Below are 56,180 nucleotides of genomic sequence, written 5' to 3' on the forward strand. Positions count from 1 at the left end.
CCACCGCCACGGTGGAACCGAGCACCAGGGCGAAGCTGCCGGCCGTCAGCGTGCCCTTGACCAGTTCCTTGATGGCCAGCGAGATGTTGGTGATCGGGACCAGGGCCAGCGCGCCCTGCAGTTTCATCCCCGGCAGCATGGCGATCAGTATCGGCACGATCAGGAAGACCATCAGCTGGGTGCCGTAGCTGGCCGCCTCCTTGTGGCTGCGGGCGAAGAACGATACCGCCAGCAGCAGCGCCGCCAGGATGCCGTAGGCCGGCAGCATCAGCAGCGCCAGCTGCAGGAAATCCACCACGCCGACGTCCTGCATCAGGCTGCCCAGCAGCTGGCTTTCCGAGCTGTGCAACATGAAGCCGGCGCACACGCCCAGCGAGGTGATGCCGATGGTGCCGCAGATGGCGCCCACCGACAAGATGATGAGGAACTTGGCCAGCACGATGTTGGCGCGCGAGGTTGGCAGCAGCAGCAACGATTCCAGCGTGCCGCGTTCCTTCTCGCCGGCGCCCATGTCGATCGCCACCGCCAGCGAAGCGGACAGGCCCAGCATCAGCAGCAGGTAGGGGATCAGTGACCCCATGGTTTCGCCCATGCGTTCGCGCTCGCTGGCAGTGCTGAACACGGCCAGGGTGTAGGGCGAGTTGATGGCCTCGGCGGCCGAGGCGTCCACCGACAGCAGCTGCAGGCGCGCGGCGCGCATGCGCTTGGTATAGGCCTCGCCCAGCAGCGGCTTGATGCGCTTGCCGACGCCGTCGAACACGGTGGCGGTGTTGTACACCAGGCTGACGATGGGCTGGCGGCCATCCAGGATGTCGCGCTCGCCGGCGCCGTTCAGCACCAGGGCGAAGTCCAGCTGATGCGCGGCGATGGCGTCGCGCGCCGCCTTTTCAGATTCCGCCGGCAGCAGCTGCAGGCCGCGGGTGGCGGCCAGGGTTTGCTTGAGCAGCGGCGCGCCGTCGGCCGCCACCACGGCGTAGCGCAATTCCTTGACGGATTCCTGCCTGGCCATGTTCTTGGCCAGCGACAGGTAGCCGAACAGCAGGGCCGGCATCACCACGGCCGGCATCAGCAGCATGAACATCAGGGTGCGTTTGTCGCGCAGCACTTCGCGCACTTCCTTGAAAAATACGTTCCACATGGTCGGGCCTTCAGGCTTGGTGTTGGAGGATGGTGTGCAGGTAGGCGTCGTGCAGCGTGGCCTTGCCGGTCTGCTGCAGCAGACCGGCGATGCCGCCCTCGTACACGCTGCGGCCGCTGGTGATGATGCAGATGTCGTCGCACAGCTGTTCGACCTCGTGCATGTGGTGGGTGGAGAAGATGATGCCGGCGCCCTGGGCCTTGTAGTCGCGGATGAAGTCACTGACCAGTTTGGCGCCCAGGATGTCCAGGCCGGTGGTCGGTTCGTCCAGGATCAGGATGGCGGGGGTGTGCACCACGGTGCGGGCGATGGCCACGCGCTGCTTGGTGCCGAAGGACAGTTTTTCGACCTGGTTGCCGGCGTTGGCCTGCAGGCCGAATTGCTCGATCAGCTGCTGCACGCGCTGCTCCAGGGCGGCGCCCTGCAGGCCGTAGGCGCGGCCGAAGTAGGCGATGTTCTCGCGCACGGTGAGGCGGCCGTACAAGCCGGTGTGGCCGGACAGGAAGCCGATGCGGCGCCGCAGCTCGGTCTGGTCCAGCGACAGCGCCGTGCCCATCACGCGCACCTCGCCGGCGGTCGGCGCGATGGCGCTCGACAGCATGCGCAGGGTGGTGGTCTTGCCGGCGCCGTTGGGGCCGAGCAGGCCCAGCACGCGGCCCGGACGGCTGGTGAAGGACACCGACTGGACCGCGTGGACCGGCTGCTTGTCCTTGCCCTTGAATGTCTTCTGTAGTGCGACTGCCTCTATCATATCGATCCCTTATGTAAGCTGAGCTTGCAATGCTGGCATCAAATATACGGGCAGACTTACCTGGTTAGCAAGCGGGCACGGGACGAACGGCGGTTTTGCGGGGATGAGCGACGGGTTGTCGAGGACGTCTCAAAACGGGCGTGGCGAGGCGCCGCTCCGACCACAATGCGACTGCACGGCCAGGAGCGGCAACGACGCCACGGTCTTGTTGAAGCGGCCTGCTACTGGCGGCGCAGGGCCAGCAATACCGGCTGCAGGATGGACTTGCCCAGCTCCATGCTGCGCGCACCGCTCCAGCCGGCCTGCGGATCGGGATCGTTGGCGTTGTCCTTGAACGGCATTTCCAGGGTCAGCGACAGGCAGCCGAAGGCGTGCGTGATGTGCGGCGAACCCATGGTCAGGGTCTCCTCGGTGTACGGCGTTTCGCCGTAGCCGTACTCGTCCTGGAAGTCCGGGCTGGCGATCTTGAAGTCGGCGATGAACTGCTGCTGGGCTTGCGCCTGTTCGGCCGTGAAGGTGGGCAGGGATTCGCTGCCGGCCACGAATACGTAGGGCAAGCCTTCGTCGCCGTGGATGTCCAGGCACAGGTCGACGCCGGTTTCATGCATCTTCTGCTTGACCAGGTAGACCTCGGGGCTGCGCTCCATGGTGGGGTTCAGCCATTCGCGGTTCAGGTTGGCGCCGGCCGCGTTGGTGCGCAGGTTGCCGCGCACCGAACCGTCCGGGTTCATGTTGGGCACCACGTAGAACACGGCTTCGTTCAGGCACTGGCGGGCGTGCGGGTTGGCCGGGTCCAGCAGGGCTTCGACCATGCCTTCCACAAACCACTCGGCCATGGTTTCGCCGGGGTGCTGGCGGGCGATGACCCACACTTTCTGCCCGGCGTCCGGATCGCCTATCACCAGCATGTTGAGGTCGCGGCCCTCCACGGTGCTGCCCAGGTCGACCTGCTTGACCAGCGGCGATTGCTGGGCGCTGTCCAGCAGGGCCAGGTGGCGCTCCCACGAATAGGGTTCGAAGTAGGCGTAGTAGACGCTGTCGTACTCGGGCGTGTGCTCGATGGTCATGACGCTGCCGTCGTAGCTGGTGGGCACGCGGAACCAGGTTTCGCGGTCATAGCTGGCCACGGCCTGGTAGTCTTCCCAGCCGGCCGGGTAGGCGGACTGGCCGGCATTCAGGAAACGCATGGTGAGGGCCGTATCGGCCGCGCCCTGGACGCGGAAATAGAACCATTGCGTGATGTCGGCGTGCGAGTCCTTGCGGATGTTGAGGGCGATGGCGGAAGGATCATCCGCGCGCAGCACGTCGATGGCGCCAGCATCGAATTGGTGGCTGATTTTGATAGGCATTGCAGGTCCTGTTGAGTTCAGAGTGAGAGGACGTTTCAACATGACCATGGCGTCGTTGCAGCTCCTCGCCGTGCCGGCGCACTGTCTTCGTCGCAGCGCCTGGCCACGCTCATGTTGAAACGCCCTCCAAGTATCGGTGCGCTTGTGGCGCAGAGGCGCAATGATACCCGCTTTGCCCCGGCCCGCAGCCGTATCCTCGGGCGGCGTACGATTTAGTCCATATCAAGCCGCAAGCCAAGGGGAGTGCTAGTTTGGGTCGAATGACGCGGCAGCGCGCCTTGGCGAGGAGTACACTATGTCACCAACCATTTTTCGGGATGGGCAATACCGCTACTATTTTTTCTCCCGTGAAGAAACCCGTATGCATGTTCACGTGTCCAATCCGGACGGCACGGCGAAGATCTGGATAGAACCATCTGTTGAGGCAGCCTCTTCCAGTGGTTTGTCGCCTGGACAATTGCGGCGGGCTCTACAATTCGTCAGCGAGCATAGAAAGGAGATTGCAGATGCCTGGAATGCGCATTTCTCGCCCTGAGATTTCAGTGTCCGACCTGACCGGCGATGGATTTCTGCTTGAACTGGAAGGCGTTCAATTCCCTCTCAGGTTCGCTGATTTTCCCTGGTTCAGGGGGCACGACCTGGCCGTGCTGCGGCAGGTTGAGCAGCCTCATCCCGGCCATTTATACTGGCCCGCACTGGATGTCGATCTCTCGCTGGCTTCCATTCTGAACCCATCCGCCTTTCCGTTGACCTTCGCTGCCCGTCGTTAGCGCAAGCCGCCGAAGCGCTCGTGGAAGGAGGTCTCGGCGGCGCCGGCCTGAGGGTCTTCGCGGCGCAGGGCCGCCAGGATGTGCTGCTCGGCGGCGTCGGCCACCAGGCGATAGATGTCGCGCGCCAGTTCGTAGGCCTGGGCGCCCGGCCACGGATCGGGCAGCAATTCCACCGGCAGCTGCGGATCGTGCAGCTGAACCCGGCGGTAGGCGTGGATCAGCAGGGTGCGCACCATGAAGGCCTGCTGCGGCGCCAGCTTCTGGCCTCCGTGCAGCAGGGCCAGCAAGGGCTGGAACTGTTCGATGAAGCGCCGGTAGCCGCCCGCCACCCCGCTCAAGTCCCATCCCTGCGCGACCAGCTCGCCCAGCGGACGCGCGCCCACGCCGGGCAGGGCGCTGGCGCGGCATACGTACAGCTTGTCCGCCACGCCCAGGCGCTGCAGCAATTCGCGCAGGGCGTCGGCGTCGCCGGACGGGTGGCCCAGGATGCCGGGCGCGATCATGCTGTAGCCTTCCCACAGCAGCTCCTTGCGCACCGTCGCCCGTTCGGCGGGGTCCAGGTCGCCGGCCAGCACCAGGGTCCAGCTGCCGTCCCAGTGCAGCTCCAGTGGCGCGTAGATGCGGCGGTAGGCGTGGATGAAGCGCGCCATGGCGCCCGGCGTGATCGAATACGAACTGCGGCGGCCGTCGCGCTGGGCGCCCAGCCAGCCTTCCTGCGCCAGCCGGAACACCGAGGTGCGCAGCAGCCTGTCATTGACCCCGAATGGCGCCAGCAGCTCGATCAGGCTCCCCAGCCACACCGTCCCGCCATGCGGCACGATGGCGTCGCCAAAGATGGTCACCACCAGCGACTTGGAACGCGGCGGGTCGCCGGCCAGGAATTGGGCTATCCATTCGTTGCAGTTCATGGTTTTCATCTGATATTCGCTCCTGTTCACAGTTTACTGGTCTCTTGCGCTGCAACCGCACAATTTTTTGAATTATTGGAAACAAGATACTGCCGTTTTAATTGAGTCAAAAAATCGGTAGCAATTCTAAAAACCGTATCGTATTATGTCCCCATCACGATGTGGAGGAGACACCCCATGTACGCACAACTGGTGGATACCGGCCTCAAGCAGGTGCGCGCCCCGGACGACATGAGCGCAGAAGAACGCGCCTTCCAGCAGCGCATAGACGCCGGCGTGAAAATCGAGCCCAAGGACTGGATGCCGGAGGCTTACCGCAAGACCTTGATACGCCAGATTTCACAGCACGCCCATTCCGAGATCGTCGGCCAGCTCCCGGAGGCCAACTGGGTGACGCGCGCGCCTACCCTCAAGCGCAAGTCCGTCCTGCTGGCCAAGATCCAGGACGAGGCCGGCCATGGCCTGTACCTGTACGGCGCCGCCGAGACCCTGGGCGTGTCGCGCGATGAGCTGCTGGAGGCCCTGCACAGCGGCAAGGCCAAATACTCCAGCATCTTCAACTACCCCACCCTGAGCTGGGCCGACATGGGCGCCATCGGCTGGCTGGTGGATGGCTCGGCCATCATCAACCAGGTCCCCCTGTGCCGCTGCTCCTATGGCCCGTACGCGCGCGCCATGGTGCGCGTGTGCAAGGAGGAATCCTTCCACGCCCGCCAGGGTTACGACATCATGCTGGCGCTGGCGCGCGGCACCCCGGAGCAGAAGCAGATGGCGCAGGATGCCCTGAACCGCTGGTGGTGGCCGTCGCTGATGATGTTCGGCCCGTCGGATGCTGCCTCGGTCAACAGCGCGCAGTCGGCGCAGTGGCGCATCAAGCTGTTTTCCAATGACGAGCTGCGCCAGCGCATGGTGGAACAGACCGTGCCCCAGGCCGAGTACCTGGGCCTGACCATCCCCGACCCGGACCTCAAGTTCAACGCCGCCACCGGCCACTACGAGTTCGGCGAGATAGACTGGGATGAATTCCACAACGTCCTGAAGGGCAACGGTCCCTGCAACCGCGAACGCCTGCGCACCCGGGTCCAGGCCTGGGAAGACGGCCAGTGGTTCCGCGACGCCCTGGCGGCGCACGCAGAAAGGAAGGCAGCATGAGCAAGCAATGGCCCCTGTGGGAAGTGTTCATCCGCAGCCAGCACGGCCTGGCCCACAAGCACGTGGGCAGCCTGCATGCGCCGGATGCGGAAATGGCGGTCAATCATGCGCGCGATGTCTACACTCGCCGTAACGAGGGCGTCAGCATCTGGGTGGTGCGCGCGGCCGACATCGTGGCCAGCAGCCCGGCCGACAAGGAGGCGCTGTTCGCGCCGTCCAACAGCAAGGTGTACCGCCATCCCACCTTCTTCCCGATGCCGGAAGAAGTGAAAAACCTGTGAGCTCCGTGAGGTCGGCATGGACCCCCAAGTAAGCTATCTGCTGCGCCTGGGCGACAATACCCTGATCCTCGCCCAGCGCCTGTGCGCCCTGTGCGGCAAGGGGCCGGCGCTGGAGGAGGACATGGCGCTGTCCAACGTGGCGCTGGACCTGCTGGGCCAGACCCGCATGTGGTACGAATACGCGGGCGAACTGGAAGGCCAGGGCCGCGACGAGGACAGTCTGGCCTACCACCGCGACGCCCACGATTTCAAGAACTGCCTGCTGGTCGAGCAGCCCAACGGCGATTACGCGCACACCATGATGCGCCAGTTCCTGTTCGACACCTGGCATTACTTCCTGCTGCGCGGCCTGTGCGACGCCAGCGATGCGCGCGTGGCCGGCATCGCGCAAAAGGCGCTCAAGGAAGTCACTTACCACGTGCGCCGCAGCGGCGACCTGATCGTGCGCATGGGCGACGGCACCGCCATCAGCCACGCCAAAACGCAGTCCGCCGCCGATGAATTGTGGATGTACAGCGGCGAACTGTTCGTCTGCGACGAGGTGGAGCTGGCCATGGCGCAGCAGGGCGTGGCGCCGGACGCCGCCTTGCTGCGCGCCGCCTGGCTGGAGCACGTGGCGGAGATTTTCGAGGAAGCCACGCTGGCCATGCCGCCAGCCGACGCCTGGATGCAGAACGGCGGCAAGCAGGGCCGCCACACCGAGCACCTGGGCTACATCCTGGCCGAGATGCAGTACCTGCAGCGCGCCTATCCCGGCGCGACGTGGTAGGGGGGCTCACCGTGCCTATCCCCACCACCACCGCCGTCGCTCCGGAGCGCCCTACGGCCGCGCACGGGGAAGCACACGCTGAACCGCACGCAGCCGGGGATCCGCGCGCCGCAATGGTGTGGAACTGGCTGGCCGCCATCCCCGACCCCGAGATCCCGGTCATTTCCATCGTCGACCTGGGCATCGTGCGCGATGTGGCGCTGGACGGCGCCAGCTGCACGGTCACCATCACGCCGACCTATTCCGGCTGCCCGGCCACGCAAGTCATCGCCGACGCCATCAGCGCGGCGCTGCGGCAGCACGGCGTGGAGGCGCGGCTGCAAATCCAGCTGGCCCCGGCCTGGACCAGCGACTGGCTGGGCCCCGAAGCGAAAGCCAGGCTGCAAGCCTACGGCATCGCCCCGCCGGCCGAGCATGTCATCGCGCTTAGTGCCCTGCGCGACGCCCGCCGCGCCATCAGCCGGCGCGCTGCGCCGCGTGTGGCGGTGGCCTGTCCGCACTGTGGCTCCGCACACACCGAACTGACCAGCCAGTTCGGCTCCACGCCCTGCAAGGCCCTGTACAAATGCCTGGACTGCCGAGAGCCCTTCGATTACTTCAAGTGCCACTGAACGCCATGAGACTATTCCACCCGCTGACTGTCGCCCTGGTGCGCAAGGAGACCCGCGACGCCATCGCCGTCACCTTCGACGTGCCGGCCGCCCTGCGCGAACGCTTCCGCTACCAGCCCGGCCAGCACCTGACCCTGCGCGCCACCATCGACGGCCAGGAAGTGCGGCGTTCCTATTCGATCTGCTCCGCCGTGCAGGACAACACCCTGCGCGTGGCCATCAAGCGCACCCCGGGCGGCCTGTTCTCCGGCTGGGCCAACGACACCCTGCAGCCCGGCGCCACCATCGACGTGATGCCGCCCGCGGGCCAGTTCCACCTGCCGCTGGACCCGTCCAACAGCAAGCACTACGTCGCTTTCGCAGTCGGCAGCGGCATCACGCCCATCCTCTCCATCATCAAGACCACGCTGATGACGGAGCCGGGCAGCAGCTTCACCCTGTTCTACGGCAACCGTGCCTCCTCGTCGGTGATCTTCAAGGACGAACTGGCCGACCTCAAGGACCTCTACACCGGCCGCTTCAACCTGGCCTACGTGATGAGCCGGGAACAGCAGGACATCGAGCTGTTCAACGGCCGCCTCACCAGGGAAAAGGCTGCGCTGCTGCTCAAACACTGGGTGCGCGCCGGCATCGACGCCGCCTTCATCTGCGGCCCGCAGGACATGATGCAGGGCGTCTCGCAAGCGCTGCAGGAAGCCGGCCTGCCCAAGTCCGCGATCAGGATGGAGCTGTTCGCGGCCGGCGCCCCTGCGCGCGGGCGGCAGCCAGGCCGGCAGCCCGGGCGGCAGGATGCGGCAGCCGCGCGCCACCAAACGGAAGTCACCGTCATCATGGATGGCCACCACAGCAGCTTCCGCATGGACCGGGACCGGGATTGCCTGCTGGACGCCGGCCTCAAGGCAGGGCTGGACATGCGCTATTCCTGCAAGGCCGGCGTGTGCTCCACCTGCCGCTGCAAGGTGGTGGAGGGGAAGGTGGACATGGACGCCAGCTACGCGCTGGAGGATTACGAAATCGCGCGCGGCTTCGTCCTCAGCTGCCAGAGCTTCCCCGTGACGGACCAAGTAGTGATCGATTTCGACCAAGCCGAGTAACAATACGACGGGACGCCCATGAACTACGAAAACATCCTCTTCCAGGTCAGCGACGGCATCGCCGAACTGACACTGAACCGCCCGGACAAGCTGAACAGCTTCACCCAGGCCATGCACGATGAACTGCGCCACGCCCTGCACGAAGTCCAGCGCGACAAGAGCGTGCGGGTGCTGGTGCTGACCGGCGCCGGGCGCGGCTTCTGCGCCGGCCAGGATTTGTCCGAGCGGGAATTCGAGCCGGGCGCCCGTCCGGTCGACCTGGGCGACTCCATCGAGCGCAATTACGCGCCCCTGGTGCAAACCCTGCGCGGCCTGCCCATGCCGGTGATCTGCGCCGTGAACGGCGTGGCGGCAGGCGCCGGCGCCAACATCGTGTTCGCCTGCGACATCGTGGTGGCCGCCAAATCGGCTAGCTTCGTCGAAGCGTTCGCCAGGCTGGGACTGATACCTGACACCGGCGGCACCTATTTCCTGCCACGCCTGGTCGGCACCGCGCGCGCCATGGGCATGGCCATGCTGGGCGAGAAAATCAGCGCCGAGCAGGCCGAAAGCTGGGGCCTGATCTGGAAGTGCGTGCCGGACGAGGACCTGGGCGTGACCGTGCAAGCCATGGCGCGCCACTTCGCGCAGGCGCCCACCAAGGGCCTGGCCTTCACCAAGCAGGCCATCTACGCCAGCCCGCAGAACAACCTGCAGCAGCAGCTGGTGCTCGAATGCGGCATGATGAGCGAGCTGGGACGCAGCGAGGATTTCCGCGAAGGCGTGAACGCCTTCATTGAAAAGCGCACCCCGCGCTTCCAGGGAAAGTAAGCCATGGCTGCCCTGGTGCGCGGCAGCGTGGTCGGCGTGGTCGGCAGCGGCGCCATGGGTGCGGGCATCGCCCAGGTGGCGGCGGCCAGCGGCCATACGGTGCGTTTGTACGACCAGCGCCCGGAAGCGGTGGACAGGGCGCTGGCCGATATCGGCCGCGCCTACGGCAAGCTGGTGGAAAAACAGCGCATGGGCGCCGCCGAAGCCCAGGCCGCGCTGGCGCGCCTGTTGCCAGCCGTCCGTTTGGCCGACCTGGCCGATGCCGCCATGGTGGTGGAAGCCATCGTGGAAAAGCTGGAGGCCAAGCACGCGCTGTTCTCCGAGCTGGAAACCGTGGTGGCCGACGACTGCCTCCTGGCCACCAACACCTCCTCGATCTCGGTGACCGCCATAGCCGCCGGACTGCGCCGCCCGGAGCGGGTGGTGGGCATGCACTTCTTTAATCCGGTGCCGCTGATGGCGCTGGTGGAGGTGGTGAGCGGGCTGGCCACCGAAGCCGCGGTGGCCGCCACCGTGCACGACACCGCCACCGCCTGGGGCAAGACGCCGGTGCACGCCCAGTCCACGCCCGGTTTCATCGTCAACCGGCTGGCGCGGCCCTTCTATGCGGAGGGCTGGCGTTTGCTGTCCGAGCGCGCGGGGGACGCCGCCACCATAGACGCCGTGATGCGCGAAACGGGCGGCTTCCGCATGGGGCCATTCGAGCTGATGGACCTGATCGGACATGACGTCAATTTCTCCGTCACCGAATCCGTGTTCAACGCCTGCTTCCATGATCCGCGCTTCACGCCCTCGGTGCTGCAGCGGGAGCTGGTCAACGCCGGCTTCCTGGGCCGTAAATCCGGGCGCGGCTGCTATGCCTATGGCGACAACGTGCAAGCGCCGCAGCCCAGGGCGGAAGCGCCCCAGGCCCGGCCCGAGTATGTGGCCTACACCAGCGCGCCCGGCGCGCGCAGCATGCCTGCCTCCGGCTACGTGGCCCACAGTGCGGTGGCGGGTCAGGATGCGCTGCAGGCCGCCGCTGATGCCGGCGCCGATACGGCCGCCGCCGCCATGCAGGCCGTGCATGGCGCGCGCGAGGGAGCACCCTATGGCGGCCACCGCGCCCACGCCGGCCAGGATGTGCTGGTGGCGGCGCTGGCGGCGCGGCTGCGCCAGGCCGGCCTGCATGTCGCGCACCGCAGGATAGGCGAGGGCAAGGGCGCCCGCCATGGCGACGCCGATACGCCGGCTTTCCATTGCAACGGCGCCGCCGTTTACCTGACCGACGGCCGCAGCGCCACCGAGCGCGCCCGCGCCAACCAGCATCCGGACACCATCGTGTTTGACCTGGCGCTCGATTACGGCAGCGCCCAGCGCATCGCCATCGCGCGCGCCGACCAGTGCTCGCAGGCCGGCTACCAGGCCGTGGTCGGCATGTTCCAGGCCGCCGGCTACACGTTGACCTTGCTGGATGACGTGCCCGGACTGGCCGTGATGCGCACCGTGGCCATGCTGGCCAACGAGGCCGCCGACGCCGTCAACCAGGGCGTCTGCAGCGCCCGCGCTGCCGACCTGGCCATGCAGAAGGGCGTGAACTATCCGCTCGGCCCGCTGGCCTGGGCCGACGCCGTGGGCCTGGACCACATCGTCACCGTGCTGCACAACCTGGCCGCCAGCTATGGCGAGGACCGCTACCGCGTATCGCCGCTGCTGAGCCGCAAGCAGGCGGCGGGAGGGAGCTTCCATGCGTGACGCCGCCGCCGGCTCCGTCTAATGAAAGAGTATCGGGGAGACCAGCATGATCCAACGCCTGCCGCAGCCGTCCGAGCTGGAGCCTATCGAGCGCGCCAGCCGCGACGAGCTGCAAGCCCTGCAGCTGCAGCGCCTGCGCTGGTCGCTGCGCCACGCCTACGAGCATGTGCCGCACTACCGCAGCGCCTTCGACGCGGCCGGCGTGCATCCCGATGACCTCAAGTCCTTGTCCGACCTGGCGCGCTTCCCCTACACCGGCAAGAAGGAATTGCGCGACAACTACCCGTTCGGCATGTTCGCCGTGCCGCGCGAGCGCGTGGTGCGGGTGCATGCCTCCAGCGGCACCACCGGCAAGCCTACCGTGGTCGGCTACACCCAGGAGGATATCGATACCTGGGCCCAGCTGGTGGCGCGCTCCATCCGCGCAGCGGGCGGGCGGCGCGGCGACATGGTGCACATCGCCTACGGCTACGGCCTGTTCACCGGCGGCTTGGGAGCGCACTACGGCGCCGAGCGGCTGGGCTGCACCGTCGTGCCCATGTCCGGCGGGCAGACCGAAAAGCAGGTGCAGCTGATCCAGGACTTCCAGCCTTCCATCATCATGGTCACGCCCTCGTACATGCTGAACATCATCGAGGAATTCCAGCGTCAGGGCCTGGACCCGGCGGCCAGCTCGCTCCAGGTGGGCATCTTCGGCGCAGAGCCGTGGACCGACGCCATGCGCATCGAGATCGAGCAGCGCGCCGGCATAGCTGCGGTCGATATCTACGGCCTGTCCGAAGTGATGGGGCCGGGCGTGGCCAGCGAATGCATCGAGAGCAAGGATGGCCCGGTGATCTGGGAAGACCATTTCTACCCCGAGATCATAGCCCCCGAAACCGGCGAGGTGCTGCCGGAGGGCGCCGAGGGCGAACTGGTGTTCACCTCGCTCACCAAGCACGCGCTGCCCATCATCCGCTACCGCACGCGCGACCTGACGCGGCTGCTGCCGCCCACCTCGCGCTCCATGCGCCGCATCGGCAAGATCACCGGGCGCTCGGACGACATGCTGATCATCCGTGGCGTTAACGTATTCCCTTCGCAGATAGAGGAACTGATACTGCGCCTGCCCGCGCTGGCGCCGCAGTACCAGCTGGTGCTCTCGCGCGACGGTCACCTGGACCAGCTGGAGGTGGTGGCCGAGCTGCGCCCCGATGCGGACGCCTCGCCCACCCGCTGCGAAACCCTGGCGGCCGAGCTGCGGCATTTGATCAAGACCCACGTCGGCGTCGGCACGCAGGTGCGGCTGGTGCCCTGCAACGGCATCGAACGCACCCTGACCGGCAAGGCCAGGCGCGTGATCGACCGCCGCCCCCGACATTGAACCACGCCGCTTGCACGTCGCTGCCGCGAAGGCGGCAGCCCATGCCGAGCGTGCAGCATCGCACAGGACACCATCCATGGTAAAAGTCTACGAAATCAACGGCGTCACCCCGGTGGTGCATCCCAGCGCCTACGTCCACCCCAGCGCGGTGCTGATCGGCGACGTCATCGTCGGCCCGCGCTGCTACATCGGCCCGCTGGCCTCCCTGCGCGGCGACTTTGGCCGCATCCTCGTGGAGGAGGGCGCCAACCTGCAGGATACCTGCGTCATGCACGGCTTCCCCGCATGCGACACCGTGGTCGAACGTGATGGCCATATCGGCCATGGCGCCGTCCTGCATAGCTGCCGCATCGGCCGCAACGCGCTGGTCGGCATGAACGCGGTGGTGATGGACAACGCCGTGGTCGGCGCCGACAGCATCGTGGCCGCCATGAGCTTCGTGCGCGCCGGCATGGACATCCCCCCGCGCAGCATGGTGGTGGGCGCCCCGGCCCGGGTGGTGCGGTCCCTGAGCGACGGCGAAATCCGCTGGAAGACCGACGGCACCGCCCAGTACCAGGAGCTGGCCGTGCGCTCGGCGCAGACCATGCGCGAGACCGAGGCGCTGGCGGAGCCGGAAGCGGATCGCCAGCGCATCCGTTGGGACAGCGCGCTGCCGCTGCACCTGCACAAGAACGCCGCCCCCTGAAAACAATGGAGACAGCAGTATGGCAACCACCCTGCAAAGCCTGATCGCCGGCCGCTGGATAGGCAAGGAAGCGGCCACGCCGCTGCACGGCGCCCTGAACAACGCCCTGATCCACCACACCCACGCCGAGCAGATCGACTTCGGGGAAGCCGTGGCCTACGCGCGCACCACCGGCGTCCCGGCCCTGATGGCGCTGGACTTCCAGCAGCGCGCCGCGCGCCTCAAGGCGCTGGCCCTGTACCTGATGGAGCGCAAGGAAGAGCTGTACGCCATCTCGCACCTGACCGGCGCCACCCGCCCGGACAGCTGGGTGGACATCGAAGGCGGCATCGGCACCCTGTTTGCCTACGCCAGCATGGGCAGCCGCGAGCTGCCCTCGTCCAACGTGCTGCACGAAGGCCCGGCGCTGGTGCTGGGCAAGCGCGGCGGTTTCGCCGGCACCCACATCCTGGTGCCGCGCGGCGGGCTGGCAGTGCACATCAACGCCTTCAACTTCCCCGTCTGGGGTTTGCTGGAGAAGTTCTCACCCAGCTTCCTGGCCGCCATGCCCTGCATCGCCAAGCCGGCCACGGCCACCAGCTACCTGGCCGAGGCGCTGGTGCGCATGATCCACGACTCCGGCCTGCTGCCGGAGGGCAGCCTGCAGCTGGTGATAGGCGGCACCGGCGACCTGCTGGACCGGCTGCAAGGGCAGGACGCCGTCACCTTCACCGGTTCGGCCGACACGGCGGCGCGCCTGCGCGTGAACCCCAAGCTGATCGCCCATTCGGTGCCGTTCACGGCGGAGGCGGATTCGCTCAACTGCGCCATCCTGGCGCCCGACGTGAGTCCCGACGATCCCGAGTTCGAGCTGTTCATCAAGGAAGTGGCGCGCGAGATGACCGGCAAGGCGGGCCAGAAGTGCACGGCCATCCGCCGCATCCTGGTGCCGCGCCAGCTGGCCGATGCGGTGGGCGGCAGGCTGCGCGAACGGCTGTCCAGGGTCAGCGTGGGCGACCCCTCCATCGAGGGCGTGCGCATGGGCGCGCTGGCCTCGCTGGAGCAGCAGCGCGACGTGGCGGCGCGGGTGGCGCAGCTGGCCAGCGGCAACGAGGTACTGCTGAGTGAGCGCGACGGCTTCCGGCCGCTGGGCGAGGGCGGGGAGAATGGCGCCTTTTTCGCGCCCACCCTGCTGCTGTGCCGCGACGGCATGCATAACGACGCCGTGCATGATGTGGAAGCCTTCGGCCCGGTCGGCACCATCATCAGCTACGAGGACATGGACGAAGCGCTGGCGCTGGCGGCGCGCGGCAAGGGCAGCCTGGTCTCGACGCTGGTGACCAGGGATGCCGCCACCGCCGCCTGGGCCGTGCCGCGCGCGGCCGCCTCGCACGGCCGCGTGCTGATACTGGAGCGCGAGGCGGCGGTGGATTCCACCGGCCACGGTTCGCCGCTGCCGCAGCTCAAGCACGGCGGCCCCGGACGCGCCGGTGGCGGCGAAGAACTGGGCGGCATACGCGCCGTCAAGCACTTCCTGCAGCGCGCCGCCGTGCAGGGCTCGCCCACCATGCTGACGGCGGTCACCGGCGAGTACGTGCGCGGCGCCCAGGTGCGGGAAAGCGAGCAGCACCCGTTCCGCAAGCACTTCGAGGAACTGCGCATCGGCGACTCGCTACTGACGCACCGCCGCACCGTGAGCGAGGCCGACATCGTCAACTTCGGCGGCGTCTCCGGCGATTATTTTTACATGCACTTCGACGAGATCGCCGCGCGCGACACGCAATTCGGCCAGCGCATCGCGCACGGCTACTTCGTGCTGTCGGCGGCGGCCGGCCTGTTCGTCTCGCCCGCGCCGGGGCCGGTGCTGGCCAACTACGGCCTGGACAACCTGCGCTTCGTGGCCCCGGTGGCGATCGGCGACACCATACGCGCGCGCCTGACCTGCAAGCGCAAGGTGGACCGCAACCGTACGGATGAACAGGGACGCGGCCAGGGCGTGGTGGCCTGGGACGTGCAGGTCACCAACCAGCGCGACGAACTGGTGGCCAGCTACGACATCCTGACCCTGGTCATGAAGCGCGCCTGAGCCGCACTAACCCGCCCTGTGCCGAATTCGGCGCAGCGGCCGCCTTTATCGGCATATGCGGATAGAGGTCATTTTCCCGTCACAAGCCGTTGCTAGAGTGCGCCCTCCTCACACGCACTTCAGATGGACGAAGAAAATGAAACCTTCCCAACTTCTCATACCCGCCGCCATTGCCGTCATGTTCGCCGCCGTCGCCTGCGGCGGCAGCGACGATCCCGCCAGCAGCGTGCCGCCCATCGCCAGCGGCCGCTGGCTGGCCGGCGACCTGCACACCCACACCACGCAGTCGGCCGACGCCGACGTCAGCCAGACCCTGGACAAAATCCTGTCCAAGGCCTTCACCTCGTATGGGCTGGACTGGATGGCGGTCAGCAACCACCTGCGCGTGTCCACGCGCGACGAGAAGGGCGCGCCGCTGGCCGCCTCCATCCCGATGTCGATAGGCGCCGAGCGCTACGAGATCCCGCGCATCCAGGCCCTGCAGGCCGCCGGCACCTATGCCGACAAGCTGATATTCTCGGGCTTCGAGTGGGACATGCCCACCCATGACCACATCGGCATCGGCCTGTTCGAAGGCGCCGGCAAGCTCGCTTCCAGCACCAAGGGCATGAAGGAGTTCGAATACCTGTTCACCACCCGCGACGCCGCCATGTTCGACCCGGCCGATGTCGCCGCCTGGAAGGCCAGGTACGGCGACACCCGCTACAACAAGACGGCCGACGATGCGCTGCAGGCCATCAACTGGCTCAAGCAGAACTACCCGGATACCAGCTACGCCGTCATCAACCACCCCTCGCGCAACAAGGGCAGCTACACCATTGCCGACTTCCGCGCCTTCAACGATGCGGCGCCCAACATCGTGTTCGCCATCGAAGGCATGGTGGGCAACCAGATGGAGCCGGACCGCGGCGGCTACACGGCGGCCTATACCGACGACAATGCGCTGCTGCGCGTGTACGGCGGCGTCGATTACGTGGTGGCCAAGCTGGGCGGCCCCTGGGACGCGCTGCTGGGCGAGGGCCGGCACATCTGGAACCTGACCGATTCCGATACCCACTTCAAGATCGTGGGCGGCAACAGCAGCGGCTACTTCCCCGGCGAGTACGCGAAGAACTATGTGTTCAACAGCGCCCAGGGCACGCCCACCGCGAGAGACCTGCTGCAGGGTCTGCGCTCGGGCAAGATGTTCTCGGTCTACGGGGACTTGATCAATGCGCTGGACTTCAACCTGGCCAGCAAGGACGACCGCAAGGAAATGGGGGGCGAGCTGAAAGTGGGCAGCGGCGACAAGGTCACCATCACCATCCGCTTCAAGAGCCCGGCCAGGAATAACTACGAAAAGCCGGTGGACAGCGGCACGCCCGCCAATGTCAAGCCGGTGGTGGACCATGTTGACCTGATCGCCGGCGACGTCGGCCCCAGGGCGGCTGCCGGCAGCGCCGCCTACAACGTGGCCACCAACGCCAGCACGCGCGTGGTCAAGCGCTTCACCAGCGCGGACTGGAAGGTCGATGCCGATGGCTACTACAGCGTGAGCTATGAAACCACGGCCAGCCGCAACCAGTATTTCCGCCTGCGCGGCACCAACCTGGGCACCGACGTGGCCGGCCTGACCCAGGGCGGCGAACCGCTGGCCGACCAGCGTACCAGTACCGCCGACAATACCGCCCGTTTCAACGACATCAACGACCGCAATTACCGCAGCCTGTGGTTCTATTCGAACCCCGTGTTCGTGACGCTGCGCTGATGGGGGACGCGGGAGCGGCGCCGCTCCCGCCTGCGGCAGGTGTTATTGCTGCGCCAGCCCGAACGGGTCGTCGATGCTGCGGGCCGGCTCGGTGAACCAGCGCGGGCCGGTTTCCGTCATGTAGAAATGGTCTTCGTGGCGGATGCCGAATTCGCCGGGGATGCAGATCATCGGTTCGTTGGAGAATGTCATGCCCACGTCCAGCGCCGTCTTGTTGCCGCCCACCAGGTAGGGCCATTCGTGGATGTCCAGGCCGATGCCGTGGCCGGTGCGGTGCGGCAGTCCGGGCAGCTTGTAGCCGGGACCGTAGCCGTCCGCTTCCAGCGAGGCGCGCGCGGCGCGGTCCACGTCCTCGCAGGCCACGCCCAGCTGCGCGGCGGCGAAGGCGGCGGCCTGGGCTTTCTTCTCGCTGTCCCACACCTGGCGCTGGCGCGCGGTCGGCGTGCCGTACACATAGGTGCGGGTGATGTCCGAGATGTAGTTGTGCAGCTTGCAGCCGGTGTCGATCAGCACCATGTCGCCCGGCTTCAGGGTCTGCACGTAGCTGACGCCGTGCGGATAGGCGGTGGCTTCGCCAAACAGCACGATGCAGAAATAGGAGCCGGAAGCGCCGACCTTGCGGTGGGCGCGCTGGATGAATTCCTCCACCTCCACCGTGGTGATGCCCTCGCGCAGGATGCTGGCGGCGGCCACGTGCACGGCCAGGGTCATGTCCATGGCGCGCTGCATCAGCGCGATTTCGGCGGCCGACTTGCGGGTGCGGCAGTGCGCCGTCACCGGCATGGCGTTTTCCAGCGTGTAGCCGGCGGCCAGCGGGCGGATGCCGTCGTAAATGAAGAAGGCGGCGCTTTCGTCGATGCCGATGCGCGGCGGCTGGCTGGCATCGGGGGCGATGCCGATGCGGGCCAGGGTATCGATGAATAGCTGATACGGGCTTTCGTGCTCGTGCCAGCAGTTGACGGCGCCCTCTACCAGCATGAAGTCCTTGAGCGTGCTTTCCTCGAAGGCGGGCGCGATGTATTCCAGTGCGCCGCTGGCCGGCAGGATGGCGCCCACCATGCGTTCGCTGGCGTGCCATTTGGTGCCGGTGAAATAGGTCAGGCTGGCGCCGGCGTTGAGGTAGATGGCGGCCACGCCCTGCGCCTGCATGTAGGCCTGGGCGCGGGCGATGCGCGCCAGGTGTTCATCCCTGCCGATGGGGACGGCGCCTGCCGTCATGTCGGACAAGGCGGCCAGCGCCTGTTCCATGGTGGTGCCGCCTATCGTCATGTTGCCTCTCCCTGAATGATTGCTTGAGCGCGCCGATCATAGCAGCGTTGCCGCCAAGCGAAAAGCCGCCGCGCCCGATTGTGCCAATTTACGCATAAACCCGGTGTCTAAACCCGGCGTCTGTCAAACCCGGTGTCATGTCAAACCCGGAAACCCGGTGTCAGATCTGCCATTGGTACATGAGGCCGCTTGGAGAGGCAGACTCATGTACCAATGGCAGATCTGACACCCGGGGGTGGACAATTGGTACATGAGGCCGCTTGGAGAGGCAGACTCATGTACCAATGGCAGATCTGACACCCGGGGGTGGACACCGGGGGTGGACACTGGGGTGAGGTGGCTCAGGCGTGGTCCAGTTGCGGGCTGGGGAGCTTGCCCGCCTTGCCGTGGCTGGGTTGGGGCGGCTGCGGGCGCACTGCGGCGGTGGGCGCGCTGGCTGCGCCATCGGCCAGGCGGAACACGCTGACCGCTTTCAGCAGGTCATGCGCCTGGTCCTGCATGCTTTGCGCGGCCGCCGCCGATTGCTCCACCAAGGCCGCGTTGCGCTGCGTGAGGTCGTCCATCTCGGTGATGGCGGCGTTCACTTCCTCGATGCCGCTGGTCTGGCGCTGGCTGGCCACCGTGATGTCGTTCATGATCTCGGTCACGCGCCGCACCGAGTCCACGATGTTGTCCATGGTCTGGCCGGCCGCGTCGGCCAGTTTGCTGCCCGCTTCCACCTTGGAGACGGAATCCTCGATCAGGCCCTTGATCTCGCGCGCCGCCTGGGCCGAGCGCTGCGCCAGTCCGCGCACCTCGGTGGCCACCACGGCGAAGCCGCGCCCCTGCTCGCCGGCACGCGCCGCTTCCACGGCCGCGTTCAGCGCCAAAATGTTGGTCTGGAAGGCGATCGAGTCGATCAGCCCAATGATGTCGACTATGCGGCTCGAGCTGTCGCGGATCGAGGCCATGGTGTCCACCACCTGGCCCACCACCTGGCCGCCCTGGCGCGCCACGTCGGAGGCCGACAGCACCAGCTGGTTGGCCTGGCGCGCATGGTCGGCGTTCTCGCGCACGGTGCCGGTCAGCTCGTGCATGGAGGCGGCTGTCTGCTGCAGGGAGCTGGCCTGCGATTCGGTGCGGGCCGACAAGTCGGCATTGCCCTGCGCGATCTCGCTGGCTTCCTGGGTGATGGTGCCGCCGGCCTGGCGTATCTCGCCCAGCAGCCGGGTCCAGTTTTGCACCAGGGTGCCCAGGGCGTGCGTCATGGCGCCGATCTCGTCGTCACGCTTCACTTCCACCCGGGCGGTGAGGTCGCCGGCGGCCAGCTGTTCGGCGGCGCGGCAAGCGTCGGCGATGGGATGCACCACGGCGCGCGTGACGGAAGCCGCCACCGCCGCGATGGCGGCAAAGCCGGCCAGCATGGTGGCCAGCGTGATCCAGGTGGCGCGCTGGTCGGCCGCCTTGCTGTCGGCCAGGGCGGCGTCGGTCTGCTTGCCCAGGTTGGACACCACATTGCCCAGCAGGGTGCGCACCTGCTGGTACTGGGTGTCGGCGCCCTGCATGGAGGCGACGCCGGTGTTGGGGTCCATGGAGGCCAGGTCCAGCGCCTGGGCCACGCCGGCGCGGTATTTCTCGATCAGGGGCAGGGCCTGTTCCACTTCCTGGCGGGCGCCTTCCACCTGGCGCAGTGGGCCCAGGTCCCTGGCGATGGTCTCCAGCTGGCCGGCGGCCTGTTTGCCATAGGCGGCCAGCTCTTCTTCCTTGAGGCTGGCGGCGATGGCGATCTTGGCGTAGCTGGCCGCGTGCACCTGGCCCAGCACGATGCTTTGCTGCGTGGCCGAGCGCAGGGCGGCGAAGGTCACGTCCTTCAAATCCTGCATGCGGCGTTCATTCTGCTGCATGGAGAGGTAGGACAGCGCCCCCATGGCCAGCAGGCAGGCCAGGGCTGCCGCCGGGACGATGAGCATTTTGTGTGCGATTTTCATGTTAGTGCTCCGTGGTCCGGGCGGCCGTTTGCGATTACAGGTAAATGCCGCCGCACACCACCGTGTCGTTCAGCTTTTCGCAATACATCTGCTTGGGTTCTATCTTCTTGCTTTCCGGGTTGGTGAACTTGTAGTCCTGCCAGAAGCTGGCCTTGCCCTTGGCCAGGTCCATGCGCTCCTTGACGAAAGCCTTGCCGTCGATGTCCTTCAGGTCGATCAGGTTCTTGCCCACCATTTTGGTGTTGCCGCCATGCGCCAGCACGGTGCCGTCCAGGCGGTAGACCACGATGTACAGGTCGTGCTTGATGTAGTCGGGCTTCTTGCCGGTGAAGTCGGCGTAGGCCTTTTCGCCATCGCTCTTGATGTGGGCGACCGCCTTCTTGACCATGGCTTCGGCGTCGGCGCGGGTGGCTCCGCCCTCGGCCGCGTGCAGCGCGGGCAGCAGGGCTAACGAGGCGGCGGCAACGGCGGCACGGACGGATAGGGTCAGCTTGGGCATGGTGGTCTCTCTGAGTTGTGGGGAAGGTAAGGGACGGTCTGGCGAAGGCCGGCGCGGGGAATGGGCGTCCGGGCGATGATGCTGCCGACAGCCCTATGGTAGCGCGGCCCGTGCCGATAATGCGCACGGGCAACAAAATTCAGGAGCAGAGGGGACGTTTACGCAACGCTTGCATGATGCAAGCGTTGTCGAGGGTGCAAGGGCGGAGCCGCCCGAGGGATTACTGGGCCAGCAGGGCGCGCACGCGGGCCACGGCCGCGCGCACCTGGTTGGGGGCGGTGCCGCCCACGTGGTCGCGCGCCGAGACCGAGCCTTCCAGGGTCAGCACCTGGAACACGTCGTCCTGGATCAGGCTGGAGAAGGCGCGCAGCTGGTCCAGCGACAGGTCGGCCAGGTCGCAGCCGGCGTCCTCGCAGGCGCGCACGGCGTGCGCCACGGCTTCGTGGGCGTCGCGGAACGGCAGTCCTTTCTTGACCAGGTAGTCGGCCAGGTCGGTGGCGGTGGCGTAGCCCTGCAGGGCGGCGGCGCGCATGGCGTCCGGCTTGACGGTGATGCCGCCGGCCATGTCGGCGAAGATGCGCAGGGTGTCGGTCACGGTGTCCACGGTGTCGAACAGCGGTTCCTTGTCTTCCTGGTTGTCCTTGTTGTAGGCCAGCGGCTGGCCCTTCATCAGGGTCAAGAGGCCCATCAGGTGGCCGTACACGCGGCCGGTCTTGCCGCGCGCCAGTTCCGGCACGTCCGGGTTTTTCTTCTGCGGCATGATGGAGGAGCCGGTGCAGAAGCGGTCGGCGATGTCGATGAAGCCGACCCGGGGGCTCATCCAGATCACCAGTTCTTCCGACATGCGCGACACGTGCATCATCAGCAGCGAGGCGGCCGAGGTGAATTCGATGGCGAAGTCGCGGTCCGAGACGGCGTCCAGCGAGTTGTGGCAGACGTCGTCGAAGCCCAGGGTTTGCGCCACGCGCAGGCGGTCGATGGGGAAGGTGGTGCCGGCCAGGGCGGCGGCGCCCAGCGGCAGGCGGTTGACGCGCTTGCGGGTGTCGGCGAAGCGCTCGGCGTCGCGGCCGAACATTTCGACATAGGCCAGGATGTGGTGGCCGAAGGTGATGGGCTGGGCCACCTGCATGTGGGTGAAGCCGGGCAGTATCACGTCGGCGTACTTGTCGGCCAGGTCCACCAGGGCCGAGCGCAGCGCGTGCAGCAGGGCCAGGATGTCGTCGATGGCGGCGCGCAGGTAGAGGCGGATGTCGGTTGCCACCTGGTCGTTGCGCGAGCGGCCCGTGTGCAGGCGCTTGCCGGCATCGCCCACCAGTTCGGTCAGGCGCTTCTCTATGTTCAGGTGCACGTCTTCCAGGTCCAGCAGCCATTCGAACTGGCCGGCTTCGATTTCCTGGGCGATCTGGGCCATGCCTTTTTCAATGGCGGCGCGGTCTTCCGCGCTGATGATGCCCTGTGCGGCCAGCATCTCGGCGTGGGCCAGCGATCCCTGGATGTCGGCCTTGGCCATGCGCTTGTCGAAGAATACCGAGGCGGTGTAGCGTTTGACCAGGTCGGAGACCGGTTCGTTGAAGCGGGCCGACCAGGCTTCCGCTTTCTTGGAAAGTTGTGCAGTCATGATAAAAGAAGAGTGAGGGCGCTAGGTAACCCGGGATTATAAGCCAAGACCCCGGGCCCGCTCTCAGTTGGCGCTGACCAGTACCACGGCGCCGCCGGCCTCGCGCACCGTCACCGTTTCCCGGGGCGCGGCCTGGGCATCGGCCGCGCTGGCGCGCACCGGCCCTATCATGGTGCCGTTGGCCATGCCCATGGCGTTGGTGCGGAAGCTGCCGATGGGCGCTACCTGGCTGCTGACGTGGATGTCGTATTCGGTATCGGGCTTGAGTCGGAACAGGAAGGCTTCGATGGCGTCGATCACGCCCAGGTTGCGCACCACGATGAAGCCGGTGCTGTTGCCGGAAGCCGGCTTGAGCTGGATGTTGTGCGAGTCCCCGTTCACGCGCGGGACCAGGTTGGGATGGTCATCGGCCGATTTGGCCACCCTGGACAGGTAAACCAGCGCCTGCGGCGCCTGGCCGCCGCCGATGGTGGCGACCACTTTGTTGCTGGCGGTATCGATGGCCTGCACGCCGTCGCCGTTTTCCAGGCCGATGTAGACCCGTGTGCCGTCGTCCGAGGTCCAGGCGCCGTGCGGCAGGGCGCCGCTGGGGATGGACGCCAGCAGCCTGGCCTCCTTGCCGGTGCTGTACACCTTGACCAGGTTCTCGCCGCCCACCGTGACATAGGCGCGCACCTCGCCGCCCACCGTGGCGAAGGCCAGGTGGTTGGTGATCAGGCCGGTGTCGATCACGCCGGTGACTTCCAGCGTTTTGGTGCTGATGCGGGTGACCTTGCCCACGTCCTTGTGCGTCATCCAGATTTCGCTGTAGTCGGGCGTGAACTGCAGGAAGGGCGAGAACGGGCTGACCACGGGGATGCGCTTGACGATGGCGTGCGTGGCGACGTCGATCACGTCCACCTCGGGCGTGAAGCTGGACACCGCGAAGGCCAGCTTCCCGTCCGGCATGAACTGCACCATGCCGGGGCCGATGGCGGTCTGGATGCGGCGGGTCTCCTTGTAGGTGGCGGGGTCGATGACGGAAATGTAGTCCTCGCCGCGCACCACTACCCAGACTTCCTTGCCATCGGCCGTGAAGAAGCCTTCGTGCGGCGCGCGGCCGACGTAGGTCTTGCCCTTGACCTGGTTGGTGGCGGTGTCGATGAAGGTCACCGAGTTGGAGGCGTTGGAAATGACCAGCAGGGTCTTGTGGTCGGGCGAGAAGCCCAGGCCGTGGACGTTGGTCTCGCCCCGGTACAGGGGCGACAGCACGTCCGGGCGTACGTTGCCCAGCTTGATCTGTCCCAGCAGGGTGTTGGTGGCGGGATTGAACACGGACACGGTGTTGCTGTTCTGGTCCGCCGTGTAGACCCGGTCCTGCGTGGAGGGAGCGGCGCTGGCGGTGGCGCTGGCGGCCATGGCGGCGGCCAGCAGTATGCATTGTTTCATGCGCGGTTTCAGGTACGTGTTCATTTGCTGTTTCCTTTCTGCTGGCGCTGCAGCCAGGCTTGCATGACTTTGATTTCGTTCTGCTGCTCGGCGATGATGCCCAGCGCCAGGTTGCGTATTTCCGGGTCCTGGGTGTAGAGCAGGACCGACCTGGCCATGTCGATGGCGCCCTGGTGGTGCGGCATCATCATGGTGATGAAGTCGTGGTCGGGCGCGCCGTTCATGGGCGCCTTGGCCATGCCGTCGTCCATGACGGCCATGGCCTGGTCCATCAGGCGGGCGAAAGGCTGGCCCGTGCTGGCGGCGAACACCGGCGCCTGCGGCGCGGGACCATCTTGATGTTGCAGGTGTGTGTGCTGGTGCTCCTGTGCGGCGGCAGGCAATGCCGCCAGCGCCAGCAGCAGCCAGAGCGTATTCCATGACATGGCGTTTCTCCTTGGAGTGACAGGTGAGCACAGTGTAGGAAGCGGTCGCTGACAGCAGGATGACGCGTGGATGACAGCTTTGTCATCCAGCCGGTAATGATCTTGTCATGTCGGCGTCATGCTGGCGTCAGCGGCGCTTCCCTACACTGGCTTCCATCGACACGCTGATGTCGACAACATCCGACACCCAACAAGGAGCCTCACATGAACACCATCCGTAACATCGCCATTGCCCTGACCATGTCCATGACCGGCGCCGCCTACGCCGCCGGTCCTGCAAACAAGCCCGCCGACTATGGCCAGCCGGTGGCCGGCGCCGCCGCCGGGCGCACCGTACAGGTGGACGCCGGCACCAAATATGTGAACGTGCAGGATGGCGAGACCGTGAACTTCGTGGTGCAGGGCCGCAGCTTCGCCTGGCACTTCGAGACCTACCCGAACCGCACTTCGGTCAAGCTGCAGGACATCGCGCCGGCCGGCGTGGATGCCGGCCAGGCCGAGGTCTACATCGAATCGAACCCGCTGTACCGGGGCTGACAGGAAGGGCGGGCGCAGTGGCGCCGGCCGCCGGGCGGCGGCTTGATTGCGCTGTAAAATGGCGGGATGAATACTTTCGAGATCAGCTGCGACCCGTCCCGCCTGGACCTGGACCTCATCCACGGCTACATCAGCGGCCAGTCCTACTGGGCGGCCGGCATGCCGCGCCCGCTACTGGAAAAGGCCCTGGCCCATTCGCTGTGCTTTGGCGCCTACCTGGACGGGCGCCAGGTGGGCTTCGCCCGCGTCACCACCGACCGCGCCACTTTCGCCTACCTGGCCGACGTGTTCGTGCTGCCCGAGCATCGCGGCCAGGGCTATAGCAAGCGTTTGATTGCGGCCGTGATGGCGCATCCGGACTTGCAGGACCTGCGCCGCTTCATGCTGGCCACCTCCGACGCGCACGGGCTGTACGCCCAATTTGGCTTCAAGGCGCCGGCCCGGCCCGAGATCCTCATGGAGCGCACCGAGCCGGACGTCTACAAGCGTCTTGAGAGGGCGTCGCAGGGCGGGCAGGGCTAGACGTGGCGCCGAAGGCAGTGCGCCTGCACGGCGAGGCGGCGCAACGACGCCGTGGCCGTTCTGCGGCGGCCTCTACTGCCAGTTCATGAGGCAGGGCGGGATGAGCAGGGCGAGCGCCAACACCGCGTAGATCAGCTGCAGCGGTATCATCCACTTGGCCCAGGTGATCCAGGGCACGCGCGCCAGGGCCAGCACGCCCACCGTAATGCCCGAGGTGGGGATCATGGGCGTGGTGAATTCGCCGAACTGGAAGGCCAGGATGGCGGTCTGGCGCGTCACGCCGACCAGGTCGGCCAGCGGCGCCATGATGGGCATGGTCAACGCGGCCTGGCCGCTGCCGGAGTGGATGAAGAAGTTGATCACGGTCTGTATCACGAACATCTTCTGCGCCGCGAACACCGGATGGGCCGATTCCACCAGCGGCATCAGGCCGTGCAGCATGGTGTCGATGATGTTGGCGTCGCGCGCCAGTATCATGGTGCCGCGCGCCAGGGCGATCACCAGCGCGGTGCCGACCAGGTCGCGCGCGCCCTGCATGAAGGCCGCCACCAGCTCATCGGAATCGAGGCGCGCGATCAGCGCCACCACGATCGCCATGGACAGGAACAGGGCCGCGATCTCCTCGATGAACCAGCCGTACTGCACCACGCCCACCACCATGGCCAGCAGGGTGCCCATGAAGATCCACAGTATCAGCTTGTGGGTGCCTGTCATGCCGTGGAAGTCGCCCAGGCCGTCCGGCTGCTCGCGGCGCTTTTCCAGGTCCAGCGCATAGGTTGGGCTGAAGCTGGGATCGCGCTTGACGCGGGCCGCGTACCACATCAGGAACACGATGGTGACGGCGGTGGCGATGAACCACACCAGCACCCGGTAGCCTATGCCGGAAAACACCGGCACCCCGGCGATGCCCTGGGCGATGCCGACGTTGAAGGGGTTCAAAAACGCCGCCGAGAAGCCGACCTGCGAGCCCAGGAAGGGGATGGAGACACCGACGATGGTGTCATAGCCCAGCGCCAGCGCCAGCGGCACGAAGATCAGGATGAAGGGGATCGCTTCCTCGTTCATGCCGAAGGTGGCGCCGCCCAGCGAGAACATGGTGACGAACACGGGGATCAGGGCGGCGCGCACGAAGCGCGAGTGCTGGTGGGCGCGCGCCAGCGACTTGATCAGCGAGTCGATGGCCTCGGTCTTCTGCAGCACGGCAAACACCCCGCCCACGATCAGCACGAAGCCGATGATCAGCGCCGCCTCGTGGAAGCCCTTGATGGGCGCCATCATCAGCGCCGCCAGGCCTTGCGGCTTGCTGTCCACGTAATGGAAGGTGGCGGGATCGACCAGCTGCTTGCCGTTGACCAGGTGGGTGTCGTACTTCCCGCCCGGGACCAGCCAGGTGGCCAGCGCGATCAGGGCCAGGATGATGAACAGCAGGACGAAGGTGTGCGGCAGCTTGAAGGGCTTTTTGTTCGACATGGTGGTCTCTTATTGGCTCAATAGATCGCCGACGCGGTAGGCGGTGGCGCCGGCCACCTTGCCCACGTTCCAGCCGCGCAGCACGTGGCGGTGGCCGCTGCGGGCGTAGAACACGCCGGCCACCGGCGCGCGCAGCACGGTCACGTCACCGCTGACCGGGTCGATCAAATCGCCCAGGGCGTCGCCCTGTTCCACCCGGGCGCCCATGTCGCGGGTGTAGACCAGCACCCCGTTGTGCGGCGCATACACCGGGGCCGATCCTTCCAGCGGCGTCGGCTGGCACAGCGGCGCGGGCAGCGGTTCGGGCGCGGCGCCCGGCAGCGGCGTGATGGCGCCGCGCAGTTCCAGGTAGCGCAGCAGGGCGGCGGCATCCTTGCTGGCCAGCTCGTAGCTCACTTCCATCTCGCCGCGCAGCTCCACGGTGGCGGCCACGCAGGCCATGGCAATGGGATGGTCGGGGAAATGCTCGGCCAGGTCCCACCACAAACGGCTGCAGGCTTCGTCGAACGGTTCGCCGCCGGCTTCCTTGGCCAGCAGCACGGCGTGCGCGCCCATCAGGGCCGACAGCGGCTCTATGGCTGCGGCCAGCGGCGTGCCGGTATAGATGTGCAGCACCGCCTCGTTATCGCAGTGCAGGTCGAGCACGATGTCGGCGTCGATGGCCAGCGTGAGCAGGGCTTTCTTGAGGGTCTCGGCGTCGGTGGCCGGCTGCCAGCGCGCCAGCGAGGCCAGCGCGTGCTGGCGTATCAGGGCCGTGTTGGCGGCGGCGTCGGGGCCCAGCAGGCCCTCCAGCGACTCCTTGAGCTCCCCTGCCACATGCTTGTAGGAGCGGTTGAAATTGATGCCGGTGGTGAGGTCGAAGCGGCCGAAGGCGGCGCCGTGGATGGCTTGCGCCAGGCCGATGGGATTGGCGGCCGGGACCAGCACGATTTCGCCGGGGATGCGGCCGGCCGCTTCCAGCGCCTCCAGTTCGCGGCGCAGGAACTGGGCCACCAGCATGCCGGGCACCTCGTCGGCGTGCAGCGAGGCCTGGACATAGACCTTGGGACCGGCGCCCGGGGTGCCGTAGTGGAAGCTGGTGAGCGCGAAAGCGGCGCTGCCGTGCGGATCTGAGATGGGGTGTTTACGCGCTTGCATGGCGGCCTCCGTTGGTGTCGTGTGCTGGGCGGCGTCGAGTATGTCGCATTATTTTCACAAAGTAAATCGATGTAAATTTTTTTACAGGAAACAGGTTGAGTTTTCTTTTTGTTATGCGTACAGTTAGTTTAAATGAATTGTTTCCTTGTCCGAGTTTCATCCATCGCCACCTGACGCCATGAACGCCGCCGTATCCCCTTCGCCCGAGATCGCTTTCGCGCAATCGGCGCTGGGACAGAGCCTGGTGCGGGTGCTGGCGGATGGTTCTTCCTCGCACCGCCAGATCGCCGACTACCTGCTGCGCAACCCGATGCGGGTGACGGCGCTGGGCATAGAGGAGCTGGCCGAGGCCTGCCAGGTCTCCACCGCCACCATCAGCCGTTTCGCGCGCGACATCGGCTTCCGCAATTTCTCCGCCATGCGCGGCGCCGTGGCCGACACCCTGCAGGCGGTGCTGCAGCCGGTGGAAAAGCTGCGCCATTCGATAGAGCAGGCCGGGGCGGCGGCCAGCATGGAATACGCGCTGGCCAACACCGCCGCCTGCGCCGCCGCGCTGCCGCGGGCCCTGCTGGACGAGGTGGCGCTGCTGCTGGGCGGGGCGCGCGCCGTGTACGTGATGGGCTTCGGGCTGTCCGCGCACCTGGCCGGTCTGCTGGTGCAGCACCTGCAGCCGTTCTGCCCGCACGCGGTGGAGGTGGTCGGCATAGGCGGGGCCGAGGTGGCGGCCGGCAACCTGGTCAACATCGACCCGCGCGACGTGCTGGTGGCGATCTCCTTTCCGCGCTATACGCTCGATTGCGTGCGCCTGGCCAGCTTCGCGCGCGATTGCGGGGCCAGCATCGTGGCGCTGACCGATTCGCCGGCTTCGCCGCTGGCGGAGCTGGCCGACCACGCGCTGTACGCGCCCGCCACCCATCCGGTGCTGGCCAGCAGCGCCTCGGCGGCGCTGGCCGTGATCGAGGCGCTGGCGGCGGCGCTGATGGTGTCGCGGCGCGCCAACGTGGAAAAGGCGGCGCGCCTGACCGAAGTCATTTCCGGCTACCTGTATGGCGACGCCGCCGACAGCGGGCCGGCCAGAAAACACATGAGTAAGACCAAACCAGAGTCTTTCAATCCGGGGAGTAGCAAATGAACGAGCAAGCGAACCAGCAGCACAATTCGGGCGGCATGCGCATCATGCCCATGGCGGCGGCCGTACGCATGGCGCTGGGCGCGGGCCTGGCCCTGGGCCTGGCCGGCGGGGGGCTGGCCCAGGCCCAGGCCCAGTCCCAGTCCCAGGATACGCCCGGCACGCCGCTGCAGCGGGTGGAAATCACCGGCTCGGCCATCAAGCGCCTGGAGTCCGAAACGGCGCTGCCGGTGCAGACCATCACCCGCGACGAGATCGAAAAGGTGGGCGTGACCACCGCTTCCGAGATCCTGGCGCGCCTGTCGTCCAACGTGGGCGGCCTGACCGACGGCGCCAGCATCAACGTGGGCGGCGACCAGCGCGGCTTCAACAGCGCCAACCTGCGCGGCATCGGCACCTCGTCCACCCTGGTGCTGCTGAACGGCCGCCGCATGGCCAATTTCGCCTCGCCCGGCGACGACACCGGCGTCGACCTGAACAACATCCCTGCCGCCGCCATCCAGCGCGTCGAGGTGCTACTGGACGGCGCCTCCGCCCTGTACGGCACCGACGCCATCGGCGGCGTGATCAACTTCATCACGCGCAAGGACTTCCAGGGTCTGGAGCTGAGCGCCTACGGCCTCAAGACCGAGGAGGGCGGGGCCGGCAAGCGCACCGCCACCATCACCGCCGGCAAGGGCGACCTGGCCAAGGATGGCTTCAACGTGTTCGGCGTGCTGGACCTGCAGCGCACCGGCCGCCTGAGCACCTCGCAGCGCGGCTTCATCGACGACCTGCACATCCCCGAGCGCTTGCCGCACCTGCTGTCCGGCTATTCCTCGCCGGCCAACATCGTGCTCAGCCGCGACCAGCGCGACTACCTGAACGACCAGGGCTTCACCTTGAACGGCAAGCCGCTGACCAACCGCACCATCAACCTGTCGGTGCCGAAATGCTCGCCGCCGGCCAGCCTGTATCTGCCGTCCGGCATCGGCGGCGTGGACGCCTGCACCTACAACTACATGGGCGACACCGAGCTGTATCCCAAGTCCGACAAGGTCAATTTCCTGACCCGCGGCGTGCTGCAGCTGAACGGCGAGAACCAGCTGTATGCCGAGGTGGCGCTGAGCCGCTCCAAGACCTGGTACGTGGGTTCCTCGACCCGCATCACCGGCTACATGGACTACAGCATGATCCCGGCGCTGGCCAAGTACGACCTGGCCTCGGATGAAGCGGGCGGCGACGGCGAGGTGCGCGTCAACGTGCGCGTGCTGGAAGCCGGCCGCCGCACCTCGGAGCTGACCAGCGAGAGCCAGCGCTACGTGGCCGGACTGACCGGCAGCCACAATGGCTGGGACTATGACGTCGGCATCAACCACAGCGTCAACACGGTCAGGGACCGCGACACCAACGGCTACCTGCTGTACAACGAGCTGAAACAGGGCATAGCCGATGGCCTGATCAATCCCTTCGGCCCGTCCAGCCAGGCCGGCCGCGACCTGATCAACAAGATCCAGGTCAACGACGAGGTGCGCCACGCGCGCGGCACCATGGATTCTGTCGACTTTAAACTCTCTCATCCGGTCGGCCAGCTGGCCGGCGGCGAGGCCGCGCTGGCGGTGGGCGGGGAGGTGCGGCGCGAGAAAACCATCTTCACGCCGTCGGCGCTGCTGATGAGCGATAACATCAACGACGACTTCGCGCCCGAGGGCGGCGGCGCCACCGCCTATTCGCGCAATATCCAGGCCGTGTACGGCGAGCTGCTGCTGCCCTTCACCAAGCAGTGGGAGGCGCAGCTGTCGGCCCGCTACGACCACTACCAGGTGGTGGGTGGCGCCGCCAGCCCGAAAATCGGCGTCAGCTACATGCCGTCCAAGACCATGATGTTCCGCGCCTCGGCCGGACGCGGCTTCCGCGCGCCGTCCATGACGGACCTGTACCGCCCCACCGTGTACAGCCAGACCGCCACCCTGCCGGACCCGGTGGCCTGCGCGGCCGCCGACAACAACTATGCCGACTGCGCCAACAACTGGGATACGCGCCGCTATTCGAATCCCAACCTCAAGCCCGAGCGCAGCCGCCAGTTCTCGCTGGGCGCGGTGCTGGAGCCGACCAAAAACTTCAACGCCAGCCTCGATTACTGGAACATCAAGCGCACCGACCTGATCGCGGAGATCGGCGACGACATCATCCTGGGCAACCTGGCCAAGTACGGCAACCTGGTGCACCGCAACGAGGATGACGAGATCGACTACATCGAGCTGCACAAGGAAAACCGGGGCGCCCAGAAGGCCAGCGGCCTGGACCTGGTGCTGGACCTGCATGGCGTCAAGACGGCCGCCGGCACCTTTGGCGCGCGCCTGAGCGGCACCTATGTGCTCGATTCGAAGATACAGAACGTGGTCGGCGACCCGTTTGTCAGCAACCTCAATAAATTCGTCACCGACAGCGTGGTGCAGCGCTGGCGCCATACCATCACGCTGGACTGGGAGCGCGGCAACCTGGCCGCCACCCTGTCCAACACCTACTACAGCGGCTACGAGGACCAGAATTCGGCCATCAACACGGACGACGGCAGCGTGGTGGCGCCCAACCACGTGAAGGCCTACAGCCTGTGGGACTTGTCGGCCTCCTATGCCTTCAGCAAGCAGTTCAAGCTGCGGGCCGGGGTGCAGAACCTGCTCGACACCAGCCCGCCCTTTTCGAATCAGGCCTATTACTTCATCTCAGGCTATGATCCCACCTATACGGATCCGCGCGGACGGCGTTTCTTTGTCAGCGCGAACTACGCCTTCAAATAAGAGGCTGTTTCAACATGAGCGTGGTTAGGCGCAGCTCCGAAGACAGTGCGTATGCACGGCGAGGAGCTGCAACGACGCCACGGTCTTGTTTAAATGGCCTCTGAGGCTGGTGGAGGCGGCGCGTTGGGTGGCGCCGCAAAATATTGGAAGGACGACATGAAATTATTCAGGAACACCGCAGTTTTACTCTGTTTTACCTGGCTGCTGTCGCTGACGGCCAGCGCAGCCCCGGCCAGCGCCAGCGCCAGCGTCACGGCCAAGCATCAGCCGGCGGCCAGCGCCCCCAAGGCGCGCAGCAGCGCGCCGGCCAAGACGGCCCAGCCGGCCAAGGCGGTGCCGCCGCCCAAGCCGGTGCTGGTGCCCCCGGCCGGCAACCTGGTGATCATCGGCGGCGGCCTGCGCGCCGACAATGCCGAGGTGTGGCAGCGCATCGTGCGCCTGGCTGGCGGCAAGGGCGCGCGCATCGCGGTGTTTGGCATGGCTTCCATCAATCCGGAAAAGTCCGGGCAAAGCATCGTCAACAAGCTCAATCAGTACGAGGCCCAGGCCTTCACCGTGCCGCTGGGCGTGACCCTGCCCAATAGCGACTACCGCAAGGCGGCCGAGGACCCCGAAATCGTGGCCATGATCCATTCCGCCACCGGCATCTACTTCGCCGGCGGCGACCAGGGCCGCATCACCCAGGCCCTGGTGCGCCCGAATGGCCAGAAGACCGCCGCCCTGGAGGCGATCTGGGACGTGTACCGCGACGGCGGCGTGATCGCCGGCTCCAGCGCCGGCGCCGCCATCATGAGCACCACCATGTTCTACGACGCCCGCCCGGTGCTGGACATGCTCAAGACCGGCATCACCGACGGCAAGGAAATCGCGCCCGGCCTGGGCTTCATCGGCGACGACGTGTTCGTCGACCAGCACCTGCTGGTGCGCGGCCGCTTCGCCCGCATGATCCCGGTGATGCTGAAGAAGGGCTACCAGATCGGCCTGGGCATAGACGAGAACAGCGCCATGGTGGTCAACGCCAAGCGCGACGTGGAGATCATCGGCTATAGCGGCGCGCTGCTGATCGACCTGTCGGACGCCATCACCGACCGTGGCATCAAGGGCTTCAACATCAGCAACGCGGCCATCAGCTACCTGGACCGGGGCGACAAATTCAACCTGATCACGCGGGTGTTCACGCCCTCGCCGGACAAGGCCGACAATAAGCTCGATCCCAACCAGCCCGACATGCGCGAGCCGGTGTTCACCAACGATATTCTGGGTAACAACGCGGTGCTGGACTTGATGGGTAATTTGATCGACAACGCCCAGCAGGAAGCGATCGGGATCGCCTTCGGCAATCCGCGCGATCCCTATCCGGACGTGGGCTTCGAATTCCGCTTCAGTAAAACCGTCAACAGCGTGGGCTATAGCTCGACCGAGGTGGAAGCCTATTCCGTGCTCAAGCTGCGGCTGGACATCCGCCCCATCCAGCTCAACCTGCCCCTGTACCGATACCGCTGATGGCGCCGCATGTGGAATAAGCTCTTAGCCCTGATACTGACCGGAGTCCTGACCGTGAGCGCGCCCACCCTGCAAGCCGCCGAGGCGCCGCCCAAGGGATCGCTGGTCATCATAGGCGGCAACCTGCGGCCGGAGACGGCGGAGGTGTGGAAGCGGGTGGTGCAGCTGGCCGGCGGGCGAGGCGCGCGCATTGCCGTGTTCCCGTCCGCCTCGGCCACGCCGGAGCGCTCCGGCGACCTGATCGTCGGGATCCTGAACCAGCACGGCGCCAATGCCTTCCTGGTGCCGCTGGCGGTGCGGCTGGAAGGCAGCGACTTCCGCCAGGTGGCCGAGGACCCCAGGCTGGCTGCCGACGTGCGCTCGGCCGGCGGGGTGTTCTTCGCCGGCGGCGACCAGGCCCGCATCACCCAGGCCATGGTGCGCGAGGATGGCAGCCGCAGCGCGCTGCTCGATGCGGTGTGGGACCTGTACCGGCGCGGCGGCGTGGTGGCCGGCACCAGCGCCGGCGCGGCCATCATGAGCAGCACCATGTTCTACGCGCCGCGCACGGTGTTCGGCGTGCTGGCTTCCGGCGTGCAGGAGGGACGCGAGATCGCGCCCGGCCTGGGCTTCATCGGCGACGACATCTTCATCGACCAGCACCTGCTGGTGCGGGGACGCTTCGCACGCATGATCCCGGCCATGCTGGCCAAGGGCTACAAACTGGGCCTGGGCATAGACGAGGACACGGCCATGGTCATCGACAGCAAGCGGCGCCTGGAAATCGTGGGCGCCACCGGGGCCCTGATGATAGACCTGCGCCAGGCCAGCACCGATGCCGAGCGCGGCGGCTTCAATGTCTCGAATGCGCTGATCAGCTACCTGGACCACGGCGACCAGTACGACCTGGCAGCGCACACCTTCGTGCCGCCGGCGGACAAGGTCAAGGCCAGGCCCCTGCCGCTGGGGACCGAGGTGCCGCAGCACATCTTCTCGGCCGATATCCTGGGCGCCAATGCGCTGGTCAAGCTGATGGACAGCCTGGTGAAGAACCAGCGTCCGCAGGCGTACGGGGTGGCGATCAGCGGCCCGAACGACCCGCCGCCGCGCATGGCGTTTCAGTTCACCGTCAGCAAGACGCCGGACTCCGTCAGTTACGCCCAGCCGGACGGCGCCCGCCCGTCCATCCTCAACCTGCGCCTGGACATACGCCCGCTGGACCTGGGGCATGTGACCGCACCCAAATGACCGGTAAGACGGTTGCGTAAAACCTTGTCGTGTGTAATATGAAGCGGTGAGCGGCCACGCGGAGGTCTTATGACAGCAGCAATAAAAACGGTTTCGTTGACGATGGCGATGGAGTTCGTTGCCGAGACCGAAGGTTTTGCCAGGGCCAACCAGCAGCCGTTGTCCGAGTACATCCGGGAAGCGGTGCGGGAAAAAAACGAGCGTCAACTGGCCGAACGTATCAAATTCCTGGCCAAAAAACTGTCAGCTGAGGCCGATGCTCTCGACCAGGACTTTGACGCGACGCTGGGAGATGGCCTTGGCAAAAATTAAGCGGGGGGAGGTCTGGCTGGCAAATCTCAATCCCCAGGGGCAGCCCGAGGAGCCGGCCAAGGATGACCGGCCCTGCCTGATTGTCCAAAACGACCTGCTGAACCAGCACGGATATTCCACCACAGTCATCATCCCGTGCACCACAGTCACTTATCACGATGCCCAAGGTGATGGTTTCCCGCTCAAGGTAAATCTGGGCTTGATCAGGAAACCGGGCGACGAGCCCGCAAACACCGATGCCTTTATAGCCGGAGTCCGGGCTATCTCCAACCGCCGGTTCAAGGGCGATGCGCCCATCGCCCCCCTGTCGCGCAACCAGATGAAACGGGTCGAGGACGCGCTGAAGATCATTTTGGGGCTGTAGCGTCAGCCTGGGCTTGCCGGCAGCCTTGGCGATCTGTTCCAGTCCCTCCAGTTTGCTGCCGCCATAACCTAGCGATCGCCTGGTCCGGCGGCGCGGGTGCTGAGCTTCCAGGCCGCCAGCAGCGCGCCGCCCACCAGCAGCGACACCCCCAGCGGCTTGCCGCGCGTGGCCATCCAGGTATAGGCCGAGCGCTCATGCACCTTGCTGTAACGGTTGCCCTCGCGCTGGCGCAGTTCCTGGCCGTTGGGCTGGTACAGCGCGTCCCGGCGTCCCGGCGCCGACGGCTGGTCCTTTTTCTGCTGCTGGCGGAACATCAGCAGGTTCATGAACTTGTCCAGCGCGCGCGGCATCAGCGCGCCTTCCAGTGAGATCATGCGCGAGGCGCCGCCCACGTAGATGTCGCGCTGCGGGTGCTCGGCCGCACGCAGGATGGCGTCCGCCACCAGTTCCGGTGCGTATAAAGGCGCGGGCAGTTCCGGCTCGTTCTCCAGGTAGTTGCGGGCGTGGCCGGTGAACTGGGTGTCGATGCCGGCCGGCTTGATCAGCGTGACCGAGATCGGCAGGCCGTCCTTTTCGATCTCCATGCGCAGCGAGTCGGTATAGCCCTTGACCGCATGCTTGGAGGCGGAATACATGCCCTGCAGCGGCACGGCGCGGTCGGACAGTTCGCTGCCCAGGTTGATGATGGCGCCGCCCCGGTCCTTCAGCAGTTCCTGCGCCACCTGGGAGCCGTACACCACGCCCCAGAAATTGGTTTCGAACAGCTGGCGCTGGTCTTCCAGTGGCACGTCCTTCAGGCGCCCGAAGATGGAGATGCCTGCGTTGTTGACCCAGGTGTCGATGCGGCCAAAGCGCTGCACGGCGGCGCGGCCCAGGGCCTGCACTTCCTCGCGCACGCCCACGTCGGTGGGCACGGCCAGCGCTTCGTGGCCGCCGGCGCGCAGCTCGGCCGCCAGCTGGTCCAGCGCGGCGCTGTCGCGCGCGGCCAGTACCAGCCGGGCGCCGCGCGCGGCCGCCATGCGGGCGGTGGTGAGGCCGATGCCGCTGGTGGCGCCGGTGATGACGATGACCTGGCGCGCCAGGGCTTGCAATCTGATCGACATGCGATACTCCTTTCAGTTGGACAGGCTGGCCAGCAGCAGCGGCACGCTGCTGAGCGCATCACGCGCCAGCAGCAGCATGCCGAAGCCGCTGATTGCGCCGCCCAGCAGGCGGCGCGCGGTACGGGTGGCAGTACGGGTGGCAGTTCGGGTGCTCATGGCATTGCGCTCGGGTTCTTACTGCACGCGGCTGCCGGCCGGCGCATCCTGCGGCGCCGAGCCCAGTTCGGCCCCGGTCAGCGGTTCGCTGCCCGGATCGGATTCGGTGCGGGCCGCCATGTTGTCCAGCAGGCTGGCTTCTTCCTCGGTCAGCTGCACGGTGGCGTTGCCGTCGCCGCCGTCGACTGCCTGCTGCTGCTCGCGGTCGCTGACGCGCTGCCACTGGTCGCCGGAATTCCACGGGCCGCGCACTTCCGGTCCGCCCTGCGACATGTCGAAATACACGCTGGTGAATTCGGGGCGGCCGGCCAGTTTGCCGGGCGGGAAGTTCGGTTCGATGGCGTACAGGGCCTTCTCGAACGACTTCTGGTGCGCGATCTCGCGCGTCATCAAGAAGCCCAGCGCTTCCTTCACGCCCGGATCGGAGGTCAGGTTAATCAGGCGTTCATACACGATCTTGGCGCGCGCCTCGGCCGCGATGTTGGAGCGCAGGTCGGCGGTCGGTTCGCCTATGGTGTCGATGTAGGCCGCCGTCCATGGCACGCCGGCCGAGTTGACCAGCGGCGCGCCGCCGCCATACAGCACCTGGGTGACGTGGCTGTCGTTGCCGGCGCCGCTGATCCTGCGATACAGCTCGCCTTCCTCGTCCACGCCCTCGGCCAGGCGGCCCTTGGCGCCCTTGTTCAGCATGCAGACGATGCTGCCGATGACTTCCAGGTGGCTCAGTTCCTCGGTGGCGATATCGAACAGCATGTCCTTGCGGCCGGGATCGTCCTCGGCCAGGGCCTGGGTGAAGTAGCGGCAGGCCGCGGCCAGCTCGCCCTGCGGGCCGCCGAACTGCTCCAGCATCAGGTTGGCCAGGCCGGGATTGGTTTCGTTCACGCGGACCGTGTACTGCAAACGCTTATTGTGGGCAAACATGGGTTTCTCCTGCGATAGTGGGATGGACGAACGGATGGGTACGGGGCCGGTTCCGGTGCCGGAACAGAGATACTGCGCGCTCCATGGTCTGCCTCGTATAGGACGCAGCCGAGTGGCGCTGTAGGACGACCGCAGCGTCGCCCTGCGCGTCTGGCTTACAATGTGTAACCGTTTTTGACCAACGAAAGAAACCATCCATGCGTGCTTTGCTTTCCTGCCTGCTGCTGGCAGCCGGCGCCGCCGTCCAGGCCGCGCAGCCCGCCACCGTGCGGCTAGACTATTTCCACACCGGCAGCGCCACGGCCGAGCATTACGCCGTCGAGCGTGTCGTGATCGAGCCCTTGCCCTGGGCCGGCGACATGGGCCGCACCATCGATGACAGCAACCGGGGCAACAACCTGGTCGAGGTGCGCGACGCCGCCAGCGGCAAACTGCTGTACTCGCGCGGCTTTTCCACCGTGTTTGCCGAGTGGCGCAGCACCGAGGAGGCGCACAGGCTGGAGCGCGGCTTCGGCGAGTCGGTGCGCTTCCCCAAGCCGGACCGCCCGGTGCAGGTGCGCATCCTCAAGCGCGACGCCAACAATGCCTTTGTCGAAGCCTGGAAGGTCGATGTCGATACCGACGCCATGGACGTGGTGCGCAAGCAGGCCCCGGCGCCGGCCAAACCCATCCCCATCATGGTCAATGGTCCGTCGCCGCAAAAGGTGGACTTGCTGATCGTCGGCGATGGCTACACCAGGGCCGAGTTGCCCAAGTTCGAGGCCGCCGCGCGCCGCCTGGCCGAACACTTGTTCAAGGTGTCGCCGTTCAAGGAGCGCAAGCAGGACTTCAATGTGTGGGGCCTGGCGCTGCCGACCCAGGAATCCGGGGTGTCGCGCCCGTCCACCGGCAGCTATCACCAGTCGCCGCTGGGCGCGCGCTACGATATCTTCGGCAGCGAGCGCTATGTGCTGACCACCGACAACCGCGCCCTGCGCGAGCTGGCGCAATACGCGCCGTACGAATTCATCGAAATCCTGGTCAACAATGAGACTTATGGCGGCGGCGGTATCTTCGGGCAGTTCAGCACGGCGGCGGCCAACAACGACTGGGCCAACTACCTGTTCGTGCATGAATTCGGCCACCATTTCGCCGGCCTGGCCGATGAGTACTACACCTCGCCCGTGGCCTACGCCACCGGCGGCGAACGCATCGAACCGTGGGAGCCGAACGCGACGGCGCTGCGCGACCCGTCGCGGCTGAAGTGGAAGAAGTTCGTCAAGGAAGGCACGCCGCTGCCAACCCCGTGGCCCAAGCAGGTGTACGAGGAACAGTCGCGCGCCTACCAGAAGGAGCGGGCCGCGCTGCGCAAGGCCAACCGCCCGGAATCGGAAATGAGCGCGCTGTTCCAGCGCGACCTGAAGGCCAGCAATGCCCTGTTCTCGCGCGACCCGAACTACCGGGTGAACGGCGCCTTCGAGGGCGCCAACTACGAGGCCACCGGCTACTACCGCCCGGCCATGCAGTGCATCATGTTCGACCGCAGCGACGCCTTCTGCGATGTGTGCAGCGATGCGATCAGCACCATCATCGATTTGTATTCGCGGCCCGCGAACAAGTGATGCTGCGCGGGCGTATGCCCATGTGAATTGCCGGGTTAACAGAAAACCGGTTTAGGTTCGCTAGCGCACGGAGACCGGGGCGGGGGGGCGATATTCTGGTTCCGTGACAAGAACAAAACGCAACATTAACCGGAACCAACTCGAAAGGACTTACCATGAATAAGCTCACCGCTGCCCTGATCGCTGGTCTGTTCACCACCGGCGCCGCTTTCGCCCAAACCGCGACCACCACCACCCCGGAAGTGACCCACGCCCAGAACGAAGCCGCCAAGGACATCGCCAAGGCCGAACAGAAACAAGCCAAGGCCGACGCCAAGGCTGACAAGAAAGTGGACAAGGCCATCGCCAAGGCCGAGAAAAAAGAAGTGGACGCCAACGCCGACTTGGCCAAGGCACAAGCCAAGGCTGACGAAAAAGTAGCCAAGGCCGATCCGGAAGACAAGGCCAAGGCCCACGCCAAAGCCGAGAAAGACCTGGCCAAGGCCCAGGAAAAAGCCAACAAGAAAGTGGTGAAGGCTGACGCCAAGGCCGTGAAAGCCGCCGTCGATGCTACCGAGGACAAAGCCCTGGCCGCCAACAAGGCCGATGCCGCCAAGGCCAAGGCCAACGCCGACATCAAGCAGGCCGCCGCCAAATAAGCATCATTGCGCCGCCTGTCTGCGCGCTCGGCATGGGCCACCGCCTGCGCGGTGGCGACATGCCGGAGCCGCCGGTGCCAGCACGTCGCTGCCGCGCATGCGGCAGCCCGTGCTGAGCCGGCGGCTGCGCGGCTTTAAACGACGGGCGTCAAGCCGGCCGGCTTGATCTTGGAGGCCAGCGCCTTGCCCTTGCGGGCCCGCTTGCCGATGTGGGCGCCCAGCGCGGTGGCCGACAGCTTTTCCTCCTGCGGCTTGCCGCCGCGCCCGGTGCCGTACACGATCACGCCTTTCTGGCTGATCGGCTTGGCCGACACAAGCTTTTCCTTGTCTTCCAGCTCGATCAGGATCACGCCGCGTCCGCCGTTGGTCAGCACCTTCATTTCGTCCAGGCCGAACACCAGCACCCGGGCTTGTTCCGACAGCACCGCCACGGCGCTGGCCGTGTCCGGTATCACGGCCGGGGGCAGCGGTACGTCGCCCTCGTCCAGGGTGATGAAGGACTTGCCGCCCTTGATGCGGCTGACCATGTCGCCGGCCTTGGCCACGAAGCCGAAACCGGCGCTGGTGGCCAGCAGCAGCTGGGTGGCGGCCGGACCGGCGTAGTAATGCAGCAGGCGCACGCCGCCCGACAGGTCGACCAGGGTGGTGATGGGCACGCCGTCGCCGCGTGCGTTGGGCAGGGCCGCCACCGGCACCGAATACACCTTGCCGTTGCTGCCGAAGGCCAGCAGGTTGTCCACCGTGCGGCACTCGAAGGCGCCGTACAGGGTGTCGCCGGCCTTGAAGGTGAACTGGGTGGCGTCGTGGCCGATGCCGCCGCGCGCACGCACCCAGCCTTTCTCGGAAATGATGACGGTGACCGGTTCGTCCACCACCTTCTGTTCCACCACGGCCTTCTGCGCTTCCTCGATCAGGGTGCGGCGGGCGTCGCCGAACTGCTTGGCGTCGGCCTCGATCTCGCGGATGATGGCGCGCTTCATGGACGATGGATTGTCCAGCAGGTCCTGCAGGGAGCCGCGCTCCTTGCGCAGGGTGGCCAGTTCCTGTTCTATCTTGATGGCTTCCAGGCGCGCCAGCTGGCGCAAGCGGATTTCCAGGATGTCCTCGGCCTGGCGCTCGGACAGCTTGAAACGTTCGATCAGCGCCGCCTTGGGTTCGTCCGAGTTGCGGATGATGCTGATCACCTCGTCGATATTGAGCAGGACGATTTCGCGCCCTTCCAGGATGTGGATGCGCTCATCGACCTTGCCCAGCCTGAACTGGGTGCGGCGGGTGAAGGTGGCGAAGCGGAAGGTGACCCACTCGCCCAGGATCTCTCCCAGGCCCTTCTGGCGCGGGCGGCCGTCGCCGCCTATCATCACCAGGTTGATGGAGCTGGACGATTCCAGCGAGGTGTGGGCCAGCAGCATGAGCATGAACTCGGTCTGGTCCTGGTTCTTGGACTTGGGCTCGAACACCAGGCGCACCGGCGCGCCGCGGCCCGATTCGTCGCGTATGGTGTCGAGCGAATTGAGTATCAGCGACTTGAGCGCCAGCTGTTCCGGCGTCAGCGTCTTCTTGCCCAGCTTGACCTTGGGATTGGTCAGTTCCTCGATTTCCTCCAGCACCTTTTGCGCCGAGGTGCCGGGCGGCAGTTCGGTGACCACGGCCTGCCACTGGCCGCGCGCCAGGTCTTCGATCTTCCAGCGCGCGCGCACCTTCATGCTGCCGCGGCCCGAGGCGTACATCTCGTGGATCTGCGCGGCCGGGGTGATGATCTGGCCGCCGCCCGGGAAGTCCGGTCCCGGGATCAGCGCCATCAGCTCGGCGTGGGTGATCTTGGGGTTGCGTATCATGGCCACGGCGGCCTGCGCCACCTCGCCCAGGTTGTGGGAGGGGATCTCGGTGGCCAGGCCGACCGCGATGCCCGAGGCGCCATTGAGCAGCACCATGGGCAGGCGCGCCGGCAGCACCGTCGGTTCCTCGGTGGAGCCGTCGTAGTTGGCCTGGAAGTCCACCGTGCCCATGTCGATTTCATCGAGCAGCAGGCGCGAGATGGGCGTCAAACGGGCTTCGGTGTAGCGCATGGCCGCCGCGCCGTCGCCGTCGCGCGAGCCGAAGTTGCCCTGGCCGTCGATCAGCGGATAGCGCAGCGAGAAGTCCTGGGCCATGCGCACCAGGGCGTCGTACACCGACTGGTCGCCGTGCGGGTGCAATTTACCGAGCACGTCGCCCACCACGGCGGCCGACTTGCGCGGCTTGGCCGTGGGGCCCAGGCCCAGTTCATTCATGGCGTACAGGATGCGGCGCTGGACCGGCTTCTGGCCGTCGCTGACGTCGGGCAGGGCGCGGCCCTTGACCACCGAGATGGCGTAATCGAGGTAGGCGCGCTCCGCGAAGGTGGACAGGGTCAGCGACTCGCCATCGCCGCCGCCCGGGCCGCCGGGCTGGTTGAATTCTTCCGGTTCCGGAACCGGCTCGTCAAAGAGATTTGCTTGGGTCATGGTATGTCGTGGTAGTGGTGCGGGCGGCGTGTCAGATGTCGGCTTCGGCTTCGTTGCCGTGTTCCTCGATCCAGGCGCGGCGCGCGGCCGCTTCGCCTTTCCCCATCAGCATGTTGAAGCGCGCGGCCGATTCGTCGTGGGCAAAGCCGCCCAGCGAGACCGGCAGCAAGCGCCGCGTGTCCGGGTTCATGGTGGTTTCCCACAGCTGTTCGGCGTTCATCTCGCCCAGGCCCTTGAAGCGCGAAATGCCCCAGCTGCCATCCTTGAGGCCTTCCTTGCGCAGTTTGTCCTCGATGGCTTCCAGCTCGCCATCGTCCAGCGCGTACAGCTTCTGGATGGGTTTCTTGCCGCGCGCCGGGGCGTCCACGCGGTACAGCGGCGGACGGGCGATGCAGATATTGCCGTTGGCGATCAGCGCCGGGAAGTGCTTGAAGAACAGGGTCAGCAGCAGGACCTGGATGTGCGAGCCGTCCACGTCGGCATCGGACAGGATACAGATTTTCCCGTAGCGCAGGCCGGACAGGTCGGGCGTGTCGCCCACCTGGTGCGGATCGACGCCGATGGCCACCGCGATGTCGTGGATTTCGTTGTTGGCGAACAGGCGGTCGCGGTCGGTCTCCCAGGAGTTCAGCACCTTGCCGCGCAGGGGCAGGATGGCCTGGTATTCCTTGTCGCGCCCCATCTTGGCCGAGCCGCCGGCCGAGTCGCCCTCCACCAGGAACAGTTCATTGTGTTTGATGTCGGACGATTCGCAGTCGGTCAGCTTGCCCGGCAGGACCGCCACGCCGGACGATTTCTTCTTCTCGACCTTTTGCGCCGAGCGCATGCGCGACTGGGCCTGCTTGATCACCAGCTCGGCCAGCTTCTTGCCGTAGTCGACGTGGTGGTTGAGCCACAGTTCCAGCGCCGGGCGCGAATAAGTGGACACCAGCCGCACCGCGTCGCGCGAATTGAGGCGCTCCTTGGTCTGGCCCTGGAATTGCGGGTCCAGCACCTTGGCCGACAGCACGAAGGAGACCCGCGCGAACACGTCCTCGGGCATCAGCTTGACGCCCTTGGGCAGCAGGGCGTGCATCTCGACAAAGCTTTTCACGGCGCCGAACAAGCCTTCGCGCAGGCCCGATTCGTGGGTGCCGCCGCTGATGGTGGGGATCAGGTTGACGTAGGATTCGCGCACGATGGGGCCATCCTCGGTCCATGCCACCACCCAGGACGCGCCTTCGCCCTCGGCGAAGCCTTCGGCGTCCGGCCCGGCGAACTGGGCGCCCTCGAACAGCGGGATCACGGTCTCGCCGCCGGCCAGGGCTTCGCTCAGGTAGCCGCGCAGGCCGTCGTCGTATTTCCAGGTCTGGCTGTCGCCGCTCTTGGCATTGATGAGCGTGACGGAGACGCCGGGCAGCAGCACGGCCTTGGAGCGCAGCAGGCGCTGCAGCTCGGCCTGCGGAATGGCGCCGCTGTGGAAGTAGCTGGCGTCTGGCCAGGCGGTGACGCGGGTGCCGGATTTCTTGCCATCGCGCGGGGCCACGGCCGAGGACAGCGGCTCGACCACGTCGCCGTGCTCGAAGGCGATGCGGTGCACGCCGGTGCCGTCCGGCTCCTTGCGCCACACGGTGATTTCCAGGCGCTTGGACAGGGCGTTGGTGACTGACACGCCGACCCCGTGCAGGCCGCCGGAAAAGGCATAGGCACCGCCGGCGCCCTTCTGGAACTTGCCGCCGGCGTGCAATCGGGTGAACACGATTTCCACCGTGGGCACGCCTTCCTCGGGGTGCAGGCCGACCGGGATGCCGCGCCCGTCATCCTCGACGGTGACGGAGCCGTCCGCGTTCTGGGTGACGATGATGTTCTTGCAATGGCCGCCCAGCGCCTCGTCGGAGGCGTTGTCGATCACCTCCTGGATGATGTGCAGCGGATTCTCGGTACGGGTGTACATGCCGGGGCGCTGCTTGACCGGCTCCAGGCCCTTGAGGACGCGGATGGATGATTCGCTGTAGTCGGATACGGGTTTTTTAGTGGCCATACGTGAGCGGTTCGGTTCTTATGGTTACGGCAATGATGCTGGAAATAGCTGTGATTATATACAGTTATTTTGGCAAGACAGTGAATTCTGTGGCCGGGCGGCCGGGCGCGCCAGCCTGCGCATTCTATCCGCAACCGCTGCGCGGGGGAATTTATACGCGGTGTTTACAGGTGTGCGTGGTCTTTTTAGGCCGTTTTTACTGGGCCCCCGCTACGCTGGAAGCCTGACTTTTACTCCACCACAGAAAGACCGCAACATGAAAATAGCTTTAATTGCAGCCGCCCTCATGGCCTCTTTGACCGGCACTCCCGCCCTGGCGGAGGAGCAGCAGGCCGCCGAGGCCAGGCCGGACAACGACACCAGCTTCAACGCCGCCATCGCCAGCGACTACCGCTACCGCGGCATCTCGCAGGCCCGCTTGCAGCCCGCGCTGCAGGGCGGCTTTGACTATGTCCACAACCCATCCGGTTTCTACGCGGGCACCTGGCTGTCCAGCATCAAATGGACCAGGGATGCGGGCGGCGGCGGGCATGTGGAATGGGATAGTTACGCCGGCAAGCGCGGGCAGCTGAGCGCGGACGTTTCCTATGACGTGGGCGTGCTGGGCTATGTGTATCCATCCAATGGGCTGGACCAGGTGGCCGGCTACAAGGACGCCAACACGGCCGAGGTCTACGGCCAGCTGGGCTACGGCCCTGCCTACCTCAAGTATTCGCACGCCGTCACCAACCTGTTCGGCTTCGTGGACAGCAGGAACAGCGGCTATGTGGACCTGGGCGCCAACATCGACGCCGGCAACGGCCTGACCGTGAATCTGCACGCAGGCCACCAGGACGTCAGGCACAATGGCGCGGCCAGCTACAGCGACTGGAAGCTCGGCCTGACGCAGGACTTCGGCGTGCTGACCGGGGCGCTGGCCTTGATCGGCACCAACGCCAGCGAAAGCGCCTATGCCTCGCCCGCCAGCGGCAAATTCCTCGGCAAGACGGCTCTTGTATTGAGCATCAGCAAAGTATTCTGATCGTTTTGGGGCGATAATATGCAAAGAATATTATCGTTTATAGGCGGTCAAAATGGATGTAAAAGAACTTCGGCTAAGGCAGGTTGAGCGTGCAACTGACGAGGCTGCTATTCCGCCACGTCCGCGCGCAGGCTGGATACAGACCATACGCTCTGCATTAGGTATGACCACGCGGCAGCTTGCGGGACGGCTGTCAGTCAGCCAAAGCACCTTGGCCGCCCTGGAAAAATCCGAGGCCGAAGAGCGCATCACGCTGCAATCGCTGCGCCGGGTGGCCGAAGCCCTGGACTGTGACCTGAAATACACGCTGGTGCCACGGACGCCATTGCGCCAGCGTGTGCACGAGCGTGCCGACGCCATCGCCAGGGAGCGTGCCGCACGCGTGCTGCACACCATGCGACTGGAAGACCAGGCGCCTGGAGACGAGCTGAACAGCGAAGAAATCCAGAAAATCCGCCGCTCTCTGCTGGACCGCAGCTGGAAGCATTTATGGGACTGATACCCGGTGCCTCGCACGCGCCAGGCGCCACGCCACTGGACCCCGACGAAGCTGCCGGGCTGATCCCGAAGCATGTCACGCTTCAGCATGAACTCAACGAATTCGAGCACCTGAATATATTGAGCGCGCAAGATTGGGCCCTGCGCCGGCGGCGTAAGGACTTTCTCAGCGAAGCATACGTCAGGAATTTGCACAAGAAGATGTTCAATAAAACCTGGCGCTGGGCTGGCACTTTCAGGAATTCTGAAAAAACCATAGGCGTCGATCCTGCACACATCAGCGTGCGCTTGCGGGATTTGCTCATGGATGTACAGGCATGGGGCGAGCACGCGACCTATCCTTTGGATGAGCAAGCCATGCGCTTGCATCACAGGCTGGTGGCTATACACCTTTTCCCTAACGGTAACGGGCGCCACGCACGCCTCTATACCGACATCTTTCTGCATCATAAAGGCGCGACGCCCTTTACCTGGGGACAGGTTGATTTGGTCTTGCCCAGCGCCACGCGCAAAGCCTATATCGCCGCATTGCAGGCTGCGGACCAACGTGACTACAGCCTGCTGCGGGCTTTCGTACGTACCTAGTGCTGGATCATTGTCCGGCGGTCTGGTTGCGCTTGGCGATTTCGTTGCCCACGTAGCCGCCGCCCACGGCGCCGGCGATGGTGGCCAGTGTGCGGCCATGGCCGCTGCCCACCTGGTTGCCGACCAGGCCGCCCACCAGCGCGCCTATGCCCATGCCCAGCGCGCTGTTCTGCGCCTGCTGCGGCGCCGGGGCCGGACGCGCGTCGCGCGCCGCATCCGCCTGGGCATACTGGCTGTCCTCATACGACGCATTCGTACGGCGCGGCGCATCGTGCTTCACCACGGTTTTATAGCGCACCACCTCGCGCACCACCGGCGCGGGAGCCGGCTGCTGGACCGCTGGGGTCACCGGGGCCGCTGCGGTGGCAGGGGCTGCCGCAGTAAGCGGGGCCGCCGCCGCGAGGGGCGCGCCGTCGGCCGGCGTGCCGGTGGAGGCGCCGCGCGAGTTCGGCAGCAGGCCCGCGATCGCAGCCGCGCCCACCAGGCTGACGATGGTGAGCGAGACGGCTGCGGTGGCCACCAGCGGGTGGATACGGTTCTTGGCAACGGTGGTGGTGGTTTCCATGTTCTCTCTCCGGTAAGGGGCGCCATGCGCGCCGATAAGCCTGTAACGCGCCAGCCGCGCATCGGGCTGTTTTAAAAACGTTTCCACCGTAAGCAGATGTAAGCGGGATGTTTACGGTTTGTTTACAGCACCTGCTCCAGTCTTTACAAAATCTTTAGGCCCCAGCCGCTAACCTTTCCAGTGTCGAAACAAGACCTTCAAAGGTGGGATGTATGGATATCGTATTTATAGGGGCGATGGTGCTGTTCATCGCCGTGACCTGGGCCATGGCGGCCGGCTGCGAGCAGCTGGGAGGCCGTCCATGAGCCCTTTTTACCTGATCGGCGCCATCTCGGCCGCCGGCCTGCTGGTTTACCTGGTGGTGGCCCTGCTGAAGGCGGAGGACCTCTGACATGAGCATGCAATCCGCAATCCTGCTGGCCGTGTTCCTGGCCGTGCTGCTGGCGCTGGCCTGGCCGCTGGGGGTGCTGCTGGCCCGAGTCGGCGACGGCGGCGCCATCCCCGGCATGGGCTGGATGGCCCGCATCGAACGGCTGCTGTACCGCGCCGCCGGCATCGCCGGCAAGGATGGCAAGCCCGAAGGCCAGGGCTGGAAGACCTACACCACCGCCCTGCTGCTGTTCAACGGCATCGGCGCCATCGCCGTGTATGCGCTGCAGCGCCTGCAGGCTTATCTGCCCCTGAATCCCCAGGGCATGGCCAATGTCAGCCCCGATTCGGCCTTTAACACCGCCGTCAGCTTCGTCGCCAACACCAACTGGCAGGGCTACAGCGGCGAGCAGACCATGAGCTACCTGACCCAGATGCTGGTGCTGACCGGCCAGAACTTCTTCTCGGCCGCCACCGGCATGGCCGTGGCCTACGCCCTGATACGGGGCTTTTCCTCGCGCTCGGCCAAGTCCATCGGCAACTTCTGGGCCGACGTGACGCGCTCCACCCTGTACGTGCTGCTGCCGCTGTCGCTGCTGTTTTCCGTGTTCCTGATGGGGCAGGGCGTGATCCAGAACTTCTCTGCCTACCAGGACGTGCAGCTGATGGACCCGGTCACCTACACCCAGCCCAAGGTGGGCGCCGACGGCCAGCCGGTGAAGGACGCCAGGGGCGAGCCGGTCACCGAAACCCTGACCGCCACCACCCAGACCATCGCCATGGGCCCGGTCGCCTCGCAGGAAGCGATCAAGATGTTGGGCACCAACGGCGGCGGCTTCTTCAACGCCAACTCGGCCCATCCCTACGAGAACCCGACCGCGCTGTCCAACTTCGCGCAGATGCTGGCCATTTTCCTCATTCCGGCCGGCCTGTGCTTCGCCTTCGGCCGCATGGTGGGCGACCGCCGCCAGGGCTGGGCCGTGCTGGGCGCCATGACCTTGCTGTTCGTGGCCACCACCGCATGGGTGCTGGGCGCCGAGCAGGCCGCCCATCCGGCCCTGCAGGCCATGGGCGTGGACCAGCAGATGAGCGCCCTGCAATCGGGCGGCAACATGGAAGGCAAGGAAACCCGTTTCGGCATCAGCGCCTCGGCCCTGTTCGCGGCCGTGACCACGGCCGCTTCCTGCGGCGCCGTCAACGCCATGCACGATTCCTTCACGCCCATCGGCGGCATGATCCCCATGCTGCTGATACAGTTCGGCGAAGTGATCTTCGGCGGCGTCGGCTCCGGCCTGTACGGCATGCTGGTGTTCGCCATCATGGCCGTGTTCATCTCCGGCCTGATGATAGGGCGCACCCCGGAATACCTGGGCAAGAAGATACAGTCCTACGAGATGAAGATGACCTCCATCGCCATCCTGGTGACGCCCACCCTGGTGCTGGCCGGCACCGCCATTGCCGTCATGGCGGACGCCGGCAAGGCCGGCATCGCCAACCCGGGCGCGCACGGTTTCTCGGAAATCCTGTACGCCTTTAGCTCGGCCGCCAACAACAATGGCAGCGCCTTTGCCGGCCTGTCCGCCAATACGCCGTTCTACAACACCATGCTGGCCATCGCCATGTGGTTCGGCCGCTTTGCCATGATCGTGCCCATCCTGGCCATGGCCGGTTCGCTGGCCGGCAAGAAGCGCCTGGAAGCCAACGCCGGCACCATGCCTACCCACGGCGCCATGTTCATCGGCCTGCTGTGCGGCGTGGTGGTGCTGGTCGGGGTGCTCAACTACGTGCCGGCGCTGGCGCTGGGCCCCGTGGTCGAACACCTGCAGCTGTATAAATAATCGTGAGGTCATCATGGATCAAGCTCAAACCTTATTTACCAATCCGCCGGCCCGCAAGCTGCAGCTGTTCGATTCCGAATTGCTGCTGCCAGCCATCGCGGATTCCTTCCGCAAGCTGCACCCGCGCGTGCAACTGCGCAGCCCGGTCATGTTCGTGGTCTATGTGGGCAGCATCATCACCACGCTGCTGTATGTGCAGGCCCTGTTCGGCCAGGGCGAGGCCAGTCCCGGCTTCATCCTGGCCACGGCGGTGTGGCTGTGGTTCACGGTGCTGTTCGCGAACTTCGCCGAAGCCCTGGCCGAGGGCCGCAGCAAGGCCCAGGCGGCCTCGCTGCGCAGCCTGAAACAGAGCGTCACGGCCAAGAAGCTGGCCTCGCCCAAGTTCGGCACCACCTGGCTGCCGCAGCCGGCCACCGACCTGCGCAAGGGGAATTACATTTTGGTGGAAGCGGGCGACCTGATTCCCATCGACGGCGAAGTGATCGACGGCGTGGCCTCGGTGGACGAAAGCGCCATCACCGGCGAATCGGCGCCGGTGATACGCGAATCGGGCGGCGATTTCTCGTCCGTGACGGGCGGCACCCGGGTGCTGTCGGACTGGCTGGTGGTCAAGGTCACCGCCAATCCCGGCGAGACCTTTTTGGACCGCATGATCTCGATGGTGGAAGGCGCCAAGCGCCAGAAGACCCCCAACGAGATCGCCCTGACCATCCTGCTGGTGGCGCTGACCATCGTGTTCCTGGTGGTGACCGTGACCCTGCTGCCGTTCTCGCTGTTCTCGGTGGCCGCCGCCGGTTCAGGTACGCCGATCACCATCACGGTGCTGATCGCCCTGCTGGTGTGCCTGATCCCGACCACCATAGGCGGCCTGCTGTCGGCCATCGGCGTGGCCGGCATGAGCCGCATGATGCAGGCTAATGTGATCGCCACCTCGGGCCGCGCAGTGGAGGCGGCCGGCGACGTCGACGTGCTGCTGCTCGATAAAACCGGCACCATCACCCTGGGCAACCGCCAGGCGGCAGCCTTCTTCGCCGCGCCCGGCGTCACGGAGCAGCAGCTGGCCGACGTGGCGCAGCTGGCCTCGCTGGCCGACGACACCCCGGAAGGCCGCAGCATCGTGGTGCTCGCCAAGCAGAAGTTCAACATCCGCGAGCGCGAGATGGCGGCTTTGAATGCGGTATTCGTGCCGTTCTCCGCCAACACCCGCATGAGCGGCCTCGATATCGGCGCCCGCGCCGTGCGCAAGGGCGCGGCCGATACAGTGCGCAAGTACGTGGAATCGCTGGGCCAGCCCTATCCGGCCGAGGTGGCGCGCGCCGTGGAAGACGTGTCGCGGCGCGGCAGCACGCCGCTGGTGGTGGTGGACGACGGCCGCGTGATGGGCGTGGTGGAGCTCAAGGACATCGTCAAGGGCGGCATCAAGGAGCGCTTCGCGGAACTGCGCCGCATGGGCATCAAGACCGTGATGATCACCGGCGACAACAAGCTGACCGCCGCCGCCATCGCCGCCGAGGCGGGCGTGGACGATTTCCTGGCCGAGGCTACGCCAGAGGACAAGCTCAAGCTGATCCGCAGCTACCAGGCCGAAGGCCGGCTGGTGGCCATGACCGGTGACGGCACCAACGACGCCCCGGCCCTGGCCCAGGCCGACGTGGCGGTGGCCATGAATTCCGGCACCCAGGCCGCCAAGGAGGCCGGCAACATGGTGGACCTGGATTCCAATCCCACCAAGCTGCTGGAGATCGTCGAAATCGGCAAGCAGATGCTGATGACGCGCGGTTCGCTGACCACCTTCTCGATTTCGAACGACATCGCCAAGTATTTCGCCATCATCCCGGCCGCCTTCGTGGGCACCTACCCGCAGCTGAAGGCGCTGGACATCATGCACCTGGCGACGCCGTCGTCGGCCATCATGTCGGCCGTGATCTTCAACGCGCTCATCATCATCGCGCTGATACCGTTGGCCCTGAAGGGCGTGCAGTACCGCGCCATAGGCGCGGTGGCCCTGCTGCGCCGCAACCTGCTGTTGTACGGCGTGGGCGGCATCATCCTGCCGTTCGCCGGCATCAAATTGATCGATATGCTGTTAGTGGCCCTGAACCTGGCCTGAGGAGTTACCATGTCTACCCACATCCGTCCCGCCGTCGTCCTGTTCGGCGCCTTGACCCTGATATGCGGCGTGCTGTATCCGCTGGCCGTGACCGGCATCGGCAGCGCCGCCTTCCCGGCGCAGGCCGCCGGTTCCATCGTGGAAGCCGGCGGCAAGCCGCTCGGCTCGATGCTGATCGGCCAGGCCTTCAGCTCGCCCAGGTACTTCTGGGGCCGTCCCTCGGCTACCGGTCCCATGCCCGACAACGGGGCCGGTTCCGGCGGCTCCAACCAGGGCCCGCTGAACCCGGCCCTGGCGGACGCCGTCAAGGGGCGCATCGAAGCCCTGAAAGCCGCCGCGCCCGGCAACCATGACCCCATCCCGGTGGACCTGGTCACGGCTTCGGCCAGCGGCCTGGATCCCGAGATCAGCGTGGCAGCCGCCCTGTACCAGGTGGGCCGCATCGCCGCCGCGCGCCAGCTCGATCCCGGCAAGGTGCGCGAACTGGTGGAAAGCCAGCGCCAGGACCGCTTCCTGGGCTGGTTTGGCGAACCGCGCGTGAACGTGCTGGCGCTGAATCTGGCGCTGGATGGAAAAAGCCCGCATACTCGCTGACATGGAACACCAGATGAGCAAGCATGCCGCCCAACGATAACCTGCGTCCCGACCCGGACGCGCTGCTGGCCCAGGTCCAGGACCGCGACCGGCGCGCCGCGCGCGGCAAGCTGCGCATCTACTTCGGCGCCTCGGCCGGCGTGGGCAAGACCTGCGCCATGCTGGCGGCCGCCCGCAAGCTGCAGGCCGAGGGCCAGGCGGTGCTGGTGGGCGTGGTGGAAACCCATGGCCGCAAGGACACCGCCGCCATGCTGGAAGGGCTGGAACTGCTGCCACCCACCATGGTCGAGTATCGCGGCAAACGCATCGCCGAGTTCGACCTCGATGGCGCGCTGGCGCGCCAGCCGCCCCTGATCCTGATGGACGAGCTGGCGCACTCCAACGCGCCCGGCTCGCGCCATCCCAAGCGCTGGCAGGATGTCGAGGAATTGCTGGAAGCCGGCATCGACGTGCTCACCACCGTCAATGTCCAGCACCTGGAAAGCCTGAACGACGTGGTGGGCGGCATCACCGGCGTCCGTGTCGGCGAAACCGTGCCGGACACCGTGTTCGACCAAGCCGACGAGGTGGTGCTGGTCGATCTCCCGGCCGACGAGCTGCTGGCGCGGCTGAAAAGCGGCAAGGTGTACCAGCCGCAGCAGGCCGAGCGGGCGTCGAAGAACTTCTTCAGGAAGGGCAACCTGATCGCCCTGCGCGAGCTGGCGCTGCGCCGCACCGCCGAGCGCATCGGCGACGATGTGCGGGCCTACCGTGTCGAGCAGTCCATCAACGCCATCTGGAAGACCGGCGCCGCACTGCTGGCCTGCGTGGGGCCGCGTCCAGACGGCGAACACACGGTGCGCAGCGCGGCGCGCCTGGCGGCGCAGCTGGGCACGCAGTGGCATGCCATCTACATCGAGACGCCCGCTTTGGCGCGCCTGCCGGCGGGCCGGCGCGAGCGCATCCTGCGCACCCTCAAGCTGGCCGAGGAACTGGGCGCCACCACCGCCGTCATCGCCGGTCAGGATATCGCGGCCGAGGCGGTGGACTACGCGCGCGGGCACAACCTGTCCAGGATCGTGCTGGGACGGCCGCACCGCAGCTGGCCCTGGCGCGCGCCGCACATCAAGCGGCTGGCCGCTCAGGCGCCGGATATCGACCTGATCGAAATCGGTGTGCCCGGGCACGGCGGTCCGGCAAACGGTGAGGCCGCCGCGCGCGCGCCCGCCGACCCGGGCGACTCCGGTGAGGCGGGCGCCGGCCTGCTGTCGCCCAAGCACCTGCGCGGCTACGCCGTGGCGGCCGGCGCCAGCCTGGCCACGGCGCTGGCGGCCACGCCGCTGCTGGCCTACCTGGAATTGGCCAACATCGCCATGCTGTTCCTGCTGGTGGTGGTGCTGGTGGCGGTGCGCTACGGGCGCGGAGCCTCGGTGGTGGCCACCTGCGTGGGCGTGGCCTGCTTCGACTTTTTCTTCGTGCCGCCACGCTTCACCTTTGCCGTGTCCGACTTCCAGTACCTGATCACCTTCGTGGTGATGCTGGTGGTCGGCCTGATCACCGGCCACCTGACGGCCGACCTGCGCTTCCAGGCCCGGGTGGCGCGCAACCGCGAGCGCCGCTCACGCGCCCTGTACGAATTCGCCCGCGAACTGTCCGGCGCCCTGCAGACCGGGCAAGTCTTCGACACCACCCAGGCCGTCATCGAGCGCGCCTTCCGTGCCCGCGCCACCCTGTTGTTGCCGGATGTGGACGGCCGCCTGCAGGCGCCGCCGCCCGCCAGTTCCCGCCTGTCGGTACTGGACCTGGGCATTGCCCAATGGGCTTACGACCGCGCCGAGAGCGCCGGCCTGGGCACCGGAACGCTGCCCGCCAGCCGCATCTTCTACCTGCCGCTGGTGGCGCCCGTGCGTACGCGCGGCGTGCTGGCCATCGAGCCGGAGCACCGCCGCTGGATACTGGTGCCGGAACAGCGCCAGCAGCTCGATACCTTCGCCGCCCTGGCCGCCATCGCGCTGGAGCGGGTGCACTACATCGAGGTGGCGCAGGGCGCCCTGGTCAGCATGGAATCGGAGCGGCTGCGCAATTCGCTGCTGGCGGCCCTGTCGCACGACCTGCGCACGCCCTTGACCTCGCTGGTCGGCCTGTCCGAGTCGCTGGCGGCGGCCAGGCCGCCATTGCCGCCCCAGCAGCTGGAGATCGCCGGCGCCCTGCACGAGGAAGCCATCCGCATGAGCGCCATGGTGTCCAACCTGCTGGACATGGCGCGCATCCAGAGCGGCGAAGTGACCTTCAACCTCGAATGGCAGCCGCTGGAGGAGGTGGTGGGCAGCGCCCTGCGCGCCAGCAGCTCCATGCTCAGGCAGCACATCGTGCAGACCCGGCTGCCCTACGGCCTGCCGCTGCTGCGCTTCGACGCCGTGTTGATCGAGCGCGTGCTCAGCAACCTGCTGGAAAACGCCGCCAAGTACACGCCGCCCGGCTCCCGCATCACCATTTCGGCCGAACTGCACGGGGTGTGGATCAAAGTGATGGTCCTTGACGACGGTCCCGGCCTGCCGCCGGGGCGGGAGGAGGCGATTTTCGAGAAGTTCACGCGCGGCGAGCGCGAGTCGGCCAAGCCCGGCGTGGGACTGGGGCTGGCCATCTGCCGCGCCATCGTCGAGGCGCATGGCGGCAGCATACGCGCCGTGGCGCCGCCGCCCGAGGCAAACGGCGGCGCGGCCTTCGTCTTTACCCTGCCGCTGGGGACGCCGCCCGCCATGCCTGACCTGGAAGGAAACACCGATGAATGAACCCATGCCCACCGCGCTGCTGGTGGAAGACGAACCGCAGATACGCCGCTTCGTGCGCGCCGCGCTGGAGGAGGAGGGCTGGCAGGTGCACGAGGCGGACAGCCTGCGACGCGGCCTGATCGACGCCGGCACCCGCCAGCCCGACCTGGTGGTGCTGGACCTGGGCCTGCCGGACGGCGACGGCATCAGCTTCATCGCCGACCTGCGCAAATGGTCGACGGTGCCGGTGATCGTGCTGTCGGCGCGCGTCAACGAAGCCGACAAGATACGCGCCCTGGACGCCGGCGCCGACGACTATCTCACCAAGCCCTTTGGCGTGGGCGAACTGCTGGCCCGGGTGCGCGCCACCCTGCGCCGCCAGCGCCAGCCGGCCGCCGACCGCGCCGGCGTGGTGCGCTTCGGCGACATCGAAGTGGACGTGCAGGGCCGCCGCGTCACGCGCAAGGGCGAGCATGTGCACCTGACCCCGACCGAGTACCGTTTGCTGTCGGTCCTGGTGGCCAATGCCGGCCGCGTGATGACCAATCCGCAGCTGCTGCGCGCCGTGTGGGGGCCGTCGCAATCGGAGAACGGCCACTACCTGCGCATCTACATGGGCCACTTGCGCCACAAGCTGGAGGACGATCCGGCCCAGCCCAGATACCTGCTGACCGAGACCGCAGTCGGCTACCGCCTGCAGCTGCCGGCCTAGGGCTGTTCACCTTCCTTCAGCAGGCGCGCGCTGACATGGCCGACCAGGTCGGTCTTCCTGAGGGCGTCGCGGATCGACACGCCCAGCAGCTTCACCACCTGGCCGGCCACGCGCTGCTTGTCCATCTCGCGCATGATGCCTTCGGTCTGGGTGTATTCTCCCATCAGCTTCTGGTGGTTGAATATCTGCATCTGGTTGGTGACGGCCAGGGTGGCCGGGTCCAGCTCCCATACGGTGATGAAGGTGTAGGGCGCCACATAGGTACTGGCCACATCCTTGCTGCCGTCCGGCCGCAGGGCCAGCGGGCCGCTGACGGATGGCTGGTCGTCCTGGCACGCCTGCAGGCCGGCCTGGCACAGCGGTTCGATGAACACGCCGATGCCTTGCAGCCGCTCGCCCAGCCCATCCCGGCCGCGGGTCCGGTAGGCAGGCGTGACCACGAAGATGCGGTCCCATTCGCTCCGGTCCGGCAGCGTGCGCAGGGACGCCGCCACCGCGTCTATGCTGGCCTGGGCCATGTCCGAAGGCGCGACCCCGTCCAACTTCACGGCTGGCACCGACAGGCAGATGCGCTGGCTGTCGGGGTCCATCTTGCTCACTTGCTGGTCCAGGTCGGCCAGGATCAGGTGGTTGAGCAGGTCATCCGGTACGGTCAGCGCCGTGCGTTCGTAGGGTTCGAGGTGGCTGCCGGTGCTCATGACTTCGTTGACCACGCTCAGCGTGGAGCCTATCGCCGACACCAGGGCGTAGGTGCGCGGCTTGCTGCGCTGCTCCACGGCCTGCGCAGATTCCTGCGCCG

At 66.4% G+C, this 56,180-nt stretch carries 51 protein-coding genes (2 of these 51 only partly in view); 32 read left to right on the forward strand and 19 right to left on the reverse strand.

The annotated features are described in order from the left end of the window. From ACLB1G_RS16275 to ACLB1G_RS16285, 3 genes are all read right to left on the reverse strand, one after another. Positions 1–1,138, reverse strand: partial view of an ABC transporter permease gene (locus ACLB1G_RS16275; protein ID WP_491628277.1) — the 5' portion only. Its footprint begins 65 nt before the window's first position; the window shows 1,138 of its 1,203 coding nt (coding positions 1–1,138); the start codon lies at positions 1,136–1,138; its stop codon lies beyond the left edge, outside the window. Positions 1,139–1,148: 10 nt separating this feature from the next. After that, positions 1,149–1,889 (reverse strand): ABC transporter ATP-binding protein, encoded by a 741-nt coding sequence (locus tag ACLB1G_RS16280; RefSeq protein ID WP_491628278.1) that lies wholly within the window; start codon positions 1,887–1,889, stop codon positions 1,149–1,151. Positions 1,890–2,110: 221 nt separating this feature from the next. Further along, entirely contained in the window at positions 2,111–3,238 is a 1,128-nt protein-coding gene (locus ACLB1G_RS16285; protein ID WP_491628279.1) for a M14 family metallopeptidase, read from the reverse strand. Between the two features lie 295 nt (positions 3,239–3,533). Here ACLB1G_RS16285 and ACLB1G_RS16290 point away from each other — a divergent pair, with 295 nt between their 5' ends. Next, positions 3,534–3,773 carry a DUF4160 domain-containing protein gene (locus tag ACLB1G_RS16290; protein WP_491628280.1) on the forward strand — a complete coding sequence of 80 codons (240 nt, stop codon included), beginning with the start codon at positions 3,534–3,536 and terminating at the stop codon, positions 3,771–3,773. A gap of 7 nt (positions 3,774–3,780) precedes the next feature. Then, the gene (locus ACLB1G_RS16295) at positions 3,781–4,008 is read left to right on the forward strand and encodes a DUF2442 domain-containing protein (RefSeq protein ID WP_491628281.1); all 228 of its coding nucleotides are present in this window, start codon (positions 3,781–3,783) and stop codon (positions 4,006–4,008) included. Here ACLB1G_RS16295 and paaX read toward each other — a convergent pair. Then, complete coding sequence (gene paaX / locus ACLB1G_RS16300) at positions 4,005–4,925, reverse strand: phenylacetic acid degradation operon negative regulatory protein PaaX (RefSeq protein WP_491628282.1); 921 nt, start codon at positions 4,923–4,925, stop codon at positions 4,005–4,007. The two genes, ACLB1G_RS16295 and paaX, sit on opposite strands and share 4 nt — an antisense overlap. 168 nt (positions 4,926–5,093) lie before the next feature. Here paaX and paaA point away from each other — a divergent pair, with 168 nt between their 5' ends. From paaA to ACLB1G_RS16355, 11 genes are all read left to right on the forward strand, one after another. Next, positions 5,094–6,068, forward strand: coding sequence for a 1,2-phenylacetyl-CoA epoxidase subunit PaaA (gene paaA, locus ACLB1G_RS16305; RefSeq protein ID WP_491628283.1), 975 nt, complete (start codon positions 5,094–5,096; stop codon positions 6,066–6,068). Next, positions 6,065–6,349, forward strand: a complete 285-nt coding sequence (paaB, locus tag ACLB1G_RS16310) for a 1,2-phenylacetyl-CoA epoxidase subunit PaaB (protein ID WP_491628284.1) — start codon at positions 6,065–6,067, stop codon at positions 6,347–6,349. The genes paaA and paaB overlap by 4 nt, the downstream gene beginning before the upstream one ends. 16 nt (positions 6,350–6,365) lie before the next feature. Beyond that, complete coding sequence (gene paaC, locus ACLB1G_RS16315; protein ID WP_491628285.1) at positions 6,366–7,118, forward strand: 1,2-phenylacetyl-CoA epoxidase subunit PaaC; 753 nt, start codon at positions 6,366–6,368, stop codon at positions 7,116–7,118. Between the two features lie 17 nt (positions 7,119–7,135). Beyond that, positions 7,136–7,729 carry a 1,2-phenylacetyl-CoA epoxidase subunit PaaD gene (gene paaD, locus ACLB1G_RS16320; protein ID WP_491628560.1) on the forward strand — a complete coding sequence of 198 codons (594 nt, stop codon included), beginning with the start codon at positions 7,136–7,138 and terminating at the stop codon, positions 7,727–7,729. A gap of 5 nt (positions 7,730–7,734) precedes the next feature. Then, the gene (gene paaE, locus ACLB1G_RS16325) at positions 7,735–8,823 is read left to right on the forward strand and encodes a 1,2-phenylacetyl-CoA epoxidase subunit PaaE (RefSeq protein ID WP_491628286.1); all 1,089 of its coding nucleotides are present in this window, start codon (positions 7,735–7,737) and stop codon (positions 8,821–8,823) included. Between the two features lie 18 nt (positions 8,824–8,841). After that, the gene (gene paaG / locus ACLB1G_RS16330) at positions 8,842–9,633 is read left to right on the forward strand and encodes a 2-(1,2-epoxy-1,2-dihydrophenyl)acetyl-CoA isomerase PaaG (protein ID WP_491628287.1); all 792 of its coding nucleotides are present in this window, start codon (positions 8,842–8,844) and stop codon (positions 9,631–9,633) included. A gap of 3 nt (positions 9,634–9,636) precedes the next feature. Further along, positions 9,637–11,367: a 3-hydroxyacyl-CoA dehydrogenase gene (locus ACLB1G_RS16335; protein WP_491628288.1), complete on the forward strand. Its 1,731-nt coding sequence runs from the start codon at positions 9,637–9,639 to the stop codon at positions 11,365–11,367. Between the two features lie 46 nt (positions 11,368–11,413). After that, entirely contained in the window at positions 11,414–12,730 is a 1,317-nt protein-coding gene (gene paaK, locus ACLB1G_RS16340; RefSeq protein WP_491628289.1) for a phenylacetate--CoA ligase PaaK, read from the forward strand. A 76-nt stretch (positions 12,731–12,806) separates the two neighbouring features. After that, positions 12,807–13,418, forward strand: coding sequence for a phenylacetic acid degradation protein PaaY (gene paaY, locus ACLB1G_RS16345; RefSeq protein ID WP_491628290.1), 612 nt, complete (start codon positions 12,807–12,809; stop codon positions 13,416–13,418). A gap of 19 nt (positions 13,419–13,437) precedes the next feature. Then, positions 13,438–15,483 (forward strand): phenylacetic acid degradation bifunctional protein PaaZ, encoded by a 2,046-nt coding sequence (paaZ, locus tag ACLB1G_RS16350; RefSeq protein ID WP_491628291.1) that lies wholly within the window; start codon positions 13,438–13,440, stop codon positions 15,481–15,483. Positions 15,484–15,619: 136 nt separating this feature from the next. Further along, positions 15,620–17,230 (forward strand): CehA/McbA family metallohydrolase domain-containing protein, encoded by a 1,611-nt coding sequence (locus ACLB1G_RS16355; RefSeq protein WP_491628292.1) that lies wholly within the window; start codon positions 15,620–15,622, stop codon positions 17,228–17,230. Positions 17,231–17,272: 42 nt separating this feature from the next. Here ACLB1G_RS16355 and ACLB1G_RS16360 read toward each other — a convergent pair whose 3' ends face one another. The 6 genes from ACLB1G_RS16360 to ACLB1G_RS16385 all read right to left on the reverse strand — a co-directional run bounded on the left by ACLB1G_RS16360 (position 17,273) and on the right by ACLB1G_RS16385 (position 24,436). Next, positions 17,273–18,499 (reverse strand): M24 family metallopeptidase, encoded by a 1,227-nt coding sequence (locus ACLB1G_RS16360; protein WP_491628293.1) that lies wholly within the window; start codon positions 18,497–18,499, stop codon positions 17,273–17,275. Positions 18,500–18,840: 341 nt separating this feature from the next. Further along, a complete protein-coding gene (locus ACLB1G_RS16365) occupies positions 18,841–20,466 on the reverse strand; it encodes a methyl-accepting chemotaxis protein (RefSeq protein WP_491628294.1) in 1,626 nt (541 codons plus the stop codon). A gap of 34 nt (positions 20,467–20,500) precedes the next feature. Next, the gene (locus ACLB1G_RS16370) at positions 20,501–20,965 is read right to left on the reverse strand and encodes a cache domain-containing protein (protein WP_491628295.1); all 465 of its coding nucleotides are present in this window, start codon (positions 20,963–20,965) and stop codon (positions 20,501–20,503) included. 220 nt (positions 20,966–21,185) lie between these two features. Then, a complete protein-coding gene (argH, locus tag ACLB1G_RS16375; protein ID WP_491628296.1) occupies positions 21,186–22,583 on the reverse strand; it encodes an argininosuccinate lyase in 1,398 nt (465 codons plus the stop codon). A gap of 63 nt (positions 22,584–22,646) precedes the next feature. Further along, complete coding sequence (locus ACLB1G_RS16380; protein ID WP_491628561.1) at positions 22,647–24,011, reverse strand: YncE family protein; 1,365 nt, start codon at positions 24,009–24,011, stop codon at positions 22,647–22,649. A gap of 20 nt (positions 24,012–24,031) precedes the next feature. Further along, on the reverse strand, positions 24,032–24,436 hold the full coding sequence (locus ACLB1G_RS16385) for a DUF305 domain-containing protein (protein ID WP_491628297.1): 405 nt from the start codon (positions 24,434–24,436) through the stop codon (positions 24,032–24,034). 204 nt (positions 24,437–24,640) lie between these two features. Here ACLB1G_RS16385 and ACLB1G_RS16390 point away from each other — a divergent pair, with 204 nt between their 5' ends. Together ACLB1G_RS16390 and ACLB1G_RS16395 are read left to right on the forward strand one after the other, a co-directional pair. Beyond that, on the forward strand, positions 24,641–24,973 hold the full coding sequence (locus ACLB1G_RS16390) for a CzcE family metal-binding protein (RefSeq protein ID WP_491628298.1): 333 nt from the start codon (positions 24,641–24,643) through the stop codon (positions 24,971–24,973). Positions 24,974–25,039: 66 nt separating this feature from the next. Next, positions 25,040–25,495: a GNAT family N-acetyltransferase gene (locus ACLB1G_RS16395; protein ID WP_491628299.1), complete on the forward strand. Its 456-nt coding sequence runs from the start codon at positions 25,040–25,042 to the stop codon at positions 25,493–25,495. A 72-nt stretch (positions 25,496–25,567) separates the two neighbouring features. Here ACLB1G_RS16395 and ACLB1G_RS16400 read toward each other — a convergent pair whose 3' ends face one another. Together ACLB1G_RS16400 and ACLB1G_RS16405 are read right to left on the reverse strand one after the other, a co-directional pair. Beyond that, entirely contained in the window at positions 25,568–26,965 is a 1,398-nt protein-coding gene (locus tag ACLB1G_RS16400) for a YfcC family protein (protein ID WP_491628300.1), read from the reverse strand. 9 nt (positions 26,966–26,974) lie between these two features. Further along, positions 26,975–28,102: a succinylglutamate desuccinylase/aspartoacylase family protein gene (locus tag ACLB1G_RS16405; RefSeq protein ID WP_491628301.1), complete on the reverse strand. Its 1,128-nt coding sequence runs from the start codon at positions 28,100–28,102 to the stop codon at positions 26,975–26,977. Between the two features lie 178 nt (positions 28,103–28,280). On the opposite strand from ACLB1G_RS16405, the gene ACLB1G_RS16410 reads away from it, so the two are divergent. The 6 genes from ACLB1G_RS16410 (at position 28,281) to ACLB1G_RS16435 (ending at position 35,417) form a co-directional block, all read left to right on the forward strand. Beyond that, the gene (locus ACLB1G_RS16410; protein ID WP_491628302.1) at positions 28,281–29,234 is read left to right on the forward strand and encodes a MurR/RpiR family transcriptional regulator; all 954 of its coding nucleotides are present in this window, start codon (positions 28,281–28,283) and stop codon (positions 29,232–29,234) included. Continuing rightward, positions 29,231–32,011 carry a TonB-dependent receptor gene (locus ACLB1G_RS16415; protein WP_491628303.1) on the forward strand — a complete coding sequence of 927 codons (2,781 nt, stop codon included), beginning with the start codon at positions 29,231–29,233 and terminating at the stop codon, positions 32,009–32,011. Before ACLB1G_RS16410 ends, ACLB1G_RS16415 begins: the two co-directional genes overlap by 4 nt. A 156-nt stretch (positions 32,012–32,167) precedes the next feature. Then, positions 32,168–33,514 (forward strand): cyanophycinase, encoded by a 1,347-nt coding sequence (locus ACLB1G_RS16420; protein ID WP_491628304.1) that lies wholly within the window; start codon positions 32,168–32,170, stop codon positions 33,512–33,514. Positions 33,515–33,568: 54 nt separating this feature from the next. Then, positions 33,569–34,741, forward strand: coding sequence for a cyanophycinase (locus tag ACLB1G_RS16425; RefSeq protein ID WP_491628305.1), 1,173 nt, complete (start codon positions 33,569–33,571; stop codon positions 34,739–34,741). 69 nt (positions 34,742–34,810) lie between these two features. Further along, the gene (locus ACLB1G_RS16430; RefSeq protein ID WP_491628306.1) at positions 34,811–35,053 is read left to right on the forward strand and encodes an antitoxin of toxin-antitoxin stability system; all 243 of its coding nucleotides are present in this window, start codon (positions 34,811–34,813) and stop codon (positions 35,051–35,053) included. After that, entirely contained in the window at positions 35,040–35,417 is a 378-nt protein-coding gene (locus tag ACLB1G_RS16435; RefSeq protein WP_491628307.1) for a type II toxin-antitoxin system PemK/MazF family toxin, read from the forward strand. The genes ACLB1G_RS16430 and ACLB1G_RS16435 overlap by 14 nt, the downstream gene beginning before the upstream one ends. 68 nt (positions 35,418–35,485) lie before the next feature. On the opposite strand, the gene ACLB1G_RS16440 is transcribed toward ACLB1G_RS16435, so the two are convergent. From ACLB1G_RS16440 to ACLB1G_RS16450, 3 genes are read right to left on the reverse strand one after another with little or no spacing between them, the layout of a single operon-like run. Then, entirely contained in the window at positions 35,486–36,520 is a 1,035-nt protein-coding gene (locus ACLB1G_RS16440) for an SDR family oxidoreductase (RefSeq protein ID WP_491628308.1), read from the reverse strand. Positions 36,521–36,532: 12 nt separating this feature from the next. Beyond that, positions 36,533–36,676, reverse strand: a complete 144-nt coding sequence (locus tag ACLB1G_RS16445; protein ID WP_491628309.1) for a hypothetical protein — start codon at positions 36,674–36,676, stop codon at positions 36,533–36,535. Between the two features lie 18 nt (positions 36,677–36,694). Next, complete coding sequence (locus tag ACLB1G_RS16450; protein WP_491628310.1) at positions 36,695–37,597, reverse strand: manganese catalase family protein; 903 nt, start codon at positions 37,595–37,597, stop codon at positions 36,695–36,697. A 197-nt stretch (positions 37,598–37,794) separates the two neighbouring features. Between ACLB1G_RS16450 and ACLB1G_RS16455 the strand changes: the two genes are divergently transcribed. Further along, positions 37,795–39,198 (forward strand): IgA Peptidase M64, encoded by a 1,404-nt coding sequence (locus ACLB1G_RS16455; protein ID WP_491628311.1) that lies wholly within the window; start codon positions 37,795–37,797, stop codon positions 39,196–39,198. Between the two features lie 155 nt (positions 39,199–39,353). Then, complete coding sequence (locus ACLB1G_RS16460) at positions 39,354–39,836, forward strand: hypothetical protein (RefSeq protein WP_491628312.1); 483 nt, start codon at positions 39,354–39,356, stop codon at positions 39,834–39,836. Positions 39,837–39,970: 134 nt separating this feature from the next. Here the strand turns inward: ACLB1G_RS16460 and parC are convergent, their stop codons facing one another. Continuing rightward, positions 39,971–42,319 carry a DNA topoisomerase IV subunit A gene (parC, locus tag ACLB1G_RS16465; RefSeq protein ID WP_491628313.1) on the reverse strand — a complete coding sequence of 783 codons (2,349 nt, stop codon included), beginning with the start codon at positions 42,317–42,319 and terminating at the stop codon, positions 39,971–39,973. 31 nt (positions 42,320–42,350) lie between these two features. Then, positions 42,351–44,339 carry a DNA topoisomerase IV subunit B gene (locus tag ACLB1G_RS16470; protein WP_491628314.1) on the reverse strand — a complete coding sequence of 663 codons (1,989 nt, stop codon included), beginning with the start codon at positions 44,337–44,339 and terminating at the stop codon, positions 42,351–42,353. A gap of 256 nt (positions 44,340–44,595) precedes the next feature. Between ACLB1G_RS16470 and ACLB1G_RS16475 the strand changes: the two genes are divergently transcribed. The 3 genes from ACLB1G_RS16475 to ACLB1G_RS16485 are packed head-to-tail and all read left to right on the forward strand — an operon-like array spanning position 44,596 to position 46,443. Beyond that, complete coding sequence (locus ACLB1G_RS16475; protein WP_491628315.1) at positions 44,596–45,360, forward strand: TorF family putative porin; 765 nt, start codon at positions 44,596–44,598, stop codon at positions 45,358–45,360. Positions 45,361–45,412: 52 nt separating this feature from the next. Next, positions 45,413–45,859 (forward strand): mobile mystery protein A, encoded by a 447-nt coding sequence (locus ACLB1G_RS16480; protein WP_491628316.1) that lies wholly within the window; start codon positions 45,413–45,415, stop codon positions 45,857–45,859. After that, a complete protein-coding gene (locus ACLB1G_RS16485; protein ID WP_491628317.1) occupies positions 45,850–46,443 on the forward strand; it encodes a mobile mystery protein B in 594 nt (197 codons plus the stop codon). Before ACLB1G_RS16480 ends, ACLB1G_RS16485 begins: the two co-directional genes overlap by 10 nt. Positions 46,444–46,450: 7 nt before the next feature. Here ACLB1G_RS16485 and ACLB1G_RS16490 read toward each other — a convergent pair whose 3' ends face one another. Then, positions 46,451–47,008 (reverse strand): glycine zipper 2TM domain-containing protein, encoded by a 558-nt coding sequence (locus ACLB1G_RS16490; protein ID WP_491628318.1) that lies wholly within the window; start codon positions 47,006–47,008, stop codon positions 46,451–46,453. Positions 47,009–47,309: 301 nt separating this feature from the next. Here ACLB1G_RS16490 and kdpF point away from each other — a divergent pair, with 301 nt between their 5' ends. The 6 genes from kdpF to kdpE are packed head-to-tail and all read left to right on the forward strand — an operon-like array spanning position 47,310 to position 55,381. After that, positions 47,310–47,399 carry a K(+)-transporting ATPase subunit F gene (gene kdpF / locus ACLB1G_RS16495; protein WP_491628319.1) on the forward strand — a complete coding sequence of 30 codons (90 nt, stop codon included), beginning with the start codon at positions 47,310–47,312 and terminating at the stop codon, positions 47,397–47,399. A 1-nt stretch (position 47,400) separates the two neighbouring features. After that, complete coding sequence (gene kdpA / locus ACLB1G_RS16500; RefSeq protein ID WP_491628320.1) at positions 47,401–49,215, forward strand: potassium-transporting ATPase subunit KdpA; 1,815 nt, start codon at positions 47,401–47,403, stop codon at positions 49,213–49,215. A 13-nt stretch (positions 49,216–49,228) separates the two neighbouring features. Further along, on the forward strand, positions 49,229–51,325 hold the full coding sequence (kdpB, locus tag ACLB1G_RS16505) for a potassium-transporting ATPase subunit KdpB (RefSeq protein ID WP_491628321.1): 2,097 nt from the start codon (positions 49,229–49,231) through the stop codon (positions 51,323–51,325). Positions 51,326–51,334: 9 nt separating this feature from the next. Next, entirely contained in the window at positions 51,335–51,919 is a 585-nt protein-coding gene (gene kdpC / locus ACLB1G_RS16510) for a potassium-transporting ATPase subunit KdpC (protein WP_491628322.1), read from the forward strand. Positions 51,920–51,942: 23 nt separating this feature from the next. Beyond that, positions 51,943–54,690, forward strand: a complete 2,748-nt coding sequence (locus ACLB1G_RS16515) for a DUF4118 domain-containing protein (protein ID WP_491628323.1) — start codon at positions 51,943–51,945, stop codon at positions 54,688–54,690. Continuing rightward, entirely contained in the window at positions 54,683–55,381 is a 699-nt protein-coding gene (gene kdpE, locus ACLB1G_RS16520; protein WP_491628324.1) for a two-component system response regulator KdpE, read from the forward strand. The genes ACLB1G_RS16515 and kdpE overlap by 8 nt, the downstream gene beginning before the upstream one ends. Here kdpE and ACLB1G_RS16525 read toward each other — a convergent pair. Beyond that, positions 55,378–56,180, reverse strand: the 3' portion of a protein-coding gene (locus ACLB1G_RS16525) for a hypothetical protein (RefSeq protein ID WP_491628325.1). Its footprint extends 49 nt past the window's final position; only the last 803 of its 852 coding nucleotides appear in the window; the start codon falls outside the window, past its right edge; the stop codon is at positions 55,378–55,380. The two genes, kdpE and ACLB1G_RS16525, sit on opposite strands and share 4 nt — an antisense overlap.

Source organism: Duganella kummerowiae, from assembly GCF_053572355.1.

Excerpts from the sequence above, each read along its gene's own strand:
- ACLB1G_RS16285 (WP_491628279.1), bottom strand. The coding sequence starts at position 3,238 with ATGCCTATCAAAATCAGCCACCAATTCGATGCTGGCGCCATCGACGTG.
- ACLB1G_RS16480 (WP_491628316.1), top strand. The coding sequence starts at position 45,413 with ATGGATGTAAAAGAACTTCGGCTAAGGCAGGTTGAGCGTGCAACTGAC.
- ACLB1G_RS16280 (WP_491628278.1), bottom strand. The coding sequence starts at position 1,889 with ATGATAGAGGCAGTCGCACTACAGAAGACATTCAAGGGCAAGGACAAG.
- argH (WP_491628296.1), bottom strand. The coding sequence starts at position 22,583 with ATGACTGCACAACTTTCCAAGAAAGCGGAAGCCTGGTCGGCCCGCTTC.
- ACLB1G_RS16355 (WP_491628292.1), top strand. The coding sequence starts at position 15,620 with ATGAAACCTTCCCAACTTCTCATACCCGCCGCCATTGCCGTCATGTTC.
- paaC (WP_491628285.1), top strand. The coding sequence starts at position 6,366 with ATGGACCCCCAAGTAAGCTATCTGCTGCGCCTGGGCGACAATACCCTG.
- ACLB1G_RS16290 (WP_491628280.1), top strand. The coding sequence starts at position 3,534 with ATGTCACCAACCATTTTTCGGGATGGGCAATACCGCTACTATTTTTTC.
- ACLB1G_RS16380 (WP_491628561.1), bottom strand. The coding sequence starts at position 24,011 with ATGAAACAATGCATACTGCTGGCCGCCGCCATGGCCGCCAGCGCCACC.
- kdpC (WP_491628322.1), top strand. The coding sequence starts at position 51,335 with ATGTCTACCCACATCCGTCCCGCCGTCGTCCTGTTCGGCGCCTTGACC.
- kdpF (WP_491628319.1), top strand. The coding sequence starts at position 47,310 with ATGAGCCCTTTTTACCTGATCGGCGCCATCTCGGCCGCCGGCCTGCTG.
- paaX (WP_491628282.1), bottom strand. The coding sequence starts at position 4,925 with ATGAAAACCATGAACTGCAACGAATGGATAGCCCAATTCCTGGCCGGC.
- ACLB1G_RS16360 (WP_491628293.1), bottom strand. The coding sequence starts at position 18,499 with ATGACGATAGGCGGCACCACCATGGAACAGGCGCTGGCCGCCTTGTCC.
- ACLB1G_RS16385 (WP_491628297.1), bottom strand. The coding sequence starts at position 24,436 with ATGTCATGGAATACGCTCTGGCTGCTGCTGGCGCTGGCGGCATTGCCT.
- ACLB1G_RS16405 (WP_491628301.1), bottom strand. The coding sequence starts at position 28,102 with ATGCAAGCGCGTAAACACCCCATCTCAGATCCGCACGGCAGCGCCGCT.
- kdpB (WP_491628321.1), top strand. The coding sequence starts at position 49,229 with ATGGATCAAGCTCAAACCTTATTTACCAATCCGCCGGCCCGCAAGCTG.
- ACLB1G_RS16445 (WP_491628309.1), bottom strand. The coding sequence starts at position 36,676 with ATGAGCACCCGAACTGCCACCCGTACTGCCACCCGTACCGCGCGCCGC.
- ACLB1G_RS16430 (WP_491628306.1), top strand. The coding sequence starts at position 34,811 with ATGACAGCAGCAATAAAAACGGTTTCGTTGACGATGGCGATGGAGTTC.
- paaB (WP_491628284.1), top strand. The coding sequence starts at position 6,065 with ATGAGCAAGCAATGGCCCCTGTGGGAAGTGTTCATCCGCAGCCAGCAC.
- parC (WP_491628313.1), bottom strand. The coding sequence starts at position 42,319 with ATGACCCAAGCAAATCTCTTTGACGAGCCGGTTCCGGAACCGGAAGAA.
- ACLB1G_RS16440 (WP_491628308.1), bottom strand. The coding sequence starts at position 36,520 with ATGTCGATCAGATTGCAAGCCCTGGCGCGCCAGGTCATCGTCATCACC.
- ACLB1G_RS16335 (WP_491628288.1), top strand. The coding sequence starts at position 9,637 with ATGGCTGCCCTGGTGCGCGGCAGCGTGGTCGGCGTGGTCGGCAGCGGC.
- ACLB1G_RS16450 (WP_491628310.1), bottom strand. The coding sequence starts at position 37,597 with ATGTTTGCCCACAATAAGCGTTTGCAGTACACGGTCCGCGTGAACGAA.
- paaE (WP_491628286.1), top strand. The coding sequence starts at position 7,735 with ATGAGACTATTCCACCCGCTGACTGTCGCCCTGGTGCGCAAGGAGACC.
- ACLB1G_RS16485 (WP_491628317.1), top strand. The coding sequence starts at position 45,850 with ATGGGACTGATACCCGGTGCCTCGCACGCGCCAGGCGCCACGCCACTG.
- kdpA (WP_491628320.1), top strand. The coding sequence starts at position 47,401 with ATGAGCATGCAATCCGCAATCCTGCTGGCCGTGTTCCTGGCCGTGCTG.
- ACLB1G_RS16455 (WP_491628311.1), top strand. The coding sequence starts at position 37,795 with ATGCGTGCTTTGCTTTCCTGCCTGCTGCTGGCAGCCGGCGCCGCCGTC.
- paaK (WP_491628289.1), top strand. The coding sequence starts at position 11,414 with ATGATCCAACGCCTGCCGCAGCCGTCCGAGCTGGAGCCTATCGAGCGC.
- ACLB1G_RS16400 (WP_491628300.1), bottom strand. The coding sequence starts at position 26,965 with ATGTCGAACAAAAAGCCCTTCAAGCTGCCGCACACCTTCGTCCTGCTG.
- ACLB1G_RS16390 (WP_491628298.1), top strand. The coding sequence starts at position 24,641 with ATGAACACCATCCGTAACATCGCCATTGCCCTGACCATGTCCATGACC.
- ACLB1G_RS16515 (WP_491628323.1), top strand. The coding sequence starts at position 51,943 with ATGCCGCCCAACGATAACCTGCGTCCCGACCCGGACGCGCTGCTGGCC.
- ACLB1G_RS16395 (WP_491628299.1), top strand. The coding sequence starts at position 25,040 with ATGAATACTTTCGAGATCAGCTGCGACCCGTCCCGCCTGGACCTGGAC.
- ACLB1G_RS16365 (WP_491628294.1), bottom strand. The coding sequence starts at position 20,466 with ATGAAAATCGCACACAAAATGCTCATCGTCCCGGCGGCAGCCCTGGCC.
- ACLB1G_RS16410 (WP_491628302.1), top strand. The coding sequence starts at position 28,281 with ATGAACGCCGCCGTATCCCCTTCGCCCGAGATCGCTTTCGCGCAATCG.
- kdpE (WP_491628324.1), top strand. The coding sequence starts at position 54,683 with ATGAATGAACCCATGCCCACCGCGCTGCTGGTGGAAGACGAACCGCAG.
- ACLB1G_RS16490 (WP_491628318.1), bottom strand. The coding sequence starts at position 47,008 with ATGGAAACCACCACCACCGTTGCCAAGAACCGTATCCACCCGCTGGTG.
- ACLB1G_RS16420 (WP_491628304.1), top strand. The coding sequence starts at position 32,168 with ATGAAATTATTCAGGAACACCGCAGTTTTACTCTGTTTTACCTGGCTG.
- paaZ (WP_491628291.1), top strand. The coding sequence starts at position 13,438 with ATGGCAACCACCCTGCAAAGCCTGATCGCCGGCCGCTGGATAGGCAAG.
- paaY (WP_491628290.1), top strand. The coding sequence starts at position 12,807 with ATGGTAAAAGTCTACGAAATCAACGGCGTCACCCCGGTGGTGCATCCC.
- ACLB1G_RS16370 (WP_491628295.1), bottom strand. The coding sequence starts at position 20,965 with ATGCCCAAGCTGACCCTATCCGTCCGTGCCGCCGTTGCCGCCGCCTCG.
- paaG (WP_491628287.1), top strand. The coding sequence starts at position 8,842 with ATGAACTACGAAAACATCCTCTTCCAGGTCAGCGACGGCATCGCCGAA.
- ACLB1G_RS16460 (WP_491628312.1), top strand. The coding sequence starts at position 39,354 with ATGAATAAGCTCACCGCTGCCCTGATCGCTGGTCTGTTCACCACCGGC.
- ACLB1G_RS16470 (WP_491628314.1), bottom strand. The coding sequence starts at position 44,339 with ATGGCCACTAAAAAACCCGTATCCGACTACAGCGAATCATCCATCCGC.
- ACLB1G_RS16415 (WP_491628303.1), top strand. The coding sequence starts at position 29,231 with ATGAACGAGCAAGCGAACCAGCAGCACAATTCGGGCGGCATGCGCATC.
- ACLB1G_RS16475 (WP_491628315.1), top strand. The coding sequence starts at position 44,596 with ATGAAAATAGCTTTAATTGCAGCCGCCCTCATGGCCTCTTTGACCGGC.
- paaA (WP_491628283.1), top strand. The coding sequence starts at position 5,094 with ATGTACGCACAACTGGTGGATACCGGCCTCAAGCAGGTGCGCGCCCCG.